Origin of the sequence: Arthrobacter pullicola (assembly GCF_014836875.1) — a bacterium.
In the GTDB taxonomy this organism is placed as follows: Bacteria; Actinomycetota; Actinomycetes; order Actinomycetales; family Micrococcaceae; genus Arthrobacter_B; species Arthrobacter_B pullicola.
In genome coordinates this window covers 102249-159919 of sequence record NZ_JACSQC010000003.1, presented here as the reverse complement: position 1 = coordinate 159919, position 57671 = coordinate 102249, and the positions used below count along the sequence as shown (strand labels likewise).

Genomic DNA, 57671 nt, shown 5'->3' with positions numbered 1-57671 from the left:
TGGCCTGGAGCTGCCTGATCTCCACGGCGAGGGCATCGGGAGCTTTGTACCCTCCGGCCAGGAACGGAAAGCCTCCGGCTTCCGCCACCGCGAGGGCCAGCGCCGTCGTCGTTGGGCCGCCTGCCATGGGAGCAGCGGCGATCGGCAGACGGGACTTCAGCAGCGGTTCTTCCATGGGAAAACCCTCTCATCTGAAAACAGCGTTGTCCCGTCGGCCTGCCCTGACACTGGCCTCCTCCGCACCGGTGGCGGAACGTTCTAGTGCTGCGTGAACAGCTCTTCGATCCGGCATTGGAATACCGAAGCGAGCCGGAATGCCAATGGCAGCGAAGGGTCGTAGCGCCCCTTTTCGATGGAGATGATGGTCTGGCGTGAGACTCCGAGTTCGTCCGCCAGCCGCTGCTGGGACCACCCGATCTCCTGCCGTCGCTGAGGCAGCGTGTTTTTCATGCTCCGGCCAGTTTTTTCAACCACAGGTAACGTGCACCGAAATCCAGCATGGAAAAGAGAACCACAACTGCAAGGATCAGACTGGCCGGCCCTTCAATCCCCAGAAATGCGACTGCTGCACAGCTAATCCCGGCAACCAGCAGAATGTCCGTAAAGGCACCACTGGCTGCCTTGTCATACCAGGCGGACTCCACGGAATCCTCGGGTTTGTCGACTGCTCCTGCGAGGGTTGAGCGGTCAACGAGCACAGCCCAGGCAAGTGCGGCTGCAACCGGCAGGACAGCAGCAGCCATCACGGCAAACTCCATCAGCGGATTTTCGCCGTTCCGCAGCCAGCTAAACAGTGCACCGCAACCGGTGGCTATGAGCGCTCCGATCACTAACGCAGCGCCCAGCAGTGCCGGCGTGCCGCCCCCAACCCGTGCACGGCCCCATTTGCTCCGCTGAACTTTGGCGGTCATGTGGCTGCCCTTCATAGAGGTGGAAAAGCTTGTCAAGGAAACTGTACAGACAAGCACCCTTTACGTAAAGCATCCTTGACCTCGATCGATTCAGGCCCGCTCGTGGGAGTGCAGATGCGCTTTTTCCCCTCCGTGATCGAAAATCGTCAGGATCTCCACCGGCCCTTCGTGGGCGCCGATGTGGTGCGGGACCATCGTGGAAAACTCGGCGGCCTGCCCTTCGTGCACCAGGATTGCCCGCTCCCCCAGCACCAGCCGCACACTTCCGGACAGCACGGTGAACCACTCGCGGCCAGGATGAACGCTGAGCGCGGCGTCGTCCTGTGAGCGCTCGGGGGTGATCCGCATCTTCGCTACCGTAGTGCCGTTGTGCTCCCGCGACAGCAGCCACGTGGTGACTCCGCGCTGGTGTTCAGGCTCCGGACGGATCACGACGTCGTCATCCTCGCTGGACTCCACCAGCTGGTCCAGCGTGGTCCCCAGCGCCTTCGCCAGCGGCACCAGCTGGTCCAGGGCAATCCTGCGGTGTCCGGTTTCGATGCGGCTGAGGGTGGACGGACTCAGGAAGCAGCGGGCTGCGAGGGCGTCCAGGGACCAACCCTTCGCCAGCCGCAGGCCCTTGATGCGCTGCCGGATTACTGTGTCCAGGGAAAGATCGTGAAAATCTTGCGTCATAGGCAAGAGTGTATTCGCACTGGGCAAGGCGTACGTAGGCTTAACCCATGACTTCCCAGCACTCCCAAAAACCGCACCACGGCCATCACGACAGCCACCAGCAGGGACATCAGTTCAGCGGGCACTCCAGCCACCAGCACGATGACGAGTCCGGCCTGGCCGAGGTGCTGGACCTTGATGCCCTGTTGCTGAGGGACCATCTGCAGGAGATCTTCGAGTGGACCGCCGCCCATCAGCCAAACCCGGCAACCATCCTGGACCTGGGCGCGGGAACCGGGACCGGCACTCTTGGCCTGACCCGCACCTTTCCCGCCGCCCAGGTGACAGCAGTCGACCAGTCCGAATTTATGCTGCAGCGGCTGGCCGCAATGATGGAGAATCAGAGGCTGTCGGCCCGGGTCTCCACCCTCCAGGCCGATCTCGATACCGGCTGGCCCCAGCTTTCCGGCATTGATCTGGCCTGGGCGGCCTCCTCGATGCACCACATGGGCGACCCTGCGCACATTTTTGACCAGATCGCCCGGACACTGACACCGGAGGGCCTGCTGGTGGTCGTGGAAATGGACACCCTGCCGCGGTACCTCCCCGATGACCTGGGCTTCGGCACACCGGGCCTGGAACAGCGCTGTCACAATGCGGTAGCGGCTGCCGGCTGGAACTCACATCCGGACTGGGCCACTGCCATCAGGGATGCCGGCATGGTCATCGCGGGGCAGCGCACCTTCGTTTACGCCACGGACGATAACCGGGACCTGATTGCCCGCAACGCCCAGGCTTTCCTGTCCCGGATGCGCACCGGCCTGGAGGACACGCTTTCCCAGGAGGACCTGGCCACCCTGGATCAGCTGCTGGACCCGGACGGCCCGCAGTCCTTGGGCCGGCGCACTGACCTGACGATGCGTGGCAGCCGCACGGCCTGGGCCGCCCGGCCGGGTCACTAGGCGTCCTCGGAATTCACCTCGTCTATGGGGTACAATTAGTTCCACTATGACCGGTTCCGCCTGCTTCGGCAGGTCCAGGGCCGGTCTTCACTTTTGTCTCAACAGGGAGGCGCGGTTTGCAGGTAGCCCCCAAAGCTTTCAAAACCTACGAAGAACAAATTGGCCTGCTTTCCTCCCGGGGCATGGATATCGGCAATCCCGACGTTGCAATCAAGCAACTTCAGCATGTCAACTATTACCGCTTGAGTGGCTATTGGTACTCGTTCCGCCGCCACTCAGGCCAACATCGTGAGGATGACTTCTACCCAGGCACGATTCTGCAGGATGTTGTAAAGCTCTACAACTTTGACGAGGCTCTCAGAACCGCAACCTTTGCTTGCCTGACACCTATTGAGCTAACCGTGCGAGCCCTTCTTGGCCACGAACTCGGTCTACTCGACGAGTGCGCACACCTTAAGCCCGGAATTCTGGGTCCACAGGCCGGAAAAGGTGCCATCTACTCGACATGGCTCAAGCGCTACGAGAAGAGTCTCAGGGAATCAAAGGAAGATTTCGTCAGTCACCACCGGGTGAGGTACGGCGGCACATTGCCCGTTTGGGCAGCGGTGGAGATCCTCGATTGGGGAGCCCTCACGTACTTGTATGGCTTTGCGCCCCGCGGGATCCAAGACAGTGTTGCGGATAAGTTTGGCCTCACGGCCCCCCAGCTTGGATCCTGGATGAAGTCTCTCAATGTCGTCCGGAATATCTGCGCGCACCACGGACGACTCTTCAACAGAGTCCATGCGATCAAACCCAAACTTCCTAAAGTCGGCCAGTATCCACATCTCGACGAAACGCGAAATGAGATGAACAGGACCTTTGGCCAGCTAAGTCTCATTCAGCATATGCTCCACCACCGGGGAATCGGGCGGCCACAACTTTTGCCAGCAGTCCTCCGCAGCTACCCGGATGTGAAACTACTGCCGCTTTCTCATACCGGCGCACCGGCCAATTGGGGAGAGTCCGCCCTTTGGCGCTAGTACTAAGGACGCGAACAGCCCTGCCCGCCGGATAACTCCGGCAGGCACGGCTGTTCCGCTCCAACGAAAACTCTGCGGCCCCGACCCGGTCAGTTACCCCCGGCCGCCAGCGTCACCTCAATCGGCTCATAGTCGGCGCCCCTGGTATCCACGCCTTCCTCTTCCAGCTCGGCCAGCGCCTTCTCCACGTACTCATTGGTATACGCGGTGGCCGGCGGTTCTTCGCTGATGATGGTCGCGCCGGTTTCGTTTTTGGTGCCCATAGCGATCTCCACGGTCTGCTCCCAGGCCGCTTCGTCGATCAGGCCGACGCCGTTCGTGGATGGCCAGAGCAGCTTGTTGGTTTCGTTGGTCATCCATAGCTGATGGCTTTGTCCGAGGGTGGATCCAGCACCGGTCACAATGGAAGCTGCTTCCTCGGGGTTGTCCTTCGCGTAGGCCCAGCCTTTGATGGCAGCCTTGATAAAGGCCACGGTGGTGGCCTGGTATTCCTCGTCATCTTCCAGGCGCTGGGTATCGGCCCAGATCGCGTCCTGGAGCATGGCGGTACCTTCCTCGTTCCAGTCGATGACTGACAGGTCCTCCGGCTGGTAGAGCTCCCCCGTGTCAGGGTTCTCGGTTTCCAGCACCTGCGCGTACTCGTTGTAGGTCATGGCCTGGGCGGCGTCGATGTCCCCGGCCAGGAAGCCGTTCATATCGAACGCCTGCTGGATCAGTTCGATGTCACCGATTTCCACGCCGGCTTTCTGCATTCCGGCGAAAAGCTCCCATTCGTTCCCGTACCCCCACGAGCCCACTTTCTTGCCGGCCAGGTCCTCCGGCCCGTCAATTCCGGAATCCGCCATCGCCACCTGGAGCGTGGCACTCCGCTCAAAAATCTGCGCGACGTTGGTGATTGCCGCACCCTGTTCGATCGAGCCGAGCACCTTGGGCACCCAGGAGATGGCATAGTCGGCGTCACCGGAGGCCAGGACGTCCTGCGGCACAATGTCTGCACCGCCTTCCAGGATTTCGACGTCGAGGCCTTCCTCCTCGAAGAAGCCCTGGTCCAGCGCCGCGTAGTAGCCCGCGAACTGGGCCTGGGCGAACCACTGCAGCTGAAGCTTCACCGGCGTCAGATCCCCGGCTGCTTCGCCGCTGTCCCCGCCGCTTCCTCCGCAGCCGGCCAATGCCAGGGCTGAAACAGCCAGGGCCGAAGCCACCGTGGTGAGTGGTTTTCTCGCTTTGTTCTCTCGGTTCATGGACTTCCCCTTTTGCGGACGATGGTGCGGATGAAATGGAGCGTGAATCAGGTGCGCGCCGTGTGCCGGGAGAAGTATTTCTCCAGGCCGGCGGTCACCGCGTAAAAGAGCAGTCCCAGCAGGACCGCCCCCACCACATAGGCCCAGGCCAGCGTGTAGTTGCTGCTCGACGCGGCGGAGGTCACCGACTTCCCCAGGCCGCCCACGGGTCCGCCGAAATACTCCGCGATGAGAGCTGACACCACGGCCAGGGAGGAGGCGATGCGCAGTCCGGTGAACATGTACGGCACGGCGCTGGGCAGGGTGACGCTGCGGGTGATCTGCCATTTGCCGGCCGCGTAGGAACGCATCAGATCCCGGTGAACCGGGGCTACCTGCCGGAAACCGCGCAGCGAGTTCACGTAGACCGGAATGAACACCGCAATTCCAGCCACGATCTGCCGGGTGGCCTGCTGATCCGCGCCGTACATCGTGTAGAGGACCGGGGCCAGGGCCACGATCGGAATAACCGACAGGGCCACCACCATCGGCGCCGCCAACCGGTCCAGCGCCGGCACTGCAGCGGATGCCACGGCCGCTGCCACACCCAGCAGCCCTCCCACCACCAGTCCGACGGCTGCGTTCGCGCCGGTGACGGCCGCGGCCTCCAGGACATTCCGCAGGTTTTCCAGGAAAGCCCCGGCGATCGCCAGCGGGCCCGGCACAATGAATGGTTCAATCTCCAGCAGCCAGACGGCCCCCTGCCACAGCAGGAGCGCTGCCACCCCCAGCAGCAGCGGTGCGGCCAGGTTCCGGCCCAGGCCGGACAGCCGGCCAGGATCGATTCCCGCCGTTCCCCGCGTTCCGGACGGCACCGCGGTCCGCTGCAGCGTCCGGGCCCCCGGCGCCTCCGGCGGATCCTGAACGATCCCGCTCATCGGGTTTCGGCTCCCCGGACGGCGGCAGGTTCCGCACCGTGCAGGGCTTCACGCACCAGCCGGATCGCGTCGTAGAACACCGCTTCCTCCCGCAGCCCGGCACCGCGGCCGACGGCGGCTCCCAGGGTAATGTCGACGACGTCCCGGATTTCGCCGGGCCGGGGAGACATCACCACTACCCGGTCGGAGAGGAACACCGCTTCCGGGATGGAGTGGGTGACGAACACGACGGCGCAGCCCGTTTCCGCGCAGATCCGGATCAGTTCGTTCTGCATCCTTTCCCGCGTCATTTCATCCAGCGCCCCAAAGGGTTCATCCATCAGCAGCAGCTTCGGGCTTTCCGCCAGTGACCGGGCGATGGCTACGCGCTGCTGCATGCCGCCGGACAGCTGGTCCGGATAATGCTCACCGAAGTCCGAGAGCCCCACCATCGCGAGCAGCTCGTCAACGCGCTCCCGGCGTTTAGCTGCTGCGGCACCGTGCGTCAGCAGCGGCAGTTCGATGTTGCCCCGGACGCTCCGCCAGGGCAGCAGCCCGGCCTGCTGGAAAGCGATCCCGTAATCCTGGTCCAGGCGTGCCTGCCGCGCCGTTTTTCCGAACACGTTGATCGTTCCGGAGCTGGGTGCGTCCAGGTCCGCGATCAAGCGCATCAGTGTGCTTTTGCCGCACCCCGAGGGCCCGATCAGGGAGACGAATTCACCGGCTGCCACAGTGACGCTGACGCCCCGCAGTGCCTGCACCTCCTCCCGGCCTGACCGGAAGATCCGGTCCACGCCCGTCACCTCGACGGCGGCAGCTGCCGGAGGGCGGATGGTTGCCTCGTTCATACGCCCTGTTCTCCTCTGCGGTAGCGGCGCAGCAAAACGCCGATCAAAGCAACAAATCCCACGGCGGCCAGGCCGAGCACCACCGCTCCGAAAATAGGTGCCCAGGGCTTGCCCGGGTCCCCACCGGCAGCCGCCGCGAATTCCACGATCATGCGCCCGATTCCACCCCGGAGTCCGATCGACACCTCGGCCACGACTGTCCCCACCACCGCGCTGGCGGCAGCCAGCCGCAGGGCCGGGAGCAGATACGGCACGCTGGCCGGAAGCCTCAGCCGCAGGAACGTCTGCCACCAGCCCAGTGCGTAGGTGTGCATCAGGTCCTCATGGGCCTTCTCCGGTGCGCCGAAACCCCGCAGGGCACCGACGGCTACCGGGAAAAACGCCAGGTAGGCCGCGATCACCGCCACCGACATCCAGTTCTCCCAGACGAAAGGACCGAATTCGAGCTGGGAACCCCAACGCCGTACCAGCGGAGCGATGGCGATCAGGGGGACCGTCTGGCTCAGGATGATCCAGGGAAGCACCGCTGAGTTGGCACTGCGGAAACGCTGCATCAGCATGGCCAGTCCCAGGCCGACCACCGTTCCGATCAGCCACCCGGCACCGGCAATCCCCAGTGTGAAGCCCGCTGCCTGCAGTACCGCGGTCCACATGGGCGCAGCCCCGGCAGCTGAGGATTCCGGCGCGAACAGCCTGGCGAGCATGGTCCAGGTATGCGGCATGGCCAGGTCCGTGGTGCGCGGGAGCACCGGCACGCCGCCGATGCTAATGCCCTCTGCGGGCCCAAGTGCCTTGTAGAGTTCCCAGGCCATGACGGGGACCAGCACCCCGCCCAGCCCCCAAAGGAGCCGGGCGGGCAGCGTCCGCACGGGTTGCGCACCCGTTTTCATGCCTTGGCAGCCACGTTCTCGCGCAGTGCCGGGATAACGGTCTCGCCGTAAACGCGCAGGGTTTCTTCCTTGTTGTCATGCTGGAGGTACCCGGCGAACTGGGTGACCCCCAGGGCCTTGAGCTTCTCGAGCTTCTCCATGTGCTCTTCGGCGGTGCCGAGGATGCAGAACCGGTCCACGATCTCGTCCGGCACAAAGTCGGCATGGGTGTTCCCCGCCCGTCCGTGCTCGTTGTAGTCGTAGCCCTGGCGTCCGGCAATGTAGTCGGTCAGCGCCTGCGGCACGGACGAATCCGAACCGTATTTGGAGACGATGTCCGCCACGTGGTTGCCTACCATGCCCCCGAACCAGCGGCACTGGTTGCGCATGTGTTCAAGGTCGGTGCCGATGTACATCGGAGCCGCAACACAGAAGGAGATGCTGTCCGGGTCCCGGCCCGCGTTGGCCGCGGCCTGCCGGACGGTGCGGATCATCCATTCGGCAATGTCGACGTCGGCAAGCTGCAGGATGAAACCGTCACCGACTTCTCCGGTCAGCTTCAGGGCCAGCGGCCCATACGCCGCCACCCACACTTCCAGTTCCGAGCCTTTGCTCCAGGGGAACTGCAGGGTGGCGCCGTTGTATTCAACCGGCCGGGAGTTCGCGAGTTCGCGGATCACATGGATGGCCTGCCGCAGCGTCTTCAGCGTGGTTGGAGCGCCGTTGGTCACCCGCACCGCGGAATCGCCGCGGCCGATCCCACACACCGTCCGGTTCCCGTACATCTGGTTCAGGGTGGCGTAGGTCGACGCCGTTACGGTCCAGTCGCGGGTGGCCGGATTGGTGACCATTGGCCCCACCTTAATGGACCGGGTTTCAGCCAGGATCTGGCTGTAGATCACGTAGGGCTCCTGCCAGAGCAGATGCGAATCGAAGGTCCAGACATAGTCGAACCCGTGTTCCTCGGCCATTTTGGCCAGTGCCACTGTCCGCTGGGCGGGAGGGTTGCACTGCAGTACCGCACCAAATTCCATGTTCTCCCCTAAACCAGGTACTGGCTGGTGGAGCGGCGGACGTACTGTCCGTGGCCCTTGCTGCCCAGATACTCGTTGTTGTTGACGACCACCTTGCCGCGGGACATCACTGTGTCCACATGGCCCTCGATCTCGTACCCCTCCCACGCTGAGTAGTCCATGTTCATGTGGTGGGTTTTTTCCAGACCGATCGAGGTGTGCCCGTTCGGATCGTAAATAACGACGTCGGCATCGGCGCCGGGGGCGATCACACCTTTGGTGCCGTACATGCCAAACATCCGTGCCGGCGTCGTGCTGGTGATTTCCACCCAGCGTTCGAGGCTGATCTTTCCGTCCACAACCCCCTGGTACATCAGGTCCATCCGGTGCTCCACCGAGCCGATGCCGTTGGGGATCTTGGAGAAGTCCCCCACTCCCAGGTCCTTCTGCCCCTTCATGCAGAACGGGCAGTGATCGGTGGCGACCATCTGGATATCGTTGGTGCGCAGCGACTGCCACATGTGGTCCTGATGGTGTTCGTGCTTGGAACGCAGCGGCGTGGAACAGACCCACTTGGCGCCCTCGAAACCCTCCGCCCCCAGCTGGTCTTCCAGCGAAAGGTAGAGGTACTGCGGGCAGGTTTCGCCAAACACGTTCTGCCCGTTATCCCGTGCCGCTGCCAGCTGCTCAACCGCCTGCTTGGCTGACACATGGACCACGTACAGCGGCGCTCCGGTGAGGTTCGCGAGCATAATTGCCCGGTGGGTGGCTTCCTCCTCCATCTGCCACGCGCGGGCGACACCGTGGTAGTACGGGTCGGTCTTGCCCTGGGCCAGGAGCTCGGCCACCATCGCGTCGATCGCCGGACCGTTCTCGGCGTGCATCATGGTCATCAGCCCGGTCTCGGCGCCGACCCGCATGGCCTTGTAGATCTGGGCGTCGTCGCTGTAGAACACCCCGGGGTAGGCCATAAAAAGCTTGTAGCTGGAGACTCCCTCATCGAGCAGGGAGTTCATGGCTTTCAGCGAGTCGTCATTGACGTCGCCGATAATCTGGTGGAAGCCGTAGTCGATCGCGCATTCCCCGGCGGCTTTCTCATGCCAGGCGGCGAGTCCGTCCATCACCCGTTCGCCGTAACGCTGGATCGCGAAGTCCACGATGGTGGTGGTTCCGCCCCAGGCTGCCGCGCGGGTTCCGGTTTCGAAGGTGTCACTGGCCTCGGTGCCGCCGAAGGGCATCTGCATGTGGGTGTGGGCGTCGATGCCGCCGGGAATCACGTATTTCCCGGCCGCGTCCAGGACGGTGTCCACCGACCGGGCGAGGTCCTGGCCCAGGAGCGTGGAGCCAGGTGCCAGGACCGCGGCTATTTTCTCTCCATCCACCAGGACATCCGCAGCGCTGCGGCCCGTGGCGGTGACGACGGTGCCACCGGAGATAAGTGTTGTTGCCATGGAGCGTTTCCTTGCCTTCCTCTGAACTGGTCCGGGTGCGGCGCCTAAGGTGAGCCGCGTGCTGCCTACGGGGCAGTGATCGGGCTGTAGGCGTCCGGCCGGCGGTCCCGGTAGAACTGCCAGTTGTTCCGGGCGGTGCGGACCAGGTCCATGTCCAGGTCCCGGATCATCAGTTCCTCACGGTCCCGGGCACCACGGTCCCCCACATAGTTGCCCTGCGGGTCCGCAATGTAGGAGGTCCCGTAGAAGTCAACGGCTTCCTCGCCGAACTCATTGGTTTCCTCCCCCACCCGGTTCGGCACCACCACGTAATAGCCGTTGGCCGCTGCCGCAGTGGGCTGCTCAAGGTCCCAGAGCCGGTTGGAAAGCCCGGGTTTGGAGGCATTGGGATTAAAGACAAGCTGTGCGCCGTTCAGTCCCAGCACCCGCCAGCCCTCCGGGAAATGCCGGTCATAGCAGATGGTGACTCCAACCTTTCCGACCGCCGTGTCGAAAACGGGCCAGCCAAGGTTCCCGGGGCGGAAATAGAACTTCTCCCAGAATTTCTCCACGTGGGGAATATGGTTCTTGCGGTATTTGCCCAGATAGGTGCCGTCTGCATCGATCACTGCGGCGGTGTTGTAGTAGACACCGGGCTGTTCTTCTTCATACACCGGGAGAATGATCACCATTTTGTGCTCGGCGGCCAGTTCGGCGAAGCGTTCGGTCAATGGTCCCGGAACGGACTGAGCGTATTCGTAGTACTTGCTGTCCTGCACGATTCCGAAATAGGGGCCATGGAACAACTCCTGGAAACAAATGATCTCCGCGCCTTCCGCTGCGGCTCTCCGGACGAAGTCCTCATGCTTGGCCACCATGGATTCCTCGTCACCGGTCCACGTTGTCTGCGTCAGTGCGGTACGGACGATTGTCAAAACAGCCTCAACCTTCCGGCGGCACTCCTGCCGCCTGTTCTGAAAAGACCGCCAAGGGTCTTTTCACATCCTTTGGGCTAAAGATTTCCCCTGCGTTTCGGAGGCATTAAAGCTGTGGGGCAGCTGTTTTCTCCGTGCCCGACATCCTTGGCTATGCGCGCCCGTTCTGCAAGAGTGTAGAAATTGCCGCAGGTACGCTTTCAGCCCGGCGGCAGGCATCGTTTCTCCGGCCGGTCTGGCCGGGATCCGCTGGCCTCGATTTGGGCCATGGCCATGATTTTTTCCGGGTTCCCCGCACAGATTTCCGCGGAAGGTCCCCACAGGTCCCGTCCAAATCCCACCAGCGAGGTCCCATGTCACGTCCCAGCACCCCCGCCCGTCCCAGCACCCCCGCCCGTCCCAGCACCGCCGTCTGTCCCAGCCCCGGCCCCCGGCCCACAAAAGATCCGCGCACAGCGGACCCACGGCCGAAGACCTCCCTGCGATGGGCTGCCGTCTTCTGCGGAGCAGTGCTGCTTTCCGGTTGTTCGACCGCGCCGGCGGAGGTGCCGGCACCAGCCGCGGAAGCAGCCCAAACTGAAACAGCACCGCAGTCCCCTGCCTACCCCGTCGAGCTGGACAACTGCGGGACCCCGGTGGTCCTCGACGCCGCGCCCGAACGGGTGGTCACCATTAAGTCCACGTCCACCGAGATGCTCCTTGCCCTCGGACTCGGCGACCGGATCGTGGGAACAGCATTTTCAGACGGCCCGGTCCCCGTTGCCTGGGCACCGGAGACGGCCCCGCCGGTCCTGGCAGACAAGGTTCCCTCCCGGGAGGCCGTGCTGGCACTGGCGCCGGACCTGGTGTTCGCCGGGTGGGAATCGAACTTTTCCGCGGACGGAGCCGGTGAACGCAGCCAGTTGGCAGACCTTGGCATCGCGAGCTATGTCTCCCCTGCCGCCTGCCAGCAGGACGGCTACCGGCCGGATCCCCTGACCTTCGACGACGTTTTCTCCTCGATCACCGAAGCCGGGGACCTGTTCGGTGTTCCGGAAGCCGCGCAGGAACTCGTGGACGCGCAGCGTACTGAACTCGACGGTGTAGAGCCCTCGGACGCCGGGCTCACCGCCCTCTGGTACAGCTCCGGGTCCGACACACCCTTTGTTGGTGCCGGCAGCGGCGCGCCGCAGCTGATGCTGGAAGCTGCCGGCCTGGAGAACATCGCCGCCGACATTAAGCAGGCCTGGAGCCCGTACTCCTGGGAGGCGGTGGCCGCCGCGGATCCTGACGTGATTGTCCTGGTGGATTCGGCGTGGGGCAGCGTCGAAAAGAAGAAGGCCGTGCTCGAATCGCACCCGGTGATTTCCCAGCTTCAGGCCGTGCGCAACCAGCAGTACCTGGTGGTGCCCTTCGCCGCCTCGGAGGCCGGGGTGCGCAATGTCGAAACCGTCCGGTCGCTCACCGAACAGGTGGCTGCTTTTGACTGATGTTCGGGTCCCGGGGAATGTGCCTGCGCAGGTGAGCAACGACGACGCCGGCATGGCCACCCACGCGGCGGCCGGCGCAGGTACCGCTCCCGTGCCGGAACCGGACCGGATCCATTCCCGGTCCCGGGCCTGGCCGCTTGCGGCCCTGCTGGCTACTGCCCTGGCAGCAGCCATGCTCTGGGCCCTCACCGTGGGCCCGGCCGGCCTGGGCCCGCGGGCGGCCTGGCTGGCCCTGGTCTCACCGGGCAACAGCGCCCTCAGTCCCATCCAGGAAGCGATCATCCGCGAACTGCGGCTCCCCCGCCTGCTGACGGCGGCGGCTGTCGGCGCCGGGCTGGCGCTGTGCGGAGCGGTGATCCAGGCGCTCACCCGGAATCCCCTGGCCGACCCCTACCTCCTGGGCCTCAGCTCCGGGGCCTCCTTGGGAGCGGTTTCCGTGCTCCTCCTGGGCTTCGCCGTCGCGCTTCCCGCTGCTGCCTTCGCCGGGGCCATGCTCGCCATGGTGCTCACGCTCACCCTGGCGGGTGCGCTGGGCACCATCACGCCCACCCGGACGATCCTGGCGGGGCTGGCGGTGTCCTCGCTTGCCGCGGCGGGCGCGTCCTTCATCGTGTTCTGGACGGCCCAGGGTGATTCCTACCGCGAGGTCCTGGGCTGGCTGATGGGGTCCCTGGCCGGGGCGGGCTGGAGCAGCGTCGGTATCACTTTGCCGGTCCTGGCGGTGGTGGGCCTTCCGCTGCTGTTCTGCGGCCGGATCCTGGATGCCTTCGCCTTCGGTGACACCGCAGCCTCAGCCCTGGGCGTCCCGGTGCCCACCGTGCGCTGGACCCTGCTGGGTGCCACCGCGCTGCTCACCGGAGCCATGGTCTCCGTCAGCGGCTCCATCGGGTTCGTGGGCCTGGTGCTTCCTCATGCCGTCCGTTTGGTCGCCGGGTCCGGGCACCGCGCCCTCCTGCCGCTCTCGGCGCTGGCCGGGGCGCTTTTCCTGGTCCTGGCGGATACCGCAGCGCGGACGGTCTTCGAACCGCGGGAAATCCCGGTCGGCATCGTGACCGCGCTGATCGGCGCACCCGTTTTCATCGTCCTGCTACTGCGCCGGCGGAGCATCGCATGAGCACGGTCCGGGCGCCTGCCTCCAACGGCAGCCGTGTCACGAAGCCGCTCCCGCTGTCCGCGGAACACGTCACTGTGACCCGCGGCGGGAAGGCACTGGTCGACGGCGTCAGCTGCAGCCTCCGCCCGGGAACCGTCACGGGCATCCTGGGTCCCAACGGGGCCGGGAAGTCCACCTTGCTGCATCTGCTCGCCGGCGTCCTCCCGGCAGACTCCGGCACCGTGCTGCTGGGGAACCGTCCCCTGAGCCGGATCAGCACCAGGGAGCGCGCCCGCAGCATCGCCCTGGTGGAGCAGTCGCTGCCCGACGACGTCGCGCAGCCGGTCCGCGGGGTCGTGGCGCTGGGCCGGACCCCCCACCGCAGCCTGTTCGCTGCGGACGGGCCCGCCGATCACGCTGCCGTGGAGCGGGCCCTGGCAGCAGCCGGCGCCCGGCACCTGGCGGAACGCCTGTACCCAACCCTCTCAGGCGGAGAACGGCAGCGGGTGCAGCTGGCCCGGGCGCTGGCACAGGAACCGGAAGTGCTGCTGCTGGATGAACCCACCAACCACTTGGACGCCGCCGCCCAGCTCGAAACCCTGGACCTGCTGCAGGGCCTGGCCGCAGAAGGGCTGGCCGTTGCGGCCGCGCTGCATGATATCAACCATGCGGCGGCTTCCTGCTCGCACCTGCTGCTCCTGCACGGCGGACGGGTGGCCGCGGCCGGACCGACGGAAGAGATCCTCACGCCCGAACTCATCCGCCGGGTTTACGGCGTCAACGCCGTGTTGCTGGTCCACCCTGCCACGGGACGGCCGCTGGTCGCGCTCAGCCGCCGCTAGTTCGAACCCGCCGCGCTCAGCCGCCGCTGGTTCGACCCCCGCGCTCAGCCGCCGCTGGTTCGACCCCACCGCGCTCAGCCGCCGCTGGAACGGGCCCGGCGGCGGGCCTCCGACGCCGCTGCGGCGTAACCGGCCGCGTAGCCGTCTTCATATCCTGCCGCGTGTCCGTCGTCGTATCCGGCGTTGTAGCCGGAGCGGGTGCCGCTGCGCCGTCCGTCCTCGAACGCTTCAGCGCTGCCCTGCCGGAACAGGTCCTCCTCCGCCGGGCGCAGCAGGGCCTTGGCACCGGGGTCACGGTCCATCCCGCCCACCGTCACCAGAGTGTCGAGTCCGCGGACCAGCGCGACGGGCACCCCGAAGGTCTTTCCCTTCACCAGATCGGCTGCGGCGGCAATTTCGTCGGCCACCGCGGTGACGGTCGCGGACATCGGCCGTCCGGAACTGTCCGGCAGTCCGCGCAGGTCCAGCAGTACGTCCAGGCCTGCCGCGCCGATCGCGGCATCTGTTTGGCCCTGGCGCCAGGGCCGGCCCAGGGTATCGGTGATCACCACGCCGACGTCCACGCCCCAGTCCCGTTTCAACCCCCGGCAGATCCTGCGGGCGGACGCGTCCGGATCCAGCGGCAACAGCAGGACCGTCCCCTCGGCCGTGTTGCTGGCGTCCACACCGGCGGCCGCGGCAACGATTCCGAGCCTGTTCTCCACTATGCGGGTGGTGCCGTGCGCATGCTCGCGGCTGGCGACCACCCGGGACGTTTCCTGCTCGACGGCGTCATCCCGGCGGTCCGCTGGCAGTGTGCGGCCTTCGGCCTTGGACACGATCTTGGAGGTCACCGCCAGGATGTCCCCGCTGCGGAGATCCCGGCCGCAGGCTTTACCGATCAGCTCCACCAGGTTCGCCCCGGCCTGCACTTCCCCGATGCCGTGTACCGGGGTGATCACCAGGCGCGCTGCCGCCGGCGGTTCCGCATTCAGCACGGGGGCAGGGTCCAGGGCGGGGGCAGGAGCCGCCGCCAGGTCTTCGTTGGGAGTTTCCGTCTCTGGGTCAGCGGGGACGGTTCCGGTCCAGCCAGGATTCATCGGTGCAGCTCCGGCAGGACGCTGGCGGAGAACGTGTCGATCCATTCGCGCTGGTTCCGCCCCACATTGTGCAGGTAGACGCGGTCGAAGCCGAGGTCCAGGAATTTCTGGATGTAGGCGCGGTGAACGTCGGGGTCCTCGGAAATCAGCAGCCGGCCTTCAAAGTCCTCCGGGCGGACCAAACGGGCCATCTGCTCCAGTTCAAAAGGTGAGCGGATGTCCGCCTTGGGGAACTTCATACCGCCGTTGGGCCATTCGGTCATGGCGTTCGCGAGGGCTTCCTCGTAGGTGGGTGCCCAGCTCATATGCAGCTGCAGGACCTTGGGCATGGTGTCCGGATCCTTGCCAGCCTCGCGGGCACCGGCGTCGAAACGGGCGAACAGCCCTTCGATCTTCTCCAGCGGGGCACCTACGGTGATGAGCCCGTCAGCGTGTTTTCCCGCGCGCTTGGCCGTCACGGGGCCGGCGGTGGCAACAAGGATTTCCGGGGCAACCTCCGGCATGGTCCACAGCCGGGTGGATTCCATCTTGTAGAAGGTCCCGCTGTGCCGCACGTCCTTCCCGGCCAGCGACGCGGCGAAGAGCTTGGAGATGATTTCGATGGCCTCGAACATGCGGTTGATCCGCTCCGGTGCCTCGGGCCAGTACTGGGCCGTGATGTGCTCATTCAGTGCCTCGCCGGACCCCAGCCCCAGCCAGTGCCGCCCCGGGTACATGGCCGCCAAGGTGGCGGAAGCCTGCGCCACCATCGCCGGGTGCCAGCGGAAGGTGGGTGCGGTGACTCCGGGCCCGATGTCGCCTTTGGTCCGTTCCCCCAGAGCGGAGAGGACATTCCAGACGAATGCGGACTGTCCCTGCGCGGGTACCCAGGGCTGGAAATGATCGGCAGCCATCACTCCGGAAAAGCCGCGCTCTTCCGCGTAGGCGGAAAGAGCCACGGCTTCCGTCGGATGAAACTGTTCCAGCATGGCCGCATAACCGATCCGGAGTGGGGTTTTCATGCAGCCACTATAGGCCAGCCGCAGTGAACAACCCGGAAGCGGCGTGTTTCAGCCGTGCAACGAATCAGTTAAGGAAGGAATTGCTTAAAGAAGGAAAAGAAGGAATCAGCCGCGGGCGGTGATCTGCGGAAGCAGGTCCTCGGCAGGCGGGGTCCAGACGGCCGGGTCGGCGGAAACCTGGTCCCCGGAGCGGATGTCCTTGACCTCGTGGCTGCCATCCTCGGCGGTGAACCAGACAAAGGGAATGCCGCGCCGGTCGGCATACTTGATCTGCTTGCCGAACTTCTCCGCCTTCGCTGCCACCTCCACGGAGATGCCGCGTCCGCGCAGGGCCACGGCGACGTCCTGCGCCGCGGACCAGGAATCGTCGTCGGCCAGGGTCACCAGCACGGCGGTGGGAACCGAGCGTGAGGCTTCGGCGAATTCCTGGCTGAGGATGCGCATCACCAGGCGGGTTACACCGATGGAGAGCCCGACGCCGGGGAAAGTCCGGCTGCCCTTGGCGGCCAGCGCGTCATAGCGGCCGCCGGAGCAGATGGAACCCAGCTGCTCGTGTCCCACCAGGACCGTCTCGTAGACGGTGCCGGTGTAGTAGTCCAGGCCGCGGGCGATGGAAAGATCTGCCACGACCTTGCCCGGAGCGCGCTTGGCTGCCTCCGCGATCACCTGCTCCAGCTCATCAAGGCCGGTTTCCAGCAGGTCGTTCGTGACACCCAGTGCCCGGACCTGGGCAGCAAAGGAGACGTCGTCGGTGCGGATGGAGGCCAGCTTCAGTGCCAGGTCAGCCTGCTCCGGCGTGGCACCCAGCTCTTCCTGCAGCAGCTCGGCCACACGCTGGGGGCCGATCTTCTCCAGCTTGTCGATGCTGCGCAGCACCCCGGCGGTGTCTTCCAGCCCGACGCCCCGGTAAAAACCCTCGGCCAGTTTGCGGTTGTTGACCCGGATGCGGAAGTCCGGGATCGGCAGGGCACCCAGGGCCTCGGCGATGACCAGCGCCAGCTCGACGTCGTACCGGAACGGCAGGTCGCCGTCGCCCACCACATCGATGTCCGCCTGGGTGAACTCGCGGGCGCGGCCCTCCTGCGGACGCTCGCCCCGCCACACCTTCTGGATCTGGTAACGGCGGAACGGGAAGGCCAGGTGGCCTGCGTTCTCCACCACGTACCGGGCGAACGGCACCGTCAGGTCGAAGTGCAGTGCCAGCTGGTTCGGGTCCTGCTTGCCGCTGCTTTCGCCTTCCTCCGCCTGCAGCCGGCTGAGCGCATAGACTTCCTTGTCGATTTCGCCCTTGCGCAGGAGCTGCCCCACGGTTTCCACCGCGCGGGTCTCAATATTGGAGAAGCCGTGGAGTTCGAAGGTCCGGCGCAGCACGTCCAGGACATGGAGTTCAACCAGGCGCTCCTGCGGTAGCCATTCGGGGAAACCGGACAGTGAGGCCTTGCGTGCCATGCGGGAGAACTCCTTAGGTGGATCGGCTCCGGAAACAGGCGCAGAGGAGCGCCCGGGGCCGGATACTGGGAAACCACAGCTGCTGCATGCATAAACTGTGTGCGGCACTCATTTTAGCCTCTTCCGGTCCGGTGGGTGCCGCAGAGCACCCCAGGCGCCTCCGCGGCGCCCGGATCCAGTCCCCCGAAGGAGGCAGCGGTGAAGGTCACCAGCCGTACCGACCGTGAAACCCGCCGTCGTGTGGCCCGGATGGAAGCCCGCCAGGCACTGGCCCGGGAGCAGGGCCGGCGGAGGCTTAAGGACAATGTCTACGCCGGAATCGCCGGGGTCCTGGTCCTGGCGCTGGCCGTCGCGCTCCAGGTTTTCTGGTTCTCCTCCAATCCCACTGCCGAGGACCTGGCCCTGCTGGAAAGCCAGGCGAAGGTCACGGCGGAGGAAACCGGCAGCGAATCCACCGTCCCGGATCCGTCGCTGGCCGAGGGAAAGGTCTTCAGCGGCACGCTGTCCCTCAACGGCTCGGAAGTGGGAATCGAGCTGGACGGCAGTGCCGCGCCGCAGGCGGTGTCCGTCTTCAAGTCCCTGGCGGACTCCGGTTTCTTCGCCGGCAAAGACTGCCACCGGCTGACCACAGCAGAGACCATGGGGGTTCTCCAGTGCGGGTCGGCGGACGGGACCGGGGCCTCCGACCCCGGCTATCAGTGGGGTCCGGTCGAAAACACTCCCGCTGACGGTGTCTACCCGGCCGGCTCGGTCGCCGTCGCCCGCGCCGGGACCACGGATTCTCACGGTACGCAGTTCTTCATTGTCTATAAGGACTCGGTCATAACGCAGGACACCGGCGGGTACACGATAATGGGTAAGGTAACGTCAGGGCTTGATGTTCTGGAATCCATCGCTGCAGCCGGGACGGCAGGCGGCGTCCAGGACGGAGAACCCCTAGCACCGGTGACGATAGATTCGTTTACCCTGAAGTAAATGGCACGGCAAATACATGGCACAGCGGCTTCGCTCAGCGCCATCCATCGAGTGAAAGACTTTTAGCGGTGACAGACAGTCAGAAATCCGACGAAACAGCCACCGGGACTGCTCCGGACAACCAGCGCACCCCTGCGCCCAGCCCAGCCGCCTTCGCGGCACGGCGTCCGGTTCCCGCTCCCGCGGCACCCGTTCCCGGAGCCGCTGCGCCCGCACCGGCCGTAGCCCCGCCGGCAGCACACACCACGCCGCTGGAAGAAGCCGCCCGGTTTGCCCGCGTCGAGGAAGACGGTCACGTGTTCCTGATCGTCGGGAGCGAAGAGTTCCCGGTGGGTCAGTACCCCGATGCAACGCGCGAGGAAGCGCTGGCCTACTTTGTGCGCAAGTACGACGACGCCGTCAGCCAGGTCATGCTGCTGGAAGCCCGCGTGGCAGCCAAGGCGCCGGCCTCGGACATGCACAAGACCCTCAAGCACCTGGCCGAGCAGGTTGCCGAGCGCAAGATGGTAGGCGACGTGCTTGCCCTCGACGCCCGCATCGAAGCGCTGGGCTCGAGCATCAAGGCAGCCGAAGCAGCAGAGCGCGCGGAAGCCGAGGCCGTCCGCGCCCGCGAGCTGGCCGCACGCGAAGCGATCGTCGCCGAAGCCGAGGAGATTGCGGCCAAGGACCCGGCCTCTATCCAGTGGAAAACCAGCAGCAACCGGATGAACGAACTGTTCGAAGCGTGGAAGGCCGCGCAGAAGAGCGGGCCGCGCCTGGGCCGAAGCAACGAAGATTCCCTGTGGAAGCGTTTCCGTTCCGCCCGCACCGTCTTCGACCGGCACCGCCGCGCCTACTTCTCCCAGCTGGACAATGAGAACGCCGAAGCCAAGCGCGCCAAGGAAGACCTCATCGCCCGCGCCGAGGCACTGTCCACCTCCACCGACTGGGGCAACACCGCTTCCGAGTACCGCAGCCTCATGGACGAGTGGAAGGCCTCCAAGCGGGCCAGCCGCAAGGACGACGACGCGCTCTGGGCCCGCTTCCGTGCCGCCCAGGACAAGTTCTTCGCCGCCCGCCAGGCCGCCAACGAGGTTATTGACGAGGAGTTCGCCTCCAACCTCGTGGTCAAGGAGGCACTGCTCAAGGAAGCCCAGGGCATCCTGCCCGTGACTGATCTGAACGCTGCCCGCAAGGCCCTGCAGTCCATCCGCGACCGCTGGGAGGAAGCCGGCAAGGTTCCGCGTGCCGACATGGGCCGGATGGAAGCCGGCATCCGGAAGGTGGAGGAAGCCGTCAAGGCTGCCGAGGACGAGCACTGGCAGCGGAGCAACCCGGAAACCAAGGCCCGCACCAACAGTGCCCTCAGCCAGCTCGAAGCAGCCATCACCTCGCTTGAGGATGAGCTTGCTGCCGCAGAGAAGGACGGCAACGCGAAGAAGATCGCGGATGCCCGCGAGGCGCTGGAAGCCCGTAAGCAGTGGCTGGAAACCCTCCGCCGCTCAGCCCAGGACTTCTCCTAGCCCAGGACTTTTCCTAACCCAGGACTTCTCCTAGCCCAGGACTTCTCCTAGCAAGAAGCCCGTGAGGCCCGGATACCGCTTTTCCACAGGCGGCATCCGGGCCTTCCGCATTTCCCGCCGGCAGGACAGTCTTGACGAATGTCCCAGTCCAGCCCCCATTCGGGCTCCATCCCGGAAGTCACCTCCACCGGGGGTGCCATTTTCCATCCGGGCGGCCTCTTCTCGGCGGAGGAGCTGCAGGGTATGTGCCGGGACCTCCTGCTGACCCGTGTGTACGGCTCCACCTATGTGCGCTGGGATGTACGCCCCGGTTCCCTGGCCCGCGCCCTGGCGGCCCACCATCATCTTCCGGCAGCCCTGCGGGGGCGCCACGTCTTCGGGCGGCTGACCGCAGCCTGGATCTACGGCTGCGCTCCCCCTCCGCGGCGGCTGACGCTGCTTGCGGATACCCGCCGGCGCAGCACGTCGCTGCCGCCGTTCAGCGGCGCGGTGCTGCACGAGGTGACACTGGGGCCAGCGGACCGGCTGGAACTGGGCGGGGTGCCGGTGACGCAGCCGCTGCGGACCGCCGTCGACGTCGCACTCCACACCCCGCTGGAGGAGGCCGCGGACGTGCTGCTGATGATGTCCCGGGAGCCCGGCTTGAACGCACCGCTGCACTACGTCCGGACGCTGCTGCGGAGCGGACACCGCGTCCCGGGCACCCGGCAGGCACTGGAAGCTGTGGAGCTGGCTGAGGCAGCCGACGGGGGAACACCGGGACCGGGAACGGAAAAAACGGGGCCGGAGCCGGATAATTCCAGTTCCGGCCCCGTCACGTGTTCATCTGGCCAGGGTGTCCCGCCCTAGATCCGTCGCTGGTTGCCCGTGGTGCGGTAGACATCGTAAACGCCGTCGATCCGGCGGACCGCGCTCAGGATATGGCTGAGGTACTTCGGATCGCCCATCTCGAAGACGAACTTGGACATGGCCACCCGGTCGCTGGAGGTGTTGACGCTGGCCGAAAGGATGTTGACGTGGTTCTCGGACAGGACCCGGGTGACGTCGGAGAGCAGGCTCTTCCGGTCCAGTGCCTCCACCTGGATTTCCACGAGGAACACAGAGGACTGGGTGGGAGCCCAGTCCACCGGCACGATCCGGTCCGGCTGGTCCCTCAGCTCCTGCACGTTCCGGCAGTCGGTGCGGTGCACCGACACGCCTGAACCACGGGTGACGAACCCAATGATCGGATCCGGCGGCACCGGCGTGCAGCAGCGCGCCAGCTTGACCCAGACATCGCCTACACCCCGCACAGTAACGCCCGAGTCGGAGAACTTGGGCCGCCGCGCGGCCGAGGACACGGGGGTCTCTGCCAGGTCCTCTTCGGCGCCCTGGTGACCGCCCATGAGGTTGACCAGGTGCTCGATGACGTTCTGGGCCGAGGTGTGGCCGTCCCCAACGGCCGCGTACAGGGCGGAGATGTCCTGGTGATGCAGTTCCTGCGCCACCGCCAGCAGGGCGTCATGGCTCATCAGCCGCTGCAGGGGAAGGTTCTGCTTCCGCATGCCGCGGGTGAGCAGGTCCTTGCCCTTTTCGATCGCCTCTTCGCGGCGTTCCTTGGTGAACCACTGGCGGATCTTGTTCCGGGCGCGGGGGCTCTTGACGAAGCCCTGCCAGTCCTGGCTGGGGCCGGCACCTTCGGCCTTGGAGGTGAAGATCTCCACCCAGTCACCGTGCTGGAGTTCGCTGTTGAGCGGTACCAGTTTCCCGTTGACGCGGGCGCCAATGGTCCGGTGGCCCACTTCGGTATGCACGGCGTAGGCGAAGTCAACGGGTGTTGATCCGGCCGGCAGCGCCATGACCTCGCCCTTGGGGGTGAAGACAAAGACTTCGCGGGCGTTGATTTCAAAGCGCAGCGAGTCCAGGAACTCGTCCGGATCCGAGGTTTCCTGCTGCCAGTCGACCAGGGACCGGAGCCAGCCCATGTCGCTGTTGTCCGGTACTGTGGCGCCGTTCTTGGCGCCGTCTTTGTACTTCCAGTGCGCGGCCACGCCGTACTCGGCGCGGCGGTGCATGTCATGGGTGCGGATCTGGATTTCCACCGGTTTGCCGCCCGGGCCGATCACCGTGGTGTGGAGGGACTGGTACATGTTGAACTTCGGCATCGCGATGTAGTCCTTGAACCGCCCGGGCAGGGGGTTCCAGCGCGCGTGCAGCGCGCCGAGGGTGGCGTAACAATCGCGCACGGAGTCCACCAGGACGCGGACGCCCATGAGGTCGTGGATGTCGTCGAAGTCCTTACCCCGCACGATCATCTTCTGGTAGATCGAGTAGTAGTGCTTGGGGCGGCCGGTGATCGTGGCCTTGATTTTGACGTTGTGCAGGTCTTCGGCGATCTGGCTGCGGACGGTGGTGAGGTACTTCTCGCGCTCCGGGGTGCGGTCTCCGACCATCCGGACAATTTCGTCGTACACCTTGGGGTGCAGCGCTGCGAAGGACAGGTCCTCAAGTTCCCACTTGATGGTGTTCATGCCGAGCCGGTGGGCCAGCGGGGCGAAGATTTCGAGCGTTTCCCGTGCCTTCCGGGCGGAGGACTCCGGTGAGACGAAGCGCCAGGTACGGGCGTTATGCAGCCGGTCGGCGAGCTTGATCACCAGGACTCGGATGTCCTTGGCCATGGCCACAACCATCTTGCGGACGGTCTCGGACTGGGCTGCGTCCCCGAAGGTGACCTTGTCCAGCTTGGTGACGCCGTCCACCAGCATGGCGACTTCCGGTCCGAACTCGCTGCGGAGTTCGTCCAGCGTGTAGGACGTGTCTTCCACCGTGTCATGGAGCAGCGCGGCAGCCAGGGTGGTTCCGGTCATGCCCAGCTCGGCGAGGATAGTCGCCACGGCCACCGGATGGGTGATGTACGGGTCACCGCTCTTGCGCTTCTGGCCTTCGTGGCTGCGCTCGGCAACGAGGTAGGCGCGCTGGATGAGATCAAGGTCCTCGCGCGGGTTGTTGGCGCGGACAGTCCGCAGCAGCGGTTCCAGCATCGGCGAGTAGGCCGTGCCTCCGCGTCCGGCCAGGCGTGCCAGCCTGGCCCGGGTGCCCTGGCGGCGTGCCGTCACCGGTTTGGGGACTGCCTTCGAGGCAGGCTTAGAGGCCGGTTCCGCCGTTTCCCGTTTGACCTGGATTCCGGCAGACCCGTTATTCCCGGGACTCGATTCCTGGGAGTTCACCGTACCGGGGGCTGCTGCGGCGCCCCGGTCTTTCCCTGCGCTGTCGGCAGGTGTAGCGCTATCGGCCAACTGCTGCCCTTTCTTTCCAGATATCTGCCCAGTCTATGCCCCCCGGCTACTGCACTTACACCACCGGTTCCGTTCTTCCCCGGAGGGAAGGAACGGAACCGGTGGTGTTTGGTGCTGCCGGAGAACTACGTAGCCGCCGACGCGGCCTCGGGTGCTGAGGCTGTGCGTGCCTGCTGTTCGCGGCGGTCCAGCACGCGCTTGGCCTGCTTCACGATCTCGGGTTCCTTCCGGCGGAGCCACGCATACAGCGGTGCCGCAACGAACAGGGTGCCCAGGGTACCCAGGATGATGCCGATGAACAGCGCCAGGGAGAGGTCCTTCAGCGTGCCGGCACCGAGCAGGTAGGCGCCGATGAAGAGAACAGACGCAACCGGCAGGACGGCGACAACCGAGGTGTTGATGGAACGCACCAGGGTCTGGTTGACGGCCAGGTTGACCTGCTCGGCGAAGGTGCGCTTGGTCTGTTTGTCCAGATTGGCCGTGTTCTCGCGGATCTTGTCGAAGACCACCACGGTGTCATACAGCGAGTAGCTGAGCACGGTCAGGAACCCGATGATCGCCGACGGCGTCACTTCGAATCCGCTGAGGGCGTACAGGCCCGCGGTCGTCACCATCACCGCGAGCAGACCGGTAATCGCCGCGGCGGACATCTTCCAGGTCCGGAAATACAGGGCCATCAGGACGGCGGCCAGGCCTACGAAGACCACCAGGCCGATCAGCGCCTGACGGCTGACATCACTGCCCCAGGTGGGGCCAATGAACGTCGAGGTGACCTGGTCCTCGGACACGCCGTAGTCCTGGGCCAGTGCAGCCTTGACTTCCAGAGTCTGGTCGTCGGTGAGTTCTTCGGTCTGGATGCGCATGGTGCCGGGGGAAATGTTGGTGACCCGGGGATCAGAGCCGGACACAACCTCGGCAACAGCCTCCTCGCCCACCGAAACCTGTGTGTTTTCCACGCCCGAGACGGTGAACTCCGACCCGCCGCGGAAGTCGATCCCGAGGTTGAATCCGCCCTTGACCACGGGGATCAGGATGGAGAGCAGGATTGCAGCGGCAGCGATCAGGAACCACAGCTTGTAACGGCCGACGAAGTTGTAGGACCGCTTACCGGTGTAGAGCTCATTGCCAAACGTGGCGAATCTGGGGAGCTTACTCATCAGTTGCCCTCCTTCTCCGCGTCGCGGCCGGAACCGGCCATCGAACCTTGCTTTCCGTCGGCTTCTCCGCCGGAACCTGGCTTTTTACCGCCCTGTTTTTCCTTCTGGGCTGCGGCTTCCGCCTGCCGCCGCTCGGCGATCGTGAGCCGGCGTTCAGCTTCCTTGGCCGCTCCCTTGTTCTTCGGGGAGACGGTCTTCGAGGAGCTCTGCGGCTCCGTGCCCGCTCCAGCGGCTGTGGCACCTGCCATGGCCGGTTCCCGCAGACGGCCTGCGCCGCGGTACACCGGCACCGCACCCAGGCGCGTCGCATCCAGTCCGGACCACTTGTGGCCCTGGCCGAAGAACTTGGTCTTGGCCAGCAGCACCATCACGGGGTGCGTGAACATAAAGACCACGATCAGGTCGGCGATGGCCGTCAGGCCGAGCGTAAAGGCGAAGCCACGGACGTTGCCAACTGCAACGAAGTACAGTACGACGGCGGCAAGCAGGTTGACTGCCTTGGACGCCAGGACGGTGCGCTTGGCACGCTTCCAGCCGGTGTCGACGGCGGAGACCAGTCCCCTGCCGTCGCGCAGTTCGTCACGGATTCGTTCGAAGTACACAATGAACGAGTCCGCTGTGAGGCCAATGGCGACAATCAGGCCGGCCACACCGGCGAGGGAGAGCCGGTAGTTGTGCGACCAGCCGAGAATCGCGATCGCCAGGTAAGTCAGCACGCCGGCAACCACCAGCGACGCGATGGTGACGAAGCCCAGTGCCCGGTACTGGAACAGGGAGTAGACAGCCACCAGGATCAGGCCGATCACACCGGCGATCAGGCCCATGCGCAGCTGGTCGGCGCCAAGGGTGGCGGAAACCTGCTGCTCGCTCTGGATGTCGAAGCTGATCGGCAGTGCGCCGTATTTCAGCTGTTCGGAGAGGGCCTTGGCGCTCTCCTGGGTGAACTGGCCGGTGATCTGGGCGTTGCCGTCGGTGATCAGGACGTTCATGGTCGGCGCGGAAATGACCTGTCCGTCCAGCACGATCGCGAACTGGTTCTGCGGAGTCCCCTCGCCGAAGCCCAGGAGCCGCTCGGAGACCTGGCGGAACAGCTCGGTGCCTTCACCATTGAAGTCAAGGTTCACGGCCCACTGGTTCAGGGACTGGCCCTGACCACTCTGGGACAGACCAAAAGTGGCATCCTCAAGCATTGAACCCGGCACCTCGACGGGGCCCAGGATGTACTTGCCGGCAGTTCCCGGCTCACAGGCGACCATCGGCTGGTCGGATGCGGCCGGTTCGATCGATGCCTCAAGCGTGGCCGGGTCAAGGCAGTTCGTGGTTTCGAACTCCTTGTACAGCTCCGGGGTAACCCAGTTGAAGTCGGATCCGTTCTCCGGCTCGGCCGTTGGCTGCGGCAGCTGGTCATCCGGCGTCGGTGTCTCGGCTGCCGGTGCCTGTCCTGCACCGCCAAGGATGACGGCCCGGAACTCCATGGCCGCTGAGGCCTGGATCAACGCACGGGTTTCCGCCGACGGTGTGCCGGGCAGGGAGACCACAACGTTGCGCCCGGACTGCGTGGTGATTTCCGCTTCGGAAACACCGCTGCCGTCAACCCGCTGGCGGATGATCTCCACAGCCTGGTCGAGCTGTTCCTGGCTGATTTCAGAGTTGCCGCCCTGCACCTTCGGCGACAGGATCATCTGCGTGCCGCCCTCGAGGTCGAGGGCAAGTTTGGGAGCCCAGCTGGCGTTGCTCATCATGGAGCCGCCGCCAAGCAGGAGGGCCAGGGCAGCGAACATAACGCCCAGCCAAATGAGCGTCTTTTTCGCGGCGGGGCCGGAGCCGGTTCGAGGCATAGAGGTTTTCCTTTAGGGCGTAATCGCCGGAGACAAAGTGATCCGGCGGGCCTGCGGACTCAGTCCACCCCGCAGGCCCTCGGAGAGTCTAGTTGTCTTTCTTGTTCTCGCGGTCCAGGCGCCGGAGTGTTTCCTCGGGCGTCTCCTCCCGCTGAACTGCGTCGGCAGCTTCGGTGTGTCCGGCACGCTGCGTCTCTTCGGTGAGTGAGGACGCGTCGTCCGGAACAACCGGCTCCGGTGCTTCCGCTTCGGCGGGCGTGGCGGTGACAACCTTGGTCAGCGCCTGCAGGTGGATGGTGGCCGTGTTGCCCGGGGACAGTTCAAGGACAGCCTTGTTCTCTTCCTGGTCAACGGACACGATCGTGCCGAACAGTCCGAACTGGGTCATGACCTCTGTGCCCGGAACCATCTGGGTGCGCTGTTCCTGGACAGTCTTCTGGGTCTTCTTCTGCTTGCGGAACATCATGAAGATGAAGAGTGCCAGCAGGATCGGAAGGAGGAGGTTCGACAGGGCGAACCCGCCTCCGTTGCCGGTATCAGTGGTCGTCTGGGCCAAGACATTCAAGAACACGAAGGGTTCCGTTTCTGTTGCGGTTGCTGGATATCGGGATGCTTTATCAGTTCACTCAGGGCACCGGGCCTGACGCGCCGGCATGCGTAAGCGTCAGATCAGTCTAAGGGGAAAACGGATCTGCAGCCCTTTAAGTTTCAATGTGCAGTGTAAGTCACGCGCGGTGCCGGGCGTCACATTCCCGGGGAGCGGTGCCGGGGCAGCAGCGGGGCCGGGCAGCAGCGGGGCCGGGGCACCAGCGGGACGCCTCCGGCTGCCTGCGGATTCAGTTGCCGGTTCCGGTGCCGGCAGTTCGGGCTCCGGGCCCGGAGTACACGGCATCGGGGATGGCCTGGGCGGCGGACTCCGGCATATCGAGCCCCAGGTGCTCCCAGGCGGCCCGGGTCGCGATGCGTCCGCGCGGCGTACGGCCCAGCAGGCCTTCGCGGACGAGGTACGGTTCCGCGACGGTTTCCACGGTCTCCGGTTCCTCGCCGACGGCGATGGCCAGCGTCGACAGCCCAACCGGGCCCCCGTTGAACTTGGTCACCAGGGCATGCAGTACGGCCCGGTCCAGCCGGTCCAGCCCGCGTTCGTCCACCTCATACATGTCAAGTGCCGCTCCGGCCGTGCGCGCGTCGATCTGATCAACGCCGTGGACCAGCGCCCAGTCGCGGACCCGGCGCAGGAGGCGGTTCGCGATTCGCGGTGTTCCGCGGGACCGTCCCGCAACTTCGGAGAAGCCGGCCGAGTTGACCTTCATGTCCATCAGCATGGCCGAGCGCCGCAGGACCAGTTCCAGTTCCGCGGTGGAGTAGAACTCCAGGTGCCCGGTGAAGCCGAACCTGTCCCGCAGCGGTCCGGGCAGCAGCCCGGCGCGGGTGGTGGCGCCCACCAGGGTGAAGGGTGGAAGATCCAGCGGAATGGCAGTGGCTCCGGCACCCTTGCCCACGACGATGTCCACCCGGAAATCCTCCATGGCCATGTAGAGCATTTCCTCCGCCGGACGGGACATGCGGTGGATTTCGTCGAGGAACAGCACCTCCCCTTCCGTGAGGGAGGAGAGAATGGCGGCCAGGTCACCGGCATGCTGGATGGCCGGGCCGGAACTGATCCGCAGCGGAGCGTTCATTTCCGCGGCGATGATCATGGACAGCGTGGTTTTGCCCAGGCCGGGAGGGCCGGAAAGCAGCACATGGTCCGCGCTGCGGCCACGCAGCCGCGAGGCTTCCAGGACAAGGGAGAGCTGTTCACGGACGCGCTTCTGCCCCACGAAGTCATCGAGGTTCTTCGGACGCAGGGCGGCTTCTATTGCCTTGTCGTCCGGATCAGGTGCGGCCGCGGTGAGCGGTTCGGCGGCGGCCACGCTAGCCGGCCTGCTTCTGCGGTGCGCGGGAGCGTGCACCGTCCTGGCCGAGGCGGCGCAGCGTCAGGCGCAGGATTTCTGCGACGTTCCCGCCCTTCGCCGCGTCCGGATGTTCGGCGGCGGTGGCTTCAATGGCGGCCGTGGCGTCCTTTTCGGACCAGCCGAGTCCGGTCATGGCGGCCAGTACCTGTTCGTTCCAGGCCGGGGCCGCCGCTGGTGCTTCTTCGGTGCCCAGCGGAACGAGTTTGTCTGCCAGTTCCAGCACAATGCGGCGCGCACCTTTCGGCCCAATTCCGGAGACCTTGCTGAACGCCTTGTCATCCCCGCTGGACGCTGCGATGCGAACCGCTTCCGGGCTGTGCACGGCCAGTACGGCGAGGGCCAGGCGGGGACCAACGCCTGAGACGCTGAGCAGCGTCTCAAACACTTCCCGCTCCCCCGGCTCAGCGAAGCCGAAAAGGGTCATGGAGTCCTCGCGCACGATCAGAGCCGTGTGCACCTGGGCTTCGGCACCGGTCCGCAGTGAGGCGAGGGTCTGCGGCGTCGCCTGGATAAGCATGCCGATGCCGTTGACGTCAATGACGGCAGACGAGGTGCCGACGTGCGTTACGACGCCGCGAAGGGAGGCGATCATGTGGGGACTCCGAGCAATAATCCGTGGACTGAAAATAATCCGTGAACTGAATAGAACATATCTACGAACAGCCTACTGGTCCGCCCGGGATTTCCCGGCACTTTAGCGGCGGGCGCGTTTTGCTTTGGCTTCCGCCTCGGCCCACAGCCGCTGCGCCGCTGTCAGGCCGCCCTGCACCGGTCCACCGCCGGAGGAAGCCGAACCCGCCGTCGAGGCCTGTCCGGGGCCCAGCGCCCCACGGCGCCAGGCATGGGTGATGGCCAAAGCCAGTGCGTCGGCCGCGTCGGCGGGCCGCGGCATCTCATCGAGGCGCAGGATCTTGGTGACCATGCGCCCCACCGCTTCCTTGTTCGCCGAGCCGGAACCGGTCACCGCGGCTTTCACTTCGGTGGGGGTATGAAGGGCCACCGGAATGCCGCGGCGGGCGGCAGCGGCAATGACGACGCCGGAGGCCTGGGCGGTGCCCATCACGGTACTGACATTGAGCTGGCTGAACACCCGTTCCACCGCTAGAACATCAGGGGTATGGGTGTCCAGCCACAGTTCAATCGCCTCGGAAATCGCCAGCAGGCGGGCATCCAGTGCGGTGCCCGCTACCGTACCGGCGACCCCGACAGCCACGAGGGTGGCCCGGCGGTTACCTTCCACGTCCACCACGCCCAACCCGCAGCGGGTGAGGCCCGGGTCCACCCCCAGGACCCGGATCGGCACGGCGGGGTGCTCAGTCTTCTTCGAGCTGCGCGAGGACGTCCGCGGAGATGTCGGCGTTGGAGTAGACGTTCTGGACGTCGTCCAGGTCCTCCACCGCGTCGACCAGCTTCATGAACTTCCGGGCGTTGTCTGCATCCAGCTCCACGTGCATGGAGGGCAGGAACTCGGCCTCATCGGTGTCGTATTCGATTCCGGCTTCCTCGAGGGCAGCCACGACGGCGCGCAGGTCCGCAGCTTCGGAGATGATCTCGAAGTTGTCGCCGGCTTCCTTGACCTCGTCAGCACCGGCGTCGAGCACTGCCATCAGCAGGTCGTCCTCGGTGAGGTCCTTCTTCGGCAGCGTGACAACACCTTTGCGGGTGAACATGTACGCAACGGAACCCGGATCGCCCATGTTGCCGCCGTTGCGGGTCACGGCCAGGCGGACCTCGGAAGCGGCACGGTTTTTGTTGTCGGTGAGGCACTCGATCAGCAGGGCTGTGCCCTGGGGGCCATAGCCTTCGTACATGATCGTCTGGTAGTCAACGGCCTCGCCCAGGAGCCCGGCGCCGCGCTTGACCGCACGGTTGATGTTGTCGATGGGAACAGAGGTCTTTTTGGCCTTCTGGACGGCCAGTTCCAGGCCGGGGTTGCCGGCCATGTCGGCGCCGCCTGCGCGGGCCGCAACTTCGATGTTCTTGATCAGCTTGGCAAAGGACTTGGCACGCTTGGCATCAATGACGGCCTTTTTGTGCTTGGTGGTTGCCCATTTCGAGTGGCCCGACATGCTTTACGCGTCTCCTCTGATCATTTGAATAAATAGTTCGTGGATGCGGCTCTCCCCCGTGACCTCCGGATGGAACGAGGTGGCCAGCAGCTTTCCCGAACGCACTGCCACAATTCTAGCGACTGAATCCTTTTCCGCCTCCGATGCGGACTCCGCGGGGGTCACCTGTGCCAGCACCTGCACGGTGGAGCCTACCTTTTCCACCCACGGCGCGCGGATAAACACGGCGTGCACACCAGCCACCGGCTGGCCGGGGTCCTGTGACGGCAGAGCCTGCAGTCCCTCGAAGGCCAGTTCGGTTTCAAAGGACTCGCGCTGGCGGCCAAAGGCGTTGCGCCGCACGACGATATCCAGCCCGCCCAGGGTCTGCTGGGGTTCGCCGGCGGCGTCCACTGCGGGATCGGTGATCCGGTCTGCCAGCAGGATCAGGCCTGCACAGGATCCGTAAACCGGAAAACCGGCGGCGATCTTCGCTTTCAGCGGATCCGCCATCCCGAACAGCCGCATCAGCTTGTCGATGGTGGTGGATTCCCCGCCGGGCAGGACCAGCCCGTCCACGGCCTCCAATTCGGCGGGCCGGCGGACCAGCATGGTGCGGGCTCCGGCAGCTTCCAGCGCCCGGATGTGTTCCCGCACGCCGCCCTGCAGTGCGAGCACTCCAACGAGCGGCGCGGCTGAACCGCCGGATCCAGCAGAGACTAGCCCGGTAGAGCCCGGGGCAGTGATTTCCGTCATTGGACCATTCTAGGTGCCCGGGGGTGCGCGGGACGGAACAGGGCCGTGGGATATATTCGGTATCCATGAGTTCTTTCTCCATCCTGGTAGGCAAGCTGGTCCGCGCCGCCTCCCGGCTGCGCGGCGGCGGGTCCGCCCTTCCCGGCCTGGTGGTGGAGAAAATCGATCCCGATTTCATCCGCCGCACGCTCTCCACCCTCCCCCTCGGCGTCGCCGTCGTCTCCGGAACGAACGGCAAGACCACCACCACCAAGATGGTGGTGGAACTCCTGGAGGGCCAGGGGCTGAAGGTCTTCACGAACCGCACCGGCAGCAACTTCACCCGCGGTGTGGCAGCAGCGCTGATCGGCGAGGTGAACCTGCGCGGCCGGCTCGATGCGGACATTGCCGTGCTGGAGCTGGACGAGGCCCATGCCGTGCACTTCGTGAAGCTGATCCAGCCGCGCTACTCGCTGCTCCTGAACGTCCTGCGGGACCAGCTGGACCGCTTCGGCGAGATCGATAAGACCACCCGGCTGCTGGAGCAGATTGCCCTGGCCACGACTGACACAGTGGTCCTGAACCGCGAGGATCCGCGGGTGGCTTCCATCGCGGAATCACTTTCCGGCCCTCAGACCGTCTACTTTGGCCTGGACGCCTCGCTGCGCAGCACCTTCCCCAATGACGATGAAATGCGCGGATCGCGCTCCGAAGCCATCGCCGCAGCCCAGCCCGCCGACGTCGTGCTGGAGCGCGTTGCCGAAGATGAGGCGGATTTCCGCCTGGACGACGACATCACCACCACCTCGCTCAAGCTCCGCGGCGTCTACAACATCTTCAATGCGGCCGCGGCGCTGACGTTCGCCCGGCAGATCCTTGGCGGCAGGGCGGACCGGGCAGCGCTGTTCGAGTCCCTGGCCAACGTGCAGCCGGCCTTTGGCCGCGGCGAATCCCTGACCGTGAACGGCGCACCGCTGGAACTGGTCCTGGTGAAGAACCCGTCCGGCTTCCGGCTGGGCCTGAAGTCCTTCGCGGCGCACGGCTACGCCACCATGATCGCGGTCAATGACAATTACGCCGATGGCCGGGACATGTCCTGGCTCTGGGACGTGGACTTTGAGACGCTTTCCGGCGGTGTGGACATGGTCAGCGGCGTCCGGGCCTATGACATGGCCCTGCGGCTGAAGTACGACGACGTCCCGGTCCGGGACGTGGACACCGACATCCCCGGTGCCCTGGCCAAGTTCATTGCCGGGGCAGGCACGCAGCCCATGCGGATTTTCTGCACCTACACAGCCATGCTTTCCGTCCGCCGGGAGCTCTCCAAGATCACGAAGGTGGAGGTGGTCTCTTGAGCCGCGATATCCGCATCCTGCAGCTGTACCCGCGGGATATGAACATTTACGGCGACTGGGGCAACGTCCTGGTCCTGAAGCAGCGCCTGAAGTGGCAGGGCTACAACCCGGTTGTCACCGAGTACAACCCGGGTGATGAGTTCCCTTCCGACGTGGACCTGATTGTCGGCGGCGGCGGCCAGGACAGCGGCCAGGTGGTCATCCAGCAGGACCTGCAGCAGCTCGCGCCCACCCTGCGCGGCCTGGCCGACGACGAGCTGCCGATGCTCGCCATCTGCGGTCTCTACCAGCTTTTTGGGCGGTTCTTCAAGACGCACGACGGCGTCCTCATCCCCGGCATCGGCGTGCTGGACATTGAGACCCACGGCGGTCCGGAGCGGCTGATCGGCAACGTGCTCTCCGTGAGCGATGAGTTCGGCGAAATCCACGGCTACGAGAACCACAGCGGCCAGACCTTCCTGGGCACGGACGCCCAGCCGCTGGCGCACGTGCGCAAGGGCGAGGGCAACAACTCCAAGGACGACACCGAGGGTGCCCGCTACCGGAACGTGGTGGCCAGCTATCTGCACGGGTCGCTGCTGCCGAAGAACCCGGCGATCGCGGACTTCCTCATCGAAAAGGCCGTCACCCGCCGCTACGGCTCCTTCGATCCGGCTCCGCTCCCGGACGCCGACCTTGCCGGCCTGGCCCGGCTTTCCGAGCTCGCCCGGAAGCACGCTTCCGACCGTCCGCGTTAGGTTCTTCCTCCGGGCGCTCCGCCGGCATCACTTCTGCTGCCAGTTTGTGAAAAATCGACCGGTCCGCGGCGGAGCGATGTCCCAAACCGGCAGCAATGCACACGCCGCACCGCGCTTGGGGCTGCACAGTTACCGCGCGGAAACGTCCTGCGTCACCAGCCATTCGTGGGCCCCGGCATCCGCCGCGCCCATCGACTCGACCACGGAAATGGTCCGCTGCCGTACCTCGGCCTGCTGCGTTTCGGAAGCACACGGTCCCTGCGGCAGGTCAGCGGCCACTGAACACCAGCGGTAGGGATCCCGCACGATCACCGAGGGCGCCCAGGCGAGGTCGTTGACCCGCCAGGCGCCGCCGTCGTCGTCCTGGACAAACTGGGCGCGGACAATCAGCCCTTCGTTGTTGACCCGGTACCACGGTGAGAGTTCGGTGACGGCGTTGCCGAGACCATAGACGATCCAGGTGCCGTTGTAGTTCTCAATGGGCAGCACGGAGTGCGTGTGGTGGCCGTAGATGAGGTCGAACTCGCCGCTGTCGGCCAGGGCATGGGCCGTTTCAACCTGCTGGCTGTTGGGCAGCGAAGCGTATTCGTCGCCGGCGTGCACGCCGCCGACCACCAGGTCAGCTCCCTGCGCACGGGCAGCTTTGGCCCGCAGGATCATGTCCCCGGGGTCGAGCATGTCCACCTGCCAGGGATAGTCGGCAGTCAGCCCGTTGAGCCCGTACGTCGACTCGATGATCCCGATCCGGGCACCGGAAGTGTCCATGATGAGCGGCGCCGCGGAATCGGCCTCGGAGGCGTAGGACCCGGTGTGCTCCAGGCCCAGGGAATCCAGCACCGACAGGGTCCGGTTCAGCCCGGCGGTCCCGGCATCCATGGTGTGGTTGCTCGCCGTCGTGCAGGCCTGGTATCCCACCGCCGCGGCCGCGGTGAGGATCTGCGGCGGCACATTGAACATGGGGTAGCCGGCATACGGCCCGCCGGCTTCGGCAACCGGGGTCTCCATATGGCAGACGGCCAGGTCGGAGCCGGAAACGTAGGCGCGCATTCCCTCCAGCAGCGGTTCGAAGTCCAGGGGCTGCTTGCCGCTGGCGGCGGCGTCTGCGGCGGCCTGGTCCCACAACTGCGGATGCACCAGCAGATCCCCGGCGAGCATCACCGTGGAGCAGCGCAGGCCCGGACACGCCACGCCCACTCCGGGCGTGGCCGTCGGCGTGGGGACCGGCAGCTGGCTGGCGGATTCGCCGGCGCCGGCCGAAGCTGAGGGTTCCTGAGTGACGGGTGCGGCCGTACATGCGGTCAGCAGCAGCGCTGTCAACGCTGACAGCAGCACCGCTGCCCGGCTGCGCACGTTCGCGTCAGACCTGATTTTCATGGTTCCCCCCGGAACATGTTGTGACGCGCCTGCAGCGGGCCGCCGTGCGGCGGTGATGTGGCGATCAGGGATGAGCATACGCGGCCCGTCGGCTGGTTGGGCGGCGGCTCGTGTGAAAGTGTTGTTGACCATGAGCAATGCCCTTCTTTCCGCGAGCACCCTCCCGTATGACCTCCCGGATTTCGCCGCCTTTACCGACGATGATTACCTTCCCGCCTTTGAAGCCGGGATGCAGGAACATCTGGCCGAAATCCGCGCGGTCACCGCCAATCCGGAACCGGCGGACTTCACCAACACCGTCGCCGCACTGGAGCGGTCCGGCCAGTCCCTGGCACGCGTCTCTGCGGTCTTCTTCAACCTGGTGATGTCCCACGCGACCGAGGCCATCCAGGCCATTGAGCAGCAGATAGGTCCGCGGCTCGCTGCCCACCAGGACGGCATCTTCCAGGACCAGGCGCTCTTCGAGCGGGTCAGCAGCGTGCCGGAAACCGGGCTGGACGAGGAACCGCGCAGGCTGCTGGCTGAGTACCGCCGCCGGTTCCTGCGTGCCGGAGCAGGGCTCGACGACGCCGGGAAGGCGCGGATGCGGGAGCTGAACACCCGGCTGTCCGAACTGGGAACGGCGTTCTCACAGCAGCTCCTGGCCGATACCAACGGCTCAGCCCTGAAAGTCGACGACGCCGCCGAGCTCGAGGGCCTCTCCTCCGATGACATTGCGGCCGCCGCTGCCGCGGCCTGCGAGACCGGGTCTGAGTCAAAGTACCTGCTGTCCCTGATCCTGCCGACGCCCCAGCCGGCCCTGGCCCGGCTGACAAACCGCGGGACCCGGCAGCGGCTCTTCGAAGCCTCCGTGAACCGCGGTTTCCGGAACAATGACCACAACACCCTGGGCATCGCCGCGGAAATGGCCGCCCTCCGCGCCGAGCGCGCGGCGCTGCTGGGTTACGGCAGCCACGCCGAGTACGCCGTCGAAGATCAGACCGCACCGTCCCTTGGCGCAGTGCGGGAAATGCTGGCCCGGCTGGTTCCGCCTGCGGTCAGCAACGCCGAGACGGAGGCGCTGAAGCTGCGTGCCGCGGCCGCCCGCGACGGAATCAAGGACCTGCAGCCCTGGGACTGGGCCTTCTACTCCGAGCAGGTCCGCCGCGAAGACTATTCAGTGGACCTCGAGGCCCTGCGCCCCTGGTTCGAGCTGGAACGTGTGCTGAACGACGGTGTGTTCTACGCTGCCAACCGTCTCTACGGGGTCACCTTCACGGAACGCCCTGACCTGGCCGGCTACCACCCCGACGTCCGGATCTGGGAAGTCCGGAACGAGGATGGGTCAGCACTGGGCCTGTTCCTGGGCGACTACTTCTCCCGCGACACCAAGAGCGGCGGCGCCTGGATGAACGAGCTGGTGTCCCAGTCCCGGCTGCTGGGCAGGCAGCCGGTGGTGGTGAACAACCTGAACATCTCCAAGCCTGCCGACGGTGAGTCGGCGCTGCTGACCTTCGACGAAGTGGTGACGGCGTTCCACGAGTTCGGCCACGCACTGCACGGACTGTTTTCCGACGTCGAATTTCCACTGTTTTCGGGAACTGCCGTTCCGCGTGACTTCGTCGAATACCCTTCCCAGGTCAATGAAATGTGGATGCTTTGGCCCGACGTGGCGAACAACTTCGCCCTGCACTATCAGACCGGCGAGCCGCTGCCGCAGGAAACCCTGCAACGCATCCGGGCCGCGTCGCTCTGGGGAGAAGGCTTCCGGACAGCGGAGTACCTGGGAGCCACGCTGCTGGACCTGGCCTGGCACGAACTTCCGCCGGGAGACACGGTGACGGATCCCGCCGCCTTCGAGAAGGAGGCACTGACCCGCGCCGGAATCGACCCGGCCCTGGTTCCCCCGCGCTACCGCACCGGCTATTTCAAGCACATCTTTGCCGGCGGGTACTCCGCCGCCTACTACTCCTACATCTGGAGTGAGGTGCTCGACGCCGATACTGTTCAGTGGTTCACCGAAAACGGGGGACTCACCCGGGCCAACGGTGAAGCGTTCCGGACCAAGCTGCTCTCCCGCGGCTATGCCGCCGATCCCCTGGAATCTTTCCGGGACCTGCGCGGCCGGGACGCGGACATTGCTCCCCTGCTTGCCCGCCGTGGCCTCGCCTAGCTGCCGTGGCCACCATCGCATCATGCCAGCGCATGCAGCACGCCTGGTTCACCGCCCTCGCAGCAGCAACGGGAGGGCGGTCTTTCGGCACCCACGAGTCGCGCTGGGTTTGGCTTCCGGCCCGGCGGCAGCTCATGCTGATGTTTCCCGACGTCATTTCGCCGGCGGGTATCCGTCCGGGCCTGGCCGAGGGTTCACGGCTCGGTGCCTCGACCGTAGGGGTCTGGCTGGGTGGATCAGTGGATCCCGCACCCCTGGAAGCCTTCGGGTTCCGGCGTGGCCCGCAGACCTGCTGGATGACGGCACCGGTCCATGCTCCGCAGGCGTGGCCCGGGACCGCGGCGTCAGTGGAAGTCCAGCCGCCGGAAGTATCCGGGGCCGATGCCGAGGAACTGCGGGTTGGCCATTCGATACCCCGGCAGGCCTGGCATATCGCCGCACGTGACTCGGCCCGGCTCACCGGGCGGGCGTACGCCTTTTATCCGAACGGAACCGCCGGATTGTCCAAGGTTGGCGGTATCTTCCACCTTGCCGTCGGGGCATCCAGCCGGCGCCGCGGTTTCGGCACTGCCCTGCTGAGCTCTGCCGCTGCCGCGGCCGAGACTGCGGGTGCCGAACACCTGATCGTCAACGCGACCGCTCCGGGCCAGGACCTGTGCGCTGCACGGGGCTTCTCCCTGGTGGGCCGGGGGCAGACCTACTCGATGGCGATCGGGTAGGCGCAGGTATGCCGGGCAGATAACACTGCGGCCGGATCCGGGACAGTGTCCTGGATCCGGCCGCAGTAGGTTGGGAACTTTCCCTGTCAGAGAGCCTTGCTGCTACCAGCCGCGCTCGGCGAGGCGGTGCGGCTGCGGGATCTCGTCGACGTTGATGCCGACCATGGCTTCGCCAAGACCGCGGGAGGCCTTGGCAACTTCGTCGGGATCGTCGTGGAACGTGGTGGCCTTGACGATCGCGGCGGCGCGCTCGGCAGGATTGCCGGACTTGAAGATACCGGAGCCGACGAATACGCCGTCCGCACCGAGCTGCATCATCATGGCTGCGTCTGCCGGAGTGGCGATGCCGCCGGCGGTGAAAAGCACCACGGGGAGCTTGCCGGAGGCAGCGACTTCCTTCACCAGTTCGTACGGCGCCTGCAGTTCCTTGGCCGCGACGTAGAGCTCGTCTTCGGGCAGCGAGGAAAGGCGGGCGATTTCGGTGCGGATCTGGCGCATGTGCATGGTCGCGTTGGAGACATCGCCGGTGCCGGCCTCACCCTTGGAACGGATCATGGCAGCGCCCTCGTTGATCCGGCGCAGCGCCTCGCCCAGGTTGGTGGCGCCACAGACGAAGGGAACGGTGAACTTCCACTTGTCGATGTGGTTGGTGTAGTCCGCGGGCGTCAGCACCTCGGACTCGTCGATGTAATCAACGCCGAGGGACTGGAGGATCTGCGCCTCAACGAAGTGGCCGATCCGGGCCTTGGCCATGACCGGAATGGAGACGGCGTCAATAATGCTGTCGATCATGTCCGGGTCGCTCATCCGCGACACGCCGCCCTGGGCACGGATATCGGCGGGAACCCGCTCCAGAGCCATGACTGCAACCGCGCCGGCGTCCTCGGCGATACGGGCCTGCTCAGCCGTCACGACGTCCATGATGACGCCGCCCTTGAGCATCTCTGCCATTCCGCGCTTAACGCGGCTGCTGCCGGTCGAAGCGGTGTTTCCGGAGGCGGACGGGAATTCTGTAGGCATGGCGGGGCTCTCTCGTAGATCGGGCTGTAGAGACTATGCTAGCCCGCTGGCCGCATCCGGGAGCGACTGCTACGTATCTTTACCCAGCACCTCCGTTGTGGCCTGCCGGCGCACGGTGCCCATCCGCTGCACGATCGTCACGCAGCTCGCCAGGCACAGCAGCACCAGCACAATCAGGAGGACCATCTCGGGGACGCCGAGGCCCACCAGTCCGGTGGCCGTCAGCAGGAAAACCAGCCGTTCAGCGCGTTCCGCCAGCCCCACATTGGCGTCAAAGCCGAGGGATTCAGCCTTGGCCCGGATGTAGGAAACCAGCATGCCCAGGACCAGGCAGATGAGGGCGGTAATCCCGATGGCATCGTTGTTCCCGCCGGTGAAGAACCAGATGCTGACCCCCGCGAAGAGGGCTCCGTCGGCGAACCGGTCGAGGGTGGAGTCCAGGAAGGCGCCCCACTTGCCCTTCCGTTCCTGCTGCCGGGCCATGATGCCGTCAATGACATCCGAGAAGATGAACAGCACAATGAAGATCGTGCCCCAGAAGAGCTGGCCCAGCGGGTAGAAGACCAGTCCGCCGATCATCACGCCGAGCGTACCGATAATGGTGACGGCGTCGGGGCTCACCCGGCGGCGGATCAGCCAGGAGGCCAGGGGCGTGAACAGTGCGGTGAAGAAACCGCGGGCGTATTTGTTCAGCACGCCTACGCCCCGCCCGTTCCTGCAGCAGACGCAGAGCCGGCGGCGTCCGCCGGCCAGGCCTCCGCGACCTGGCGGCGGACCTCATCGAGGGTCTGCGTAATGGCCTTGGTCTGGGCGATGATCGGAAGGAAATTTCCGTCCCCGCTCCACCGCGGAACGATGTGCTGGTGCAGGTGCGCGGCAATTCCGGCGCCTCCGGCTGCCCCTTGGTTCATGCCGAGGTTAAAGCCGGCCGGCGCGGAGACCTTGCGCAGCACCCGCATTGCCGTCTGGGTCAGGGCCGCGATTTCAGCGGTTTCCTCCACGTCAATGTCCGTGTAGTCCGGCACATGGCGGTAGGGGCAGACGAGCAGGTGTCCGGCGTTGTACGGAAACAGGTTCAGGATGACGAACGCATGCTTTCCGCGGTGCACGATCAGTGCTTCCTCATCCGTGTGGGACGGAGCCGCGCAGAACGGGCAGTTTGCCTCTGAAGAGACCTGGTCCTGCCCGCCCTTGATATACGCCAGCCGGTGCGGGGTCCAGAGCCGCTGGAAGGCATCCGGCACCCCCGCAAGTTCGAAGCTGTCGGTGACATCGCCGTCGTGCGGGTACTGCTCCTGGCTTTCCATGCGGTCTGTCCCCCGTGCCTTACTTGTCCCGGTTCCGGACGGCTTCGACGATCCGCTTCACTGCTTCTTCGACCGGCACGCCGTTGTCCTGGCTGCCGTCGCGGAATCGGAAGGAGACTGCCCCGGCTTCGGCGTCCTCGCCGCCGGCAATCAGGACGAACGGGACCTTTTCCTTGGAAGCGGTGCGGATCTTCTTCGGGAAGCGGTCGGTGCCTGCGTCTACCTGGGCGCGGATGCCTGCGGCCTTGAGCTTGTCGACGACGTCGTACATGTAGTCGTTGAAGGCTTCGGCCACGGGAATGCCGACCACCTGCACCGGAGCCAGCCAGGCCGGGAAGGCACCGGCGTAGTGCTCGGTGAGCACTGCCATAAAGCGCTCCACGGAACCGAAGAGGGCGCGGTGGATCATGACCGGGCGCTGGCGGGTGCCGTCGGCTGCCTGGTATTCGAGTTCGAAGCGTTCGGGCAGGTTGAAGTCCAGCTGGATGGTGGACATCTGCCAGGTGCGGCCGATTGCGTCGCGGGCCTGCACGGAGATCTTCGGGCCGTAGAAGGCCGCTCCCCCGGGGTCCGGGACCAGGTCCAGGCCGGAAGCCTCAGCGACCTCGGCCAGGGTGCGGGTTGCTTCCTCCCAGGCGTCGTCGGAGCCAACGTACTTTTCCGGGTCCTTGGTGGAGAGTTCCAGGTAGAAGTCGTCCAGGCCGTAGTCCTTGAGCAGGTCCAGCACGAAGTTCAGCGTGGTGGTCAGCTCGTCCTTCATCTGCTCGCGGGTGCAGTAGATGTGGGCGTCGTCCTGGGTCATGCCGCGCACGCGGGTCAGGCCGTGGATCACGCCGGACTTCTCGTAGCGGTAGACCGAGCCGAATTCGAACAGCCGCAGCGGCAGTTCGCGGTAGGACCGTCCGCGGGAGCGGAAGATCAGGTTGTGCATGGGGCAGTTCATCGGCTTGAGGTAGTAGTCCTGGCCCGGTTTGGTGACCTCGCCGGTTTCCGGATCGGTGACCTCATCCACGTGCATGGGAGGGAACATACCGTCGCGGTACCAGTCCAGGTGTCCGGAAACCTCGTACAGGTGGCCCTTGGTGATATGCGGGGTGTAAACGAACTCGTAGCCGGCCTCGGTGTGCCGCTGGCGGGAGTAGTCCTCCATGGCCTTGCGGATGATGCCGCCCTTGGGGTGGAACACCGGCAGGCCGGAACCCAGCTCGTCCGGGAAGGAGAACAGGTCCAGTTCGGTGCCGAGCTTGCGGTGGTCGCGGCGCTCAGCCTCGGCCAGGCGCTCCTGGTAGGCCTTGAGGTCGTCCTTGGTGGGCCAGGCGGTGCCGTAGATGCGCTGCAGCTGCTGGTTGTTCTGGTTGCCCAGCCAGTAGGCGGCAGCGGAACGGGTCAGCGCGAAGGCGTTGGAGATCAGCTTGGTGTTCGGCAGGTGCGGGCCGCGGCACAGGTCGCACCACACGGTGTCGCCGGACTTGCGGTCCACGTTGTCGTAAATGGTGATTTCACCGGCGCCGACCTCAATGTTCGCGCCTTCGCCGGCTTCCTCGGCGCCGTCCTTCTTGCCGAGCAGCTCCAGCTTGTACGGCTCGTTGGCCATGGCTTCGCGGGCTTCGTCTTCGGACACCACGCGGCGGACGAACTTTTGGTTCGAGTTGACGATCTTCTGCATCATCTTCTCGAGCGTCTTGAGGTCCTCCGGGGTGAAGGGCTCGGCGACGTCGAAGTCGAAGTAGAAGCCGTCCTTGATGTACGGGCCGATGCCAAGCTTGGCATCGGGGCGCAGCTGCTGCACGGCCTGGGCCATCACGTGGGCGGTGGAGTGGCGCAGCACGTTCAGGCCGTCTTCGGAATCGATGGTCACGGCTTCGATGCTCTGGCCCGGGGCCAGCGGGGTGTCGAGGTCCTTCAGGACGCCGTCGACCTTCATAACGACTACTTCGCGCCGCTCGAAGAAGAGCTGCGCACCGGTGGTGCCAGTATCCACCGTGGTCTCTTCGCCGTCGACGATGAGGGTGAACTGTTCCGGCACTGACACGTTGTCTCCTAGATTCGTTTGTACTGGCGCCTCCGCACGGGTTTGCCCGTGCACCGCGCCTTTACGATGTTATCCGCTGTGCCGGAGCCCTACCAACCTGCCGCGCGGTTCACCTGCACCAGGAGCGGGGTGCGCGCCGTGCCCGGAGCCGGCAAGCGGCAGGGAAGCGGTATCGGTGAGGTCCCAGGCTTCCAGCGCCTGCATGCTGATTCCGCGCGGACCCGTGCGGCGCGTCACACCGCGGACCAGCAGCAGTTCCGTGCCGAAGAGCAGCGGACCGGACTTTTCCTGCGCCTCGTGGAAAAACGTGCAGTCCACGCATCCGGTGCCGTCATCCAGGCTGATGAAAACCACCCGCCGGCCGCCGCGCATAGGCGGGGTCTGGGTGGCCACCCGGATGCCGGCAACCAGCACCTCGGTGCCGCCGCGCAGATCCATCAGGGCTTCAGCCTTGGTCACGCCAAGGCCGGTGAGCAGCGGAGCGTAGCTGTCGATGAGATGCGCGCTGACGTCGACGGCGAGCAGGTCAAGTTCGGTGCGGACCTTTTCCGGCAGGGTGGGCTCCGGCAGCGTTGGTACGAGGTTTTCCAGCTCGGTGTCCCCCAGTGGCAGGGCAAGCTGGCCTGGAATGGGATCGTATTTCCGTGACCCTGCTTTTCCCGGGACCTCGGCCAGGTGCTGCAGCAGGTCGGCCCGGCTGCCGCGGGAACCTGTCTCGCGGGCCAGAGTGTCAAAGGCACCCAGCTGGGCCAGCCGCTGCAGCGAGGGCCGGGACAGGCGGGCCCGGGCGCGCAGATCCGCCAGCGAATCATACGGCTGCCCGGCAGCGATCCGCCGGACCTCCGCAGCGGAGAGGCCGTAGATCCCGGCAAAGCTGAGCCGGATGCCCAGGCGTTCCGGGAGGGCTTTCCGCCCGGGACCGGCCGGGACCGGGGGGACGCGTTCCACCCGGTACGCCTCGCCGCTGCGGTTGATGTCCAGGGGCAGGATGGGAATGCCCATCCTGCGGGCTTCGGCGACCAGCAGCCGCCGCGGATACATTCCCGGATCGTGCTCGAAGATGCCGGCCAGGAATGCCTCCGGGTGGTGGGTCTTCATCCAGGCGGACTGATAGGTAGGCACGGCAAAGGCTGCTCCGTGGGCCTTGCAGAAGCCGAAACTGCCGAAGGCCTTCAGCGTTTCCCAGACCTTGTCGATGGTCTGCGCCTCATAGCCGCGCTCTGCCGCGGCCCGGCGGAAGAAGTCCTCCACCCCGGCTTCGGCGTCGGGGTTGCCCAGCAGCCGGCGGAGTTCATCGGCCTTCGCCAGTCCGCAGCCGGTGAACACGTGGAAAGTCCGCAGCACCTGTTCGTGGAAAACGGTGACCCCGTGGGTTTCGGCCAGCACCGGGCGCAGCGATTCGTGCGGATACACCTCCGGTGACCAGCCGTGCCGGTGTTCAAGGAACGGACGCACCATGTCCGATTTCATCGGTCCGGGGCGGAAGAGGGAAATATCGATGATCAGGTCGTTGAAATCCCGCGGAGCCATTTTGCCGACCAGCTCCCGCTGGCCCGGCGACTCGATCTGGAAGCAGCCCAGGGTGTGGGTGCTGCGGATCAGTTCGTATGTCGGTTCATCATCCAGCGGCACGGCGTCCAGGTCGATCCGCCCGTCCTCCCCGATCCAGGCCGGCGGATTCCCGGCGGCGTCCAGCGGGTGGCCTCCGGCCCGGACGACGTCTTCCTGCGATGGGTGGATCCGGATGACCTCGTTCAGGGCAAAGGCCATGGCCGACTGCATGCGGACCCCCAGCACATCCAGTTTGAGCATGCCCATCGGATCCATGTCGTGCTTGTCGAACTGGGACATCGGCAGGCCCAGGCCGCTGGGCTGGACCGGGGTGCGGTCCAGCAGCGAGGTGTCCCCCAGGATCACCCCGCACGGGTGCATGGAAATGTGCCGGGGCAGCCGGTCCAGCCGCTCGGTCAGGTCCACCAGCAGATCCAGCTGCCGGTTCTGCTGCACTGCTTGGGCAACATTGCGAAGTTCGGGTTTCTCTGCGAGCGCCTCCCGGAAGTGGCTGGCGGAGAAGCGCCACAGTGCCTTGGCCACGGCGCCGACCTCCTCTTCGGGTAAGCCCAGCGCCATACCTGCATCGCGTACTGCTCCGCGGGCACGGTAGCCGTTCTGCATGCTCATCAGCGTCACGCGGAGGGAACCGAAGCGGTCGAAGATGCGGTGGTACACGTTGTGCCGTTCGGCGCTTTCGACGTCGATGTCGATGTCCGGCAGGGTGGAGCGGTCCTGGGAGAGGAAGCGCTCAAAGATCAGGTCGTGCGCCAGCGGGTTCACATGACTGACGCCGAGCAGATAGTTGACCAGGGAGGACGCACCCGACCCACGGGCTGCGGCACGCACGCCCATCTCCTTGATCATGGCGGAGACTTCAGCGACCGTCAGGAAGTAGGACGCGAAACCGAGCCGTTCAATAATGCCCAGCTCATGCTGGAGCCGGTTACGCATGGCTGCCTCGTCGGATCCCCGAAGGTGGCCGAAGCGCCTGCCTATTCCCGCTTCGCAGCGCAGGCGCAGTTCAGCCGCAGGCTCATTCGCGATTCCGATAACCGAGGCTTCCGGAACCACCGGCTGCTTCCAGCCCATGTCAGCCGACGGGTCGATCCGGCAGGTATCCGCGAGCGCCTGCGTAGCTGCCAGCAGTTTCACTGCGCCGGAACGTCCGTACCCGGCTTCGCTGCTGATCTCCGCGGCGAGCGCCGCCATCTGGTTTTCGCTCTTGAGCCAGCCCTGCCCGTTGGGCTGCAGGTCGCCCAGCTGGGCCATGGAGGTCAGCGCCCGTGCGGCATCGAGCACGTCTGCGGTCGCGGCGCCGTCGTCGTCCACATAACGCACCGCATTGGTGAGGACCGCAGGAATGTTCATCTCATCCGCGAGCCGGTGCATCCGCACGGCATGGGCCAGGCTGAGGTCCGCGCCGGGCGCGCTCAGGTGGGTGACTACCTCGACGGCGAGCGCAGCTCGGGGAACCGTGGCCAGCCAGCGGGCGAAGAGGGTGCGGGCGACGGCGTAACTGCGGCTGCGCATGGAGCGGCCGACGTCGGAGTACGGGCCTACCAGGACCGTAAGCACCGGCTCGCCGTCCTCCCCCAGGACCCGGGCGGCGAGCTGCTCCAGGGTAATGCCCGCCGGCCTGCCCGCCCGGCCGCGTGACGGGGAGGTACCTGCATGCGCGTCCGAGATAAGCCGGCACAGCGCGTGGTACCCCGCTCCGCCGTTCTGCCCATGGGCCAGGATGACCACCCGTCCGGTAACAGAGGCATCTTTGCCTTCACCATCGAGAACGGCCAGGTCCACCCCGACAATCGGATCGATGCCGGCGTCCATGCAGGCACGCAGATGCTTGACAGTGCCGTACAGACCGTCGCGGTCAGTGCAGGCCAGTGCGTCGGCGCCGTCCGCTGCGGCGGCCCGGGCCAGTTCCTCCGGCCAGGACGTGCCGTAGTGGGCGCTGAACGCCGTGGCCACATGCAGGTGGGTAAAGCTCATGGCACAGGGACGCTAGGCACTTTCCCGCAGGGCGTCATGGACGCGGATCAGCCGCCAGGTATCAGAGGCTACCTGCCGGGAGATATCCAGGGTACGCAGCGCGGAGCGGTTGTTCAGCCGGGCCTGGACCCGCCAGATCTCCGAGTCCACCAGGCCCGGACCGTGTCCGCGCTCTGCCCGGGGCTCTTCCTCCCACCAGCTGCGCCGCTCATACCAGCGCACCGGATGGGCGGCCACCTTGTAGGTCCTTCCCTGCCAGGAAAGCCGCAGCGGGATGCCCGCCGGCGAGCTCACCACCTCAATCGATTCACTGAAAAGTCCCACGGCTGCCCCTCACTGTGCCTGACCCCTATACCTTCCCCACCCAGCCGGACCTGCAGCTGATGGGACCACGAGAGTATTCGAACATATATTCGAATCTCCAGTGTACGACTGCAGTCTGACAATCGGCACGGTGCCCCCTAGGAACCTGATGGGAACCTGTCAGGTACACGGGCATGCCTGCGGGGCTGATCAGGGCGAACTCCCTCCCCCGCTACTCCGCAGCCGCTTCCACCCGGGACTGGGAGGAGAGCGGAATCTCACGCACAAACAGGCACAACACAGCACCTGCTGCCGCAATCGGCACGCTCAGCAGGAAAATCGGCGGCATGGCCTGCCCGAACGCTGCCGCAATGGCCTCCTGCACCGGCGGAGGCAGGCTGCGGAGCAGGTCCGGACTCAGGGAGTTGATGCTTCCCCCCGGAATAGCCGAGGCGGCACCGCCCGGCGCTGCGGCCAGCTGATCAGTCAGCCGGTTGATGAAGATCGAGCCGAAGGCGGCGATTCCAAAGGACGCCGCGATCTGCCGGAAGTAGTTCGCCGCGGAGATCGCCGTCCCCATATCCTGCCCGGGGACACTGTTCTGCACAATCAGCACCAGATTCTGCAGCAGGGCTCCGATCCCCATGCCCAGTACCGCCATGCCCACTGCGGTGAACCAGTACGGCGTCGTCTCCGAAATCCGGGACAGCAGCAGCAGCCCGGCAACCACCACCGCGAACCCCGCCACCGGATAGACCTTGTACCGCCCTGTGCGGGAAATCAGCTGCCCGGTGCCGATCGAGGTGAGCAGCAGCCCGGCCATCATGGGCAGCATCATCAGCCCGGATTCGGTGGCGCTTGCACCGTTGACCATCTGCAGGAAGGTGGGCAGGTAGGAAATCGTGGAGAACATGGCAATGCCGACGCCGATGCCCGCCAGCACGGGCACCAGGAAGTTCCGCAGCCGGAACAGCCGCAGCGGAAGGATCGGTTCGGCGGCCCGGGTTTCCTGCCAGATGAACAGGCCGGCAGCGATGACGGCGAGCGCCGAGAGTCCCAGGATCTGCGGGCTGGACCAGTCGTAAGTGGTTCCGCCCCAGCTGGTCACCAGCACCAGTGCCGCGGAGGCGGCCGCCAGGAGCACGGCTCCCGGGTAGTCCAGCCGGGGCCGCGCGCCGTGGTGTCTGGGCAGGTGCAGGGAGGAGATGACGACGGCGAGCGCCACTGCGCCGATTGGCACGTTGATGTAGAAGACCCAGCGCCAGGACCAGTTATCGGTGATCCATCCGCCCAGCAGCGGTCCGCCGACTGAGGCGATGCCGAAGGCAGCTCCGATCAGTCCCATGTAGCGTCCGCGTTCCCGCGGTGAGACCAGGTCCCCGATGATCGCCTGGGCCCCGATCATCAGCCCGCCGCCGCCGATACCCTGCAGCGCCCGGAAGGCGATTAGCTGGCCCATGTTCTGCGCCAGTCCGGAAAGCACGGAGCCAACCAGGAAGACCGCAATTGCAAAGATGAAGATGTTCTTGCGCCCGTACAGGTCGCCGAGCTTGCCGTAGATGGGCAGGCCGATGGTCGCAGCGAGAATGTAGGCGGTAACGACCCAGGAAAGATGTTCCAGCCCGTTGAGGTCACCCACGATCGTCGGGAGGGCGGTGGCGACGATTGTCTGGTCCAGGGCAGCGAGCAGGACCGAGAGGACCAGCCCGGTGAAGACCAGGGTCCGCCCGCGCTTGGCACCGTCATCCTGTGCCGGCTCGCCTGGTCCTTCCGGTGTGCCCTGCGCACCGGCCATGCCGGTAATCCGGCCTGCGCCTCCTCCCCCTCCGGTCATGGACGAACCGCCGGGGCGAACCACCGACGCACTGGCCTCGGCCTGCATTTCCTCCGGTGTTTTCCGGTGCCTGGGTGTCTTGAGCGGTGCCGTCCGCCAGGAAACGGCTGCTGCTCCCGCACGCACCTCGGCTCCTGAACGCAGCTGTCCGCCCGCAGGCGCTGGATTCAGGGGCGGCAGGAGGCGGGCAGCGGGCCAGTGCGCGGCAGGCGCGGCATGGGCCGGAGCCTTCCGGTGTGTGTGCCCCTTCTCCGGAAATCTGGCGCTTCCCTTGGGTGCGGGTACTGCCCGGTGCACCCCGGATTCCCGTTTGGCCATTAGTTTTCAGCCTCCTTGTCCTGCTGCACGTCCTGCTGCACGTTGCCCAGCTGCACGTTCGCCCTGGTTGACAGTGGAATCGCCCGGATAAAGAGCGTCAGCACAAAGGCGGCACCCAGGGCCGGTATGCCCAGCAGGAAGACCGGCGGCAGCGCTTGCCCGAATGCGCCGGCGATAAACTCCCGCACCGGGGGCGGCAGCGCCTTCAGCTGCTCGGGGCTGATCGAGTTCAGCCCCTGGCTGGTCACGCTGCGGGCGGATTCGGGCGCATCGGCCAGATGGCTGTTGAGCCGGGAGATAAACACCGATCCGTACACGGCTATGCCCAGGGTTCCGCCGATCTGCCGGAAATAGTTTGCCGAGGAAACTCCGGTGCCCATGTTCTCGGCCGGGACACTGTTCTGCACGATCAGCACCACGTTCTGCATCAGCGCTCCGACGCCGAGGCCCAGCACGAACATTCCGAGCGCGGTGAACCAGTACGGGCTGGTTGCGGAAATGCGGGACAGCAGCAGCAGTCCGGCGATCATCACCGCCGCCCCCAGGACCGGATAGATCTTGTACCGCCCGGTCCGGGAAATCAGCTGTCCCGTCCCGATCGATGTGGTCAGCAGGCCCGCGGTCATGGGCAGCATCATCAGCCCTGACATGGTGGCGCTGGCTCCGTTGACCATCTGCAGGAAGGTTGGCAGGTAGGAAATGCTGCCGAACATCGCCAGCCCCACTGCGAAGCCCACGAGCGTGCAGATCACGAAGTTCCGGATCCGGAACAGCCGCAGCGGCAGGATCGGTTCCGTTGCCCGCAGCTCCACCGGTATAAATGCGGCAACGGCGGCGGCTGCGACGGCGCCGAGGCCCAGGATCGCCGGTGAGGTCCACGCATAGACGGTCCCGCCCCAGCTGGTAATGGCCACCAGCGCTGCACTGGCGACGGCGAGCAGGGCCGCTCCTGCGTAATCCAGCTTGACCTCTGCAACACTGCGTTTGGGCAGGTGCAGCGAGGTGATGATCAGGGCCAGGGCAACGGCGCCCAGGGGAAGGTTGATGTAAAAGACCCAGCGCCAGGACCAGTATTCGGTCAGGTAGCCGCCCAGCAGCGGACCGCTGACCGACGCGACGCCGAATGCGGCGCCGATCAGCCCCATGTACCGCCCGCGCTGGCGGGCCGGAACGATGTCTCCGATGATGGCCTGCGCACCGATCATCAGGCCGCCTCCGCCGACGCCCTGCAGGGCCCGGTACGTGATCAGCTCAGCCATGCTGTTGGCCTGGCCGGACAAGGCCGATCCCAGCAGGAACACGATGATGGCGAAAACAAAGACGCTTTTGCGCCCCAGCAGGTCGCCCAGCTTGCCGTAAATCGGAAGCCCGATGGTGGAGGTCAGCAGATAAGCGGTGATCACCCAGGACAGGTGGTCCAGTCCGCGCAGTTCGCCGGTAATTGTCGGCAGCGCAGTGGAGACAATCGTCTGGTCCAGGGAGGAAATCAGGACCGCCATGATCAGTCCGCTGAAGATCAGGGCCAGCTGCCGCCGCGAGTGCGGAGCCGGAGGTTTGCCGGCTCCCGGTCCGGCTGGTGCCGGCTTCACTTCCGTTGCGGTGATGGTACCGGTGCCCTGCGGTTGGTGCAGACCGTTCGGCTCGTTCGGGTCGCGGTCACAGGGAGCCGGAGAGCCGAGGTCAGTGGCAGTTTTGGTTGCTGGATGGGCCGGGTCCGTGTTGCGGGCGAAAAATCGTGCCATGGACGCCTCCTGGGAGCCGAGCCGCTGTCTGGAACAGGACGCACCTTCCATCAGAAGCCCGCAGCCCGGCAGAGTCAACAGTCGGGGGCGGGCCAGAGTCAACAGTCGGGGGCGGGGCGGAGTCAACAGTCGGGGGCGGGCCAGCGCGGCACCCGGTTCAGCCGGCTGGATACCCGGCAGCTTGTCTAGGCGAACTCCATCCCGTCCGCCGGACGAGGGCGCGCCAGCCAGTAGCGGGAGCCATCGGGGCTGCGGCGGACAATTCCCTCATCCACCATTGCCCGGCGGACCATCGCCGGGTCATCGGAGTATTCGGCCAGGCGGGACGTTACTTCCGCCTCGGTCAGCCGTGCTGGCGAACCGGCAGGGTCAGCTCCATCCATGCCTGTCTCCCCGCTTGTCCCAGCCTCCGAATCCCCTCCCGTTCCGCCTGTGCCCGCGCCCAGCGAGCCGTGCCGGGAAAACACCGCTCCGGCCAAATGATGCAGAAGCTCCAGGCGGTCCGCCCGCCGGCCCGGAAGATTTCCGGCCCGCCCGGGGGTCAGCAGGCGCAGAGGTGAGGTGACCGCGGGCTGACGGCCGCCGGTCAGCAGATTCTGAAAGACGCCGGGATCCGCGCCGAGGGCTCCGTCTTCCGCGGCGGTGACCAGCCCGGCCTTTTGCAGCACTGTCAGGGATTTGACCTCCGTCCGGTCCAAACCGGCGCGCTGCAGGGGCTGGCCGCTGTCCGCAGCTGAAATGATCCGGCCGTACAGGCGCAGCCTCCTGTCATCGGCGAGCGCCGCGGCGAGGGCCTTCCACCGGTTGGAGGCGCCGCCGTCGTCTGCGCCGGTATCCGTACCCGGGAATCTTCCTGCCGTCACTGCTGCTCCTTCAGACCTCTTACTGTGCCCGGCGTGTGCCGGTTTGCGCGTACTGCCGGTCCCCCGCGCCGGAAAGACACGCAGCCACCGGGTGTTCCGCCCCCGGACCCGTGACGTAGCCTACTGGCACTGGCTCACAAACCCTGGCACGACCTCACAACCCGAGCGGAGCGGCCTTATGGAATCGTGCTATCCCGTGCGTTCCTTTGCTGCGGCTGCCGTGGCTGCGGCAGGGCGGGCGGTCGCTGAACTGGCCGAATCGATCGCCGGCACACCGATATCCGCCTCAGCTGATCCGGACCTCTCCCGGGCGTGGTTCGCCGGATCGTTCCAGCCGGCGGGCTGGGACCTCCCCTCACCATGGGACGCCCTGTCCCGTGACTACCTCTGTGCCGACGGCTGGATCAGGCTGCACACCAATGCCCCGCACCACCGGGCGGCAGCGCTCGCCGTGCTGGGGCTGCCCGGTGATGCGGACACCGCCGCCGCCGCGCTTGCAGTCCGGCCGTGGAAGGGCGGGGAGCTGGAAGACGCTGTGGTGGAGGCGGGAGGCTGCGCAGCCAGGATGCTCACCGTGGAACAGTGGCTCAGTCATCCGCAGGGGCAGGCAGTGGCGGGCGAACCGCTGGTCGGCTGGTCGCGGCGGCGGCCGGCGGCACCGGAGAAGTCCGCGGGAACGGTCCGGCGGCCCCTCCGCGGGGTCAGGGTGCTGGACCTGACCCGGGTCATCGCCGGGCCGGCCGCCACCCGGTTCCTGGCCGGCTTCGGTGCCGACGTGCTGCGGATCGACCCTCCGGACTGGAACGAGCCCGCGCTGGAGCCTGAGATGACCGTAGGCAAGCACTGCGCCCGGCTGGACCTGCGCAGTCCCAGCGGAGCCGCGAAGATCCGGGAACTGATTGCCGGGGCTGACATTGTGGTGCACGGCTACCGACCCGGCGCCCTCACCGGGCTGGGCCTGGACGAACACCGGCTCCAGCAGCTGCACCCCGGGATCATCACCGTGGCGGTCAACGCCTACGGCTGGAGCGGACCATGGCGGGGCCGGCGGGGCTTCGATTCCCTGGTGCAGATGAGCTCCGGAATTGCCGACGCCGGCATGGCCTGGGCAGCCTCGGATGCGCCCCGCCCGCTGCCGGTCCAGGCTCTGGACCATGCCACCGGATACCTCGCCGCAGCTGCCGCCGTGCGCGCGTGGACCCGGCGGCTCGACGGTGAGGTCCATGCGGCACGGCTTTCCCTGGCCCGGACCGCCGTTGAACTGCAGCGGGCCGCCGATGCGCGGCCCGCTGTTCCCCCGCTCTGGAAGACCGGCCAGCTGGCGGCTGCCGCGGAGGAATTTCCCATGGCAGCAGAACAGACCCGCTGGGGTCCCGGGCAGCGGCTCTTTCCGCCGCTGGTGTTTAGCCCGGAGGGAAGCAGCCCGCAGATGGGCTGGGAAGTCCCGGCGGCACCGCTGGGTTCAGCCGCTCCGGAGTGGGCCTAGGCCGCTCTCCTAACTCCTGCTGAACGCGTCCAGGCGCGCCTGGGCCTCGTCTTCGCGGCGGGTCCGCAGCTCGTAGTCGATGAACGCATCGATCATGGCCCGGTAGGTCCGTTCCACCACGGTGGAGTCCTGGTCCTGCGCTTCGGCGGTCTGCCGGACGTGGTTGATTACTTCGTCGATCCGGTCTCTCGCCTTGACCTGGGCATCGTCGTCCTTGAGTCCTCCGGCGAGCCGGACCAGCCTTTCCCGGCGCCAGATGAGCGCCACAATCTCTTCGTCAATCTCGTCTATCGCGGTGCGCACGGCATCGAGCTGCTCGGTCATGGGGTCTGTTTCTACTGTTTCAGCCATGTGATCCAGCTTATCGGGAGCCGGCGCCTGCCTCTTGCGGCTCATCAGTCCTGGAGACTTTGGCGAGTTTGGAAGGCCACCAGATCTTCGGGCCAATGTCGTAGGACAGCGCCGGCACCAGCAGCGAGCGCACCACCAGGGTATCCAGCAGCACCCCGAAGGAGACGATGAAGGCGATCTGCGCCAGGAACAGCACAGGGATAACGCCGAGCGCAGCGAAGGTCGCGGCCAGCACTACGCCTGCGGAGGTAATCACACCGCCGGTAATCATCAGCCCGCGGATCACCCCGTTCCGGGTTCCGTGGACAAGGCTCTCCTCCCGGACGCGGGTCATCAGGAAGATGTTGTAGTCCACGCCCAGCGCCACCAGGAAGATGAATCCGTACAGCGGAACCGCCGGATCGGCACCGGGGAAGTCCAGTACCTGGTTGAACACCAGTGCGGAAATCCCCAGGGTGGCAGCGAAGGAGAGCATTACGGTAAGGATCAGCAGCACCGGCGCCAGGATCGAACGCAGCAGGAGCATCAGCAGGAACAGGATGACCACCAGCACCACGGGAATGATCAGGTTCCGGTCATGGGTGGCGGCAGCATTGGTGTCCACGCTGGTGGCCGTGGTTCCGCCCACCAGGACACCTGGATAGCCGGCAAGGTCCGAGCGCAGTTCCTTCACCGTGTCCTGCGCTGCGTCGGAGTCCGGATCCTGGGTCAGGGTCGCTTCAAGCAGCACCTGGCCGTCCACGGTCTTCGGTGCCGCGGATTCCGATCCGGGAATCGGCGGCACCTGCACACCGTCTGCAGTGACCGGGAGCTGCCCGGCCGGTGTTCCGGACGCGGCGACGGCCACCGAGGCGATGTCCGGGTTAGCCAGCACCGTGTTGGCCACGGCCTGCAACTCGTCCTGCGGAGCAATGATCAGCACCGGGCTGCCCGAGCCGGAGGGGAAATGCTCGCCGAGGACCTCCTGCCCGTCCCCTGACTGGGTCTCGCCAAGCACCACGTCGCTCTGGGGTATTCCGCTGGCCCGGAACTGCAGGGTTCCGACGGCGGCGGCTGCCAGGACGATGGCACAGATGACCCAGGTGCGGCGCGGGTGGGACCTGATGGTCCGGGCAGTCCGCGCCCAGATTCCCTTTGACTCATGGTCCAGTTCGGCATGCTCGGAACCGAACACGGGCCGGCGCGGCCAAAAAGCCGCCCGGCCGAAAACGAACAGCAGCGCCGGCAGCAGCGTCATGGCTGCGAGGAAGGAGAAGGCAATACCGATCGAGGCCACCGGAGCCAGCGCCTTGTTGGAGTTCAGATCGCTCAGCAGCAGGCAGAGCAGCCCGGCAATAACGGTGGCCGCAGATGCCAGGACCGGCTCGAACGTGCCCTTCAGCGCAGCCCAGGTGGCACTCCAGCGGTCACTGTAATCGCGCAGGGTTTCCCGGTAGCGCGAGACATAGAGCAGCGAATAGTCGGTGGCTGCACCGATACCGAGGATGAACAGGATGCCCTGGACCTGGCCGTTGATGCTCACCAGGTTTGCCTTGGCCAGCCAGAACACCACCAGGATCGCAGCGGAGAGGGCGAATATTGAGGTCAGCAGCACCAGGATGGGCAACAGCGGCGAGCGGTACACAATGATCAGGATGACCAGCACCGCCCCCACGGCCACCAGCAGCAGTGTGCCGTCAATTCCGCTGAATGCGTCGGAGATGTCCGCCAGCTGCCCGGCCGGACCGGTCACGTAACCGTCCAGGTCCTCCGGGGGCGGCCCGTCCTCGATCAGGCTGCGCAGGTTCTCCACCGACGTTGTTGTCTCGGAGTCATCTGCCACCGGCACAAAGAACTCGGCGGCCTTGCCGTCCTGCGAGTACTGGACGGGAGAGATCTCGCCGGCCACGCCCTGCGCGCCTTCGACCGCCTGGGCACGCCCTTCAATGAAGGTGCGGTCCTCCGCGGTCAGCCCGCCGTCGTTCACGAACACCACGACGGCGGGAATCGCGTTGCTGTCACTGAACTGTTCCTGCAGGTCAGCCACCTGGGTGGAGGCAGAGCTGGCCGGCAGGTAGGAGGCCTGGTCATTTTCCGTGACTTCGCTGATTTTTCCGAAGTACGGTCCGCCGATCCCTCCGACCACAAACCAGACGATGATCAGCACCACGGGAATGAGTATCCTCAACCAGGCCGGAGGGCCGTTCCTGCTTCCGGAGCCGGCGGGCGAACGCCCTTGTGCACCGGTATCTGGAGGGATCGCTGTGCTCATGGGTCTCGTCGCATTCTCGCGAGAGCGTGGGCCAGCCCGTATCCGGGCCGATTCCCCGCCGGTGGGCATGCACTGCTGGAAATCCCATGACAGCCTTTGACCGGTCTCCGCGTCAACACATCCGGGTCTGCCGGCGCCTGCGCGGCACAAAAGACATGCGTGGGAGGTTCTGGGATTGGCGGCTTTTCAGTGGCAGGATCGGATCATGTTGCCCCAGTTGAGTGTCGTCACCCTCGGTGTGCGTGATGTCGAAGTTACCTATGCGTTTTACGCCCGGCTGGGCTGGGAACCGCTCCAGTATGTGGCCGGCGAAGTGGTCTTCTTTCAGGTCGGCCACGGAGTGCTGCTCTCGTTCTTCCGCAGCGACCATCTGGCCGCGGAATCCGGAGCCACGGGAGCCGCCAGCCTGGCTCCGGTCACTCTGGGCCACAATGTGGACTCGCCGAACGACGTCGACGTTATCCTCCACGAAGCTGCAGCGGCCGGCGGGTCGATTGCCGCTCCCGGCACGCAGATGAGCTGGGGAGGATATTCGGGTTACTTCACGGACCCCGACGGGTTCCGCTGGGAGGTGTGCCACAACCCGGGTCTGTCGGTGGACGCGAACGGGAAAGTTACCCTGTCCGTCCTGGATCCGCTGGGAGGGGAGAGCACCGGTTCCGCAGATGCTCCCGGGGCACCGGAGTCAGGGGCAGCCGAGTCAGGGGCAGCCGAGGCCCGGTTGCTGTAGAACCTAAAACAGGACGTTCTCCGTGGCAGGCTCCCGCACCCCGCCGGGGGCGCTGCCCGCAGCGGTGTCCTGCCCCGGTGGTGTGTCCAAACGTGGTGCTGTGTCCAGCCCTGGCACAGTGTCCAACCCTGGTGCAGTGTCCAGCTCCGGTGGCTCCAGCAGCCACGGACCATCGTTGCGCACACTGCCCACAGCCGGGTCCGCGGCACGGATCTGCAAGTTCGACGCCGTTGGGTAGGCCTGGTCCAGGACCTGGCCCAGCAAATCCAGGGCCCCGGTGTTGCTGAGGGTTCCGGGTGCAGTCCAGGCCGCGAGCGCAGCGGAAGCCAGCGGCAGCGGAAGCCGGTTGTGCAGCGTGCCGAGCCCGGCCAGCACCGGGTGGGGATCCTCCGGATCGGGTGCGGCCAGCGTGATGATGGTGGTGGACAGCAGCCAGCGGCCCGGGTCCCCCGCCGGCACAGCCGGGTCCGCCCACCACTCGTACAAACCGGCGAACCAGCTCAGCTTCCCGTCCGGCCGGTGCACAAAGTACGGCTGTTTGCTGTTCCCCGGGCCGGTTTTCCATTCGTAGTAGCCCTCCATCGGTACCGCGCACCGGCGGGAGAGGACGGCATCCCGGAAGGTCGGCTTTTCCAGCAGGGTTTCGCTGCGGGCATTGAACGCCCGCACTCCCACGGAGATGTCCTTCGCCCAGCCCGGAACCAGGCCCCAGCGGGCTACGTGCACCTGTCGCACGGCCCGTGGCTGCCGGGCGGAAGCTTCTCCCTCCCTGTCAGTCCCGGTCCCGACTGTCTGAGGCGTTCCGGTCCCAGCAGTCCCGTCGATCAGGCGCTCGAGGACCACCGGGACGTCGGAGGTCGGCGCCACGTTCCAGGACTGGCGCAGCTCCAGGTTGGCATCGGCTTCAGCCTCTGCCTCTGCCACGAGGTCTCCGATGGCCTTGGCCATGACGTATCGTCCGCACATCCTCCCAGTCTGCCTGTTCCGCCGCTGGAGGACGGAATCGGGTGCGCCGCGGCCTGGCTGTCCCGCCGGCCAGCTGCCTAGCCGTCCAGCTGGCTAACCATCCAGCAGCCTACTTTCCGGGTTTTCCGGGCTTCCCGTTCCCGCCGTTCCCGTTCCCGGGCTTAGTCTCCTGACGGAATACCTGGACGACGGAGGGCCGGGGTGCCCGAACGGTCCCCGCAGCCGGCACCGCGCCGTCGGGCACGTAATCGGGGAAATAGGAGGTGTGGGCACCGTAGCTGCCGTCCTCCCCAGGGTGCTGCACGGCGACGAACACCATGGATTCCTCGTCATGGATCACCGGTCCGCACGTTTCGCCGTCACGCGGCACGGAGAGGAACTGCTCCACCTTGCCGCGGTCGCGTCCGTCCAGCGCCACCTTGAACAGGCCGTCGTTGTAGCCAATGCCCGACGGCGCACCATCGGTGGAGATCCAGAGGTTGCCGGCAGTGTCGAAGGCCAAGTTGTCCGGGCAGGAAATGGGGCTCACCTTTTCCTGTGGGTAGCCGGAGAAGTACGTGGGATCTCCCTGCGCCGGATCACCGCAGAGCATCAGCAGGTTCCAGCTGAACGTCGTGGCCGTGGCATCGGAACGGTCCTCCGTGATCTCCACGATGTGCCCGTCACGGTTTTCCCTCCGCGGGTTGGCTTCATCTGCCGGTGCGTTGGTGCCGGTGCCGCGGTTGGAGTTGTTGGTGCAGGCCACGTACACGCGTCCGGTGGCGGGATTCGGTTCGACGTCCTCACAGCGGTCCATCTTGGTGGCCCCGGCCTTGTCAGCTGCCAGCCGGGTGTAAACCAGCACCTCTTCCACACTCATGCCTGCGACGGCCGACTTGCCATGCTCTACCAACGGGAGCCAGGTGCCTCGGCCGTCGAAACCGCCGTCGGCCGGAACGCTCCCGGAGCCGTCGATCTCGGCTGCCGGCGAACTCCCGGTGAACCGGGCAACGTACAGGTCGCCCTCGGTCAGCAGGGTCATATTGTGCCGCTTGTTGTTCTTCCGGTACTTGCTCTTCGAGACGAACTTATACAGATAGTCGAACCTCTCGTCGTCGCCGGAATATGCCACCGCTTTGCCGTTCCGGGCGATGATGACGTTGGCGCCCTCATGCTTGAACCGGCCCAGGCTGGTGTGCTTGCGCGGGATTGATTCCGGATCCTCGGGATCCAGTTCCACGATGTACCCAAAACGGTTTGGCTCGTTCCTGGTCTGCCCTGTGCGGGCGTCAAACCGCGGGTCCTCCTGCTCCCACCCCATGGCCGTGGGATCACTGCCAAGGCCGTAGCGGCGGTCTTCAGGACTGGTCCCGCCGGTCCGGAAGAAGCCGTTGAAGTTTTCCT

General features: G+C 65.9%; 51 protein-coding genes (2 of these 51 cut by a window edge). 14 read left to right on the top strand and 37 right to left on the bottom strand.

Annotation, left to right across the window (positions count from 1 at the left end; genetic code table 11):
* The 4 genes from H9638_RS07010 to H9638_RS06995 form a co-directional block, all read right to left on the bottom strand.
* A protein-coding gene (locus tag H9638_RS07010; RefSeq protein WP_191746502.1) for an NAD(P)H-dependent flavin oxidoreductase crosses the window boundary here: on the bottom strand, positions 1-175 show its beginning. It extends 845 nt beyond the left edge of the window; the window shows 175 of its 1020 coding nt (coding positions 1-175); its start codon is at positions 173-175; its stop codon lies beyond the left edge, outside the window.
* An 83-nt stretch (positions 176-258) separates the two neighbouring features.
* Positions 259-450, bottom strand: a complete 192-nt coding sequence (locus H9638_RS07005; RefSeq protein ID WP_191746501.1) for a helix-turn-helix transcriptional regulator — start codon at positions 448-450, stop codon at positions 259-261.
* On the bottom strand, positions 447-911 hold the full coding sequence (locus H9638_RS07000; RefSeq protein ID WP_191746500.1) for a hypothetical protein: 465 nt from the start codon (positions 909-911) through the stop codon (positions 447-449). The genes H9638_RS07005 and H9638_RS07000 overlap by 4 nt, the downstream gene beginning before the upstream one ends.
* Before the next feature lie 90 nt (positions 912-1001).
* Positions 1002-1586, bottom strand: coding sequence for a helix-turn-helix domain-containing protein (locus H9638_RS06995; RefSeq protein ID WP_191746499.1), 585 nt, complete (start codon positions 1584-1586; stop codon positions 1002-1004).
* A 47-nt stretch (positions 1587-1633) separates the two neighbouring features.
* Here H9638_RS06995 and H9638_RS06990 point away from each other — a divergent pair, with 47 nt between their 5' ends.
* Entirely contained in the window at positions 1634-2527 is an 894-nt protein-coding gene (locus tag H9638_RS06990) for a class I SAM-dependent methyltransferase (protein ID WP_191746498.1), read from the top strand.
* Positions 2528-2643: 116 nt separating this feature from the next.
* Positions 2644-3549, top strand: coding sequence for an Abi family protein (locus H9638_RS06985; RefSeq protein ID WP_225217130.1), 906 nt, complete (start codon positions 2644-2646; stop codon positions 3547-3549).
* 89 nt (positions 3550-3638) lie between these two features.
* Here the strand turns inward: H9638_RS06985 and H9638_RS06980 are convergent, their stop codons facing one another.
* The 7 genes from H9638_RS06980 to H9638_RS06950 form a co-directional block, all read right to left on the bottom strand.
* Positions 3639-4790, bottom strand: a complete 1152-nt coding sequence (locus H9638_RS06980; RefSeq protein WP_191746497.1) for an ABC transporter substrate-binding protein — start codon at positions 4788-4790, stop codon at positions 3639-3641.
* Between the two features lie 47 nt (positions 4791-4837).
* Positions 4838-5707 (bottom strand): ABC transporter permease, encoded by an 870-nt coding sequence (locus H9638_RS06975; RefSeq protein ID WP_191746496.1) that lies wholly within the window; start codon positions 5705-5707, stop codon positions 4838-4840.
* Positions 5704-6534 carry an ABC transporter ATP-binding protein gene (locus tag H9638_RS06970; RefSeq protein WP_191746495.1) on the bottom strand — a complete coding sequence of 277 codons (831 nt, stop codon included), beginning with the start codon at positions 6532-6534 and terminating at the stop codon, positions 5704-5706. The genes H9638_RS06975 and H9638_RS06970 overlap by 4 nt, the downstream gene beginning before the upstream one ends.
* On the bottom strand, positions 6531-7403 hold the full coding sequence (locus H9638_RS06965; protein ID WP_318241810.1) for an ABC transporter permease: 873 nt from the start codon (positions 7401-7403) through the stop codon (positions 6531-6533). The genes H9638_RS06970 and H9638_RS06965 overlap by 4 nt, the downstream gene beginning before the upstream one ends.
* A 17-nt stretch (positions 7404-7420) precedes the next feature.
* The gene (locus H9638_RS06960; RefSeq protein ID WP_191746493.1) at positions 7421-8437 is read right to left on the bottom strand and encodes a TIGR03842 family LLM class F420-dependent oxidoreductase; all 1017 of its coding nucleotides are present in this window, start codon (positions 8435-8437) and stop codon (positions 7421-7423) included.
* Between the two features lie 8 nt (positions 8438-8445).
* Positions 8446-9867: a dihydropyrimidinase gene (gene hydA / locus H9638_RS06955; protein ID WP_191746492.1), complete on the bottom strand. Its 1422-nt coding sequence runs from the start codon at positions 9865-9867 to the stop codon at positions 8446-8448.
* 65 nt (positions 9868-9932) lie between these two features.
* The gene (locus H9638_RS06950) at positions 9933-10781 is read right to left on the bottom strand and encodes a nitrilase-related carbon-nitrogen hydrolase (protein WP_225217129.1); all 849 of its coding nucleotides are present in this window, start codon (positions 10779-10781) and stop codon (positions 9933-9935) included.
* A gap of 509 nt (positions 10782-11290) precedes the next feature.
* Between H9638_RS06950 and H9638_RS06945 the strand changes: the two genes are divergently transcribed.
* The 3 genes from H9638_RS06945 to H9638_RS06935 are packed head-to-tail and all read left to right on the top strand — an operon-like array spanning position 11291 to position 14185.
* The gene (locus H9638_RS06945; RefSeq protein ID WP_318241809.1) at positions 11291-12250 is read left to right on the top strand and encodes a putative F420-0 ABC transporter substrate-binding protein; all 960 of its coding nucleotides are present in this window, start codon (positions 11291-11293) and stop codon (positions 12248-12250) included.
* A 52-nt stretch (positions 12251-12302) separates the two neighbouring features.
* Positions 12303-13364, top strand: coding sequence for a putative F420-0 ABC transporter permease subunit (locus H9638_RS06940; protein WP_191746821.1), 1062 nt, complete (start codon positions 12303-12305; stop codon positions 13362-13364).
* Positions 13361-14185 carry an ABC transporter ATP-binding protein gene (locus H9638_RS06935; RefSeq protein ID WP_191746490.1) on the top strand — a complete coding sequence of 275 codons (825 nt, stop codon included), beginning with the start codon at positions 13361-13363 and terminating at the stop codon, positions 14183-14185. The genes H9638_RS06940 and H9638_RS06935 overlap by 4 nt, the downstream gene beginning before the upstream one ends.
* Positions 14186-14259: 74 nt before the next feature.
* On the opposite strand, the gene cofE is transcribed toward H9638_RS06935, so the two are convergent.
* The 3 genes from cofE to hisS all read right to left on the bottom strand — a co-directional run bounded on the left by cofE (position 14260) and on the right by hisS (position 17714).
* Complete coding sequence (gene cofE, locus H9638_RS06930; RefSeq protein WP_404799642.1) at positions 14260-15309, bottom strand: coenzyme F420-0:L-glutamate ligase; 1050 nt, start codon at positions 15307-15309, stop codon at positions 14260-14262.
* Entirely contained in the window at positions 15261-16265 is a 1005-nt protein-coding gene (locus H9638_RS06925; protein ID WP_191746489.1) for a TIGR03557 family F420-dependent LLM class oxidoreductase, read from the bottom strand. The genes cofE and H9638_RS06925 overlap by 49 nt, the downstream gene beginning before the upstream one ends.
* Positions 16266-16370: 105 nt before the next feature.
* Positions 16371-17714 (bottom strand): histidine--tRNA ligase, encoded by a 1344-nt coding sequence (hisS, locus tag H9638_RS06920; RefSeq protein WP_191746488.1) that lies wholly within the window; start codon positions 17712-17714, stop codon positions 16371-16373.
* Positions 17715-17912: 198 nt separating this feature from the next.
* Here hisS and H9638_RS06915 point away from each other — a divergent pair, with 198 nt between their 5' ends.
* From H9638_RS06915 to H9638_RS06905, 3 genes are all read left to right on the top strand, one after another.
* Complete coding sequence (locus H9638_RS06915) at positions 17913-18689, top strand: peptidylprolyl isomerase (RefSeq protein WP_191746487.1); 777 nt, start codon at positions 17913-17915, stop codon at positions 18687-18689.
* 68 nt (positions 18690-18757) lie between these two features.
* The gene (locus H9638_RS06910; protein WP_191746486.1) at positions 18758-20191 is read left to right on the top strand and encodes a DUF349 domain-containing protein; all 1434 of its coding nucleotides are present in this window, start codon (positions 18758-18760) and stop codon (positions 20189-20191) included.
* Between the two features lie 138 nt (positions 20192-20329).
* Positions 20330-21040, top strand: coding sequence for a hypothetical protein (locus H9638_RS06905; protein WP_191746485.1), 711 nt, complete (start codon positions 20330-20332; stop codon positions 21038-21040).
* Here H9638_RS06905 and H9638_RS06900 read toward each other — a convergent pair.
* The 9 genes from H9638_RS06900 to pdxT all read right to left on the bottom strand — a co-directional run bounded on the left by H9638_RS06900 (position 21037) and on the right by pdxT (position 31223).
* Complete coding sequence (locus tag H9638_RS06900) at positions 21037-23397, bottom strand: RelA/SpoT family protein (protein WP_404799641.1); 2361 nt, start codon at positions 23395-23397, stop codon at positions 21037-21039. The genes H9638_RS06905 and H9638_RS06900 overlap by 4 nt on opposite strands.
* Before the next feature lie 194 nt (positions 23398-23591).
* A complete protein-coding gene (gene secF, locus H9638_RS06895) occupies positions 23592-24623 on the bottom strand; it encodes a protein translocase subunit SecF (protein ID WP_191746483.1) in 1032 nt (343 codons plus the stop codon).
* Complete coding sequence (gene secD, locus H9638_RS06890) at positions 24623-26461, bottom strand: protein translocase subunit SecD (protein WP_191746482.1); 1839 nt, start codon at positions 26459-26461, stop codon at positions 24623-24625. Before secD ends, secF begins: the two co-directional genes overlap by 1 nt.
* Before the next feature lie 88 nt (positions 26462-26549).
* Complete coding sequence (yajC, locus tag H9638_RS06885) at positions 26550-27032, bottom strand: preprotein translocase subunit YajC (protein WP_191746481.1); 483 nt, start codon at positions 27030-27032, stop codon at positions 26550-26552.
* A gap of 265 nt (positions 27033-27297) precedes the next feature.
* Positions 27298-28377, bottom strand: a complete 1080-nt coding sequence (ruvB, locus tag H9638_RS06880; protein ID WP_191746480.1) for a Holliday junction branch migration DNA helicase RuvB — start codon at positions 28375-28377, stop codon at positions 27298-27300.
* A 1-nt stretch (position 28378) separates the two neighbouring features.
* On the bottom strand, positions 28379-29011 hold the full coding sequence (gene ruvA, locus H9638_RS06875) for a Holliday junction branch migration protein RuvA (RefSeq protein ID WP_191746479.1): 633 nt from the start codon (positions 29009-29011) through the stop codon (positions 28379-28381).
* Between the two features lie 102 nt (positions 29012-29113).
* On the bottom strand, positions 29114-29722 hold the full coding sequence (gene ruvC / locus H9638_RS06870; protein WP_191746478.1) for a crossover junction endodeoxyribonuclease RuvC: 609 nt from the start codon (positions 29720-29722) through the stop codon (positions 29114-29116).
* A gap of 10 nt (positions 29723-29732) precedes the next feature.
* Positions 29733-30488 (bottom strand): YebC/PmpR family DNA-binding transcriptional regulator, encoded by a 756-nt coding sequence (locus H9638_RS06865; RefSeq protein WP_066297434.1) that lies wholly within the window; start codon positions 30486-30488, stop codon positions 29733-29735.
* A 3-nt stretch (positions 30489-30491) separates the two neighbouring features.
* Positions 30492-31223, bottom strand: a complete 732-nt coding sequence (gene pdxT / locus H9638_RS06860) for a pyridoxal 5'-phosphate synthase glutaminase subunit PdxT (RefSeq protein ID WP_191746477.1) — start codon at positions 31221-31223, stop codon at positions 30492-30494.
* Between the two features lie 65 nt (positions 31224-31288).
* On the opposite strand from pdxT, the gene H9638_RS06855 reads away from it, so the two are divergent.
* Complete coding sequence (locus tag H9638_RS06855; protein WP_191746476.1) at positions 31289-32557, top strand: Mur ligase family protein; 1269 nt, start codon at positions 31289-31291, stop codon at positions 32555-32557.
* Complete coding sequence (locus H9638_RS06850; RefSeq protein ID WP_225217128.1) at positions 32554-33294, top strand: type 1 glutamine amidotransferase; 741 nt, start codon at positions 32554-32556, stop codon at positions 33292-33294. Before H9638_RS06855 ends, H9638_RS06850 begins: the two co-directional genes overlap by 4 nt.
* A 129-nt stretch (positions 33295-33423) precedes the next feature.
* Here H9638_RS06850 and H9638_RS06845 read toward each other — a convergent pair whose 3' ends face one another.
* Entirely contained in the window at positions 33424-34668 is a 1245-nt protein-coding gene (locus tag H9638_RS06845) for a CapA family protein (RefSeq protein WP_191746475.1), read from the bottom strand.
* 130 nt (positions 34669-34798) lie between these two features.
* On the opposite strand from H9638_RS06845, the gene H9638_RS06840 reads away from it, so the two are divergent.
* Positions 34799-36820: a M3 family metallopeptidase gene (locus tag H9638_RS06840; RefSeq protein ID WP_191746474.1), complete on the top strand. Its 2022-nt coding sequence runs from the start codon at positions 34799-34801 to the stop codon at positions 36818-36820.
* A 32-nt stretch (positions 36821-36852) separates the two neighbouring features.
* Positions 36853-37539 (top strand): GNAT family N-acetyltransferase, encoded by a 687-nt coding sequence (locus H9638_RS06835; RefSeq protein WP_191746473.1) that lies wholly within the window; start codon positions 36853-36855, stop codon positions 37537-37539.
* Positions 37540-37641: 102 nt separating this feature from the next.
* On the opposite strand, the gene pdxS is transcribed toward H9638_RS06835, so the two are convergent.
* From pdxS to H9638_RS17075, 9 genes are all read right to left on the bottom strand, one after another.
* Positions 37642-38559 (bottom strand): pyridoxal 5'-phosphate synthase lyase subunit PdxS, encoded by a 918-nt coding sequence (pdxS, locus tag H9638_RS06830; protein ID WP_191746472.1) that lies wholly within the window; start codon positions 38557-38559, stop codon positions 37642-37644.
* Positions 38560-38628: 69 nt separating this feature from the next.
* On the bottom strand, positions 38629-39255 hold the full coding sequence (gene pgsA, locus H9638_RS06825) for a phosphatidylinositol phosphate synthase (RefSeq protein ID WP_191746471.1): 627 nt from the start codon (positions 39253-39255) through the stop codon (positions 38629-38631).
* Positions 39256-39257: 2 nt separating this feature from the next.
* The gene (locus tag H9638_RS06820) at positions 39258-39866 is read right to left on the bottom strand and encodes an HIT family protein (RefSeq protein ID WP_191746470.1); all 609 of its coding nucleotides are present in this window, start codon (positions 39864-39866) and stop codon (positions 39258-39260) included.
* A 19-nt stretch (positions 39867-39885) separates the two neighbouring features.
* A complete protein-coding gene (thrS, locus tag H9638_RS06815; protein WP_191746469.1) occupies positions 39886-41898 on the bottom strand; it encodes a threonine--tRNA ligase in 2013 nt (670 codons plus the stop codon).
* 69 nt (positions 41899-41967) lie between these two features.
* Complete coding sequence (locus H9638_RS06810; protein WP_191746468.1) at positions 41968-45444, bottom strand: DNA polymerase III subunit alpha; 3477 nt, start codon at positions 45442-45444, stop codon at positions 41968-41970.
* 12 nt (positions 45445-45456) lie between these two features.
* Positions 45457-45768 (bottom strand): DUF6504 family protein, encoded by a 312-nt coding sequence (locus H9638_RS06805; RefSeq protein ID WP_191746467.1) that lies wholly within the window; start codon positions 45766-45768, stop codon positions 45457-45459.
* 211 nt (positions 45769-45979) lie between these two features.
* The gene (locus tag H9638_RS06800; RefSeq protein ID WP_225217127.1) at positions 45980-47899 is read right to left on the bottom strand and encodes an MDR family MFS transporter; all 1920 of its coding nucleotides are present in this window, start codon (positions 47897-47899) and stop codon (positions 45980-45982) included.
* Positions 47899-49641, bottom strand: coding sequence for an MDR family MFS transporter (locus H9638_RS06795; RefSeq protein ID WP_191746466.1), 1743 nt, complete (start codon positions 49639-49641; stop codon positions 47899-47901). The genes H9638_RS06800 and H9638_RS06795 overlap by 1 nt, the downstream gene beginning before the upstream one ends.
* Positions 49642-49826: 185 nt before the next feature.
* Entirely contained in the window at positions 49827-50504 is a 678-nt protein-coding gene (locus tag H9638_RS17075) for a DUF2087 domain-containing protein (RefSeq protein ID WP_318241807.1), read from the bottom strand.
* Between the two features lie 178 nt (positions 50505-50682).
* Between H9638_RS17075 and H9638_RS06785 the strand changes: the two genes are divergently transcribed.
* Positions 50683-51990 carry a CoA transferase gene (locus H9638_RS06785; protein WP_191746465.1) on the top strand — a complete coding sequence of 436 codons (1308 nt, stop codon included), beginning with the start codon at positions 50683-50685 and terminating at the stop codon, positions 51988-51990.
* Positions 51991-51999: 9 nt separating this feature from the next.
* Here the strand turns inward: H9638_RS06785 and H9638_RS06780 are convergent, their stop codons facing one another.
* Complete coding sequence (locus tag H9638_RS06780; protein ID WP_225217126.1) at positions 52000-52341, bottom strand: chorismate mutase; 342 nt, start codon at positions 52339-52341, stop codon at positions 52000-52002.
* Positions 52342-52351: 10 nt separating this feature from the next.
* On the bottom strand, positions 52352-54592 hold the full coding sequence (locus H9638_RS06775) for an MMPL family transporter (RefSeq protein ID WP_191746464.1): 2241 nt from the start codon (positions 54590-54592) through the stop codon (positions 52352-52354).
* A gap of 205 nt (positions 54593-54797) precedes the next feature.
* Between H9638_RS06775 and H9638_RS06770 the strand changes: the two genes are divergently transcribed.
* Entirely contained in the window at positions 54798-55322 is a 525-nt protein-coding gene (locus H9638_RS06770) for a VOC family protein (RefSeq protein ID WP_191746463.1), read from the top strand.
* Between the two features lie 3 nt (positions 55323-55325).
* Here the strand turns inward: H9638_RS06770 and H9638_RS06765 are convergent, their stop codons facing one another.
* Positions 55326-56288 carry an SOS response-associated peptidase gene (locus H9638_RS06765; protein WP_191746462.1) on the bottom strand — a complete coding sequence of 321 codons (963 nt, stop codon included), beginning with the start codon at positions 56286-56288 and terminating at the stop codon, positions 55326-55328.
* Between the two features lie 109 nt (positions 56289-56397).
* Positions 56398-57671 carry the 3' portion of a PhoX family protein gene (locus tag H9638_RS06760; RefSeq protein ID WP_191746815.1) on the bottom strand. It continues 877 nt past the right edge of the window, so 1274 of the gene's 2151 nt are visible here — the last part of the coding sequence; its start codon lies off the right edge, out of view; it ends in the stop codon at positions 56398-56400.

What these genes read in the sequence shown, in the direction of transcription:
- H9638_RS07000 (WP_191746500.1), bottom strand. Translation starts at nt 911, where the DNA reads ATGACCGCCAAAGTTCAGCGGAGCAAATGGGGCCGTGCACGGGTTGGG.
- H9638_RS06795 (WP_191746466.1), bottom strand. Translation starts at nt 49,641, where the DNA reads ATGGCACGATTTTTCGCCCGCAACACGGACCCGGCCCATCCAGCAACC.
- H9638_RS06800 (WP_225217127.1), bottom strand. Translation starts at nt 47,899, where the DNA reads ATGGCCAAACGGGAATCCGGGGTGCACCGGGCAGTACCCGCACCCAAG.
- pdxS (WP_191746472.1), bottom strand. Translation starts at nt 38,559, where the DNA reads ATGCCTACAGAATTCCCGTCCGCCTCCGGAAACACCGCTTCGACCGGC.
- H9638_RS06925 (WP_191746489.1), bottom strand. Translation starts at nt 16,265, where the DNA reads ATGAAAACCCCACTCCGGATCGGTTATGCGGCCATGCTGGAACAGTTT.
- H9638_RS06995 (WP_191746499.1), bottom strand. Translation starts at nt 1,586, where the DNA reads ATGACGCAAGATTTTCACGATCTTTCCCTGGACACAGTAATCCGGCAG.
- H9638_RS06820 (WP_191746470.1), bottom strand. Translation starts at nt 39,866, where the DNA reads ATGGAAAGCCAGGAGCAGTACCCGCACGACGGCGATGTCACCGACAGC.
- H9638_RS06780 (WP_225217126.1), bottom strand. Translation starts at nt 52,341, where the DNA reads ATGGCTGAAACAGTAGAAACAGACCCCATGACCGAGCAGCTCGATGCC.
- H9638_RS06840 (WP_191746474.1), top strand. Translation starts at nt 34,799, where the DNA reads ATGAGCAATGCCCTTCTTTCCGCGAGCACCCTCCCGTATGACCTCCCG.
- H9638_RS06905 (WP_191746485.1), top strand. Translation starts at nt 20,330, where the DNA reads ATGTCCCAGTCCAGCCCCCATTCGGGCTCCATCCCGGAAGTCACCTCC.
- H9638_RS06835 (WP_191746473.1), top strand. Translation starts at nt 36,853, where the DNA reads ATGCAGCACGCCTGGTTCACCGCCCTCGCAGCAGCAACGGGAGGGCGG.
- H9638_RS06810 (WP_191746468.1), bottom strand. Translation starts at nt 45,444, where the DNA reads ATGAGCTTTACCCACCTGCATGTGGCCACGGCGTTCAGCGCCCACTAC.
- H9638_RS07005 (WP_191746501.1), bottom strand. Translation starts at nt 450, where the DNA reads ATGAAAAACACGCTGCCTCAGCGACGGCAGGAGATCGGGTGGTCCCAG.
- H9638_RS06855 (WP_191746476.1), top strand. Translation starts at nt 31,289, where the DNA reads ATGAGTTCTTTCTCCATCCTGGTAGGCAAGCTGGTCCGCGCCGCCTCC.
- H9638_RS06775 (WP_191746464.1), bottom strand. Translation starts at nt 54,592, where the DNA reads ATGAGCACAGCGATCCCTCCAGATACCGGTGCACAAGGGCGTTCGCCC.
- H9638_RS06980 (WP_191746497.1), bottom strand. Translation starts at nt 4,790, where the DNA reads ATGAACCGAGAGAACAAAGCGAGAAAACCACTCACCACGGTGGCTTCG.
- H9638_RS06940 (WP_191746821.1), top strand. Translation starts at nt 12,303, where the DNA reads ATGGCCACCCACGCGGCGGCCGGCGCAGGTACCGCTCCCGTGCCGGAA.
- ruvA (WP_191746479.1), bottom strand. Translation starts at nt 29,011, where the DNA reads ATGATCGCCTCCCTTCGCGGCGTCGTAACGCACGTCGGCACCTCGTCT.
- H9638_RS06785 (WP_191746465.1), top strand. Translation starts at nt 50,683, where the DNA reads ATGGAATCGTGCTATCCCGTGCGTTCCTTTGCTGCGGCTGCCGTGGCT.
- H9638_RS06970 (WP_191746495.1), bottom strand. Translation starts at nt 6,534, where the DNA reads ATGAACGAGGCAACCATCCGCCCTCCGGCAGCTGCCGCCGTCGAGGTG.
- H9638_RS06960 (WP_191746493.1), bottom strand. Translation starts at nt 8,437, where the DNA reads ATGGAATTTGGTGCGGTACTGCAGTGCAACCCTCCCGCCCAGCGGACA.
- H9638_RS06845 (WP_191746475.1), bottom strand. Translation starts at nt 34,668, where the DNA reads ATGAAAATCAGGTCTGACGCGAACGTGCGCAGCCGGGCAGCGGTGCTG.
- H9638_RS06990 (WP_191746498.1), top strand. Translation starts at nt 1,634, where the DNA reads ATGACTTCCCAGCACTCCCAAAAACCGCACCACGGCCATCACGACAGC.
- hisS (WP_191746488.1), bottom strand. Translation starts at nt 17,714, where the DNA reads ATGGCACGCAAGGCCTCACTGTCCGGTTTCCCCGAATGGCTACCGCAG.
- secD (WP_191746482.1), bottom strand. Translation starts at nt 26,461, where the DNA reads ATGCCTCGAACCGGCTCCGGCCCCGCCGCGAAAAAGACGCTCATTTGG.
- H9638_RS06975 (WP_191746496.1), bottom strand. Translation starts at nt 5,707, where the DNA reads ATGAGCGGGATCGTTCAGGATCCGCCGGAGGCGCCGGGGGCCCGGACG.
- hydA (WP_191746492.1), bottom strand. Translation starts at nt 9,867, where the DNA reads ATGGCAACAACACTTATCTCCGGTGGCACCGTCGTCACCGCCACGGGC.
- pdxT (WP_191746477.1), bottom strand. Translation starts at nt 31,223, where the DNA reads ATGACGGAAATCACTGCCCCGGGCTCTACCGGGCTAGTCTCTGCTGGA.
- cofE (WP_404799642.1), bottom strand. Translation starts at nt 15,309, where the DNA reads ATGGATCGACACGTTCTCCGCCAGCGTCCTGCCGGAGCTGCACCGATG.
- H9638_RS06865 (WP_066297434.1), bottom strand. Translation starts at nt 30,488, where the DNA reads ATGTCGGGCCACTCGAAATGGGCAACCACCAAGCACAAAAAGGCCGTC.
- H9638_RS06770 (WP_191746463.1), top strand. Translation starts at nt 54,798, where the DNA reads ATGTTGCCCCAGTTGAGTGTCGTCACCCTCGGTGTGCGTGATGTCGAA.
- H9638_RS06765 (WP_191746462.1), bottom strand. Translation starts at nt 56,288, where the DNA reads ATGTGCGGACGATACGTCATGGCCAAGGCCATCGGAGACCTCGTGGCA.
- H9638_RS06935 (WP_191746490.1), top strand. Translation starts at nt 13,361, where the DNA reads ATGAGCACGGTCCGGGCGCCTGCCTCCAACGGCAGCCGTGTCACGAAG.
- secF (WP_191746483.1), bottom strand. Translation starts at nt 24,623, where the DNA reads ATGAGTAAGCTCCCCAGATTCGCCACGTTTGGCAATGAGCTCTACACC.